Raw genomic sequence first — 56,997 nt, 5'->3', positions numbered from 1 at the left:
GCGCGCTTCGCCACTCCTCATACGGAAAGCGTGTCATTTCCATCGGCTGATTGATAAAGCTGATTTCCGCCCGCACGGCCGGATCCGAAGGGCCACCCGGCAGCACAGACAGCCGTTTGCCCCAGCTCGAAAGCTGCACGGGCGTATCCTTGATTTTCTCCGCTGGAGGAGGGGAATAGCCCGCCTGTGTCACGTAAGTCCCTCTTCCGATCTCGGCATGCACGTAGCCTTCCGCCATCAGCATGTCATAGCTCTGACCCACCGCGCCCCGGGACAAGCCGTACTGCTGCGCCAGATCGCGCGTTGAAGGCAGTCTCGTGCCCCCAGGCAAACGACCGTCCTGAATCGCTTCCCGGAGGGCATGGTACAGAGCCAGATACTTGAAGCGGTGCTTTTCCAGATAAGCCTGCATATGAAGTGTGAGCTCCATGTTTAATCCCCTTCCTCATCCAGCCGGACCCCCGATCCGTATGTATGTTTTTCACCATCCGCATCAAATTGGACTATAAATTTTAATCTAAATTGGATCTTTTTCCTTGTCAATGTCTGCATTATGCTGTCAACAATATCACAAAACATTAATCGGGGGACACGCAGATGAGAAGAAAAGAATTCAGTGTTACGGAAAACCAGGAAATCGAATCATTTTTAGCCGGCATGAGCTTTGGATTTCTGGGTACCGTCGGGGAAGACGGAAGGCCGCGAGTAACGCCCCTTAATTACGTCTACGAGGGCGGTGTATTTTACTTCCATGGCAGCCGGATCGGCGAAAAGATGGAGCATTTGAAATCGAATCCCCATGTCAGCTTCAGCGTGGCCGACGAGTATGCGGTCATTCCTTCCTACTTTAGCGATCCCAGCCTTGCCTGCCCTGCCACGGCTTATTTCAAAAGCGTAACGGCAAGCGGCCGCGCCGAGGTGGTCCAGGATCTGGAGGAGAAAGCTTTGGCATTCTCCCTGCTGATGAAAAAATTGCAGCCGGAAGGCGGGTATGACCCGATCGAGGCGTCGAATCCGGCATACACCTCCCGGCTGCGTAATGTGGCCGTGGTCAAAATCGCCGCCGATCACATCAGCGCCAAATTCAAATTCGGCCAGAACCTGACAGAAGACAAGCGGGAGCAGGTCTTGTGCGGGCTGGAATCGCGGGGCCTCGCGAGAGATCCGGAAACCGCTGAGCTCATCCGAAGCAGCGTGCCGGCGAAACGTGAACGGAAGAAAAATAAAGAAACATCCGCCGCTGAGGAAGAGTACTAAAAAGTGCCATTTTCCGTGACGGTTCCATCCGCAGATGATATAATGTTAGGCAGTAAAAACGGAAAACCTTACATGGGGTTTTGCTCCAAAGGCCTGACCTCACAACCGATCTTGGAAGGATGGAAGAAATGTTAAACTCACTTGCTGAACAATTGAACGAAGGCGTCAAATCCGGCAATCCGCATGTGTACGACATGCTGTCCACGCTGGGCAAAGAGATCTATTTCCCGAAAGAAGGCATTTTGAGCCAATCGGCCGAAGCTTCCGGACATGCCAAAAAGTACAACGCCACGATCGGCATTGCCACCGAAGGCGGTATCCCGATGCATTTGGACGTGATTCAAAGCAAGCTCTCCGCATTCCAGCCGAAGGATCTGTACCCTTATGCCCCGCCGGCAGGCAAACCTGAGCTCCGAACGGCTTGGCTCGCCAAAATGAGAGAAGAGAACCCTTCCCTGCGTGAAAAATCGCTAAGCAGCCCGATCGTCACGAACGCGCTGACGCACGGACTCAGCATCGTTGCCGACTTGTTCGTCAACGAAGGAGACGCCGTCATTTATCCCGACAAAAACTGGGAGAATTACGAGCTGACTTTCGGTATCCGCCGTCATGCCGAGATCGTAAACTATCCGCTTTTCACCGAGGAAATGACGTTCAACAGCCAGGGACTGCGGGAGGCGCTGCTCGCCCAGAAGGACAAAGGCAAAGCAATTGTCATCCTCAACTTCCCGAACAACCCGACGGGCTACACGCCTGGACTGAAGGAAGGCAACGAAATCGTCGCCGCCGTCAAGGAAGCTGCGGAAGCAGGCATTAACGTGGTTGTCGTGACCGACGACGCATATTTCGGGCTGTTCTTCGAAGATTCCTTGAAGGAATCCCTGTTCGGCAAGCTGGCAGATCTCCATCCGCGCGTGCTCGCCGTCAAAGTCGACGGTGCTACCAAAGAGGAATTCGTCTGGGGCTTCCGCGTCGGATTCATTACCTATGCCTCCGACAGCAAGGAAGTGATTCATGCGCTTGAGCAAAAGACGCTTGGCATAATCCGCGCCACCATTTCCAGCGGCGCCCATCCTTCCCAAACCTTCGTGCTCGAGGCACTCAAGTCACCGGAGTTCCATGCTCAGAAGGAAGAGAAATTCCAGATCATGAAGGGCCGCGCCAATAAAGTCAAAACGCTGCTCGACAGCGGCAAATACACGGACGTATGGGAATACTATCCGTTCAACTCGGGATATTTCATGTGCCTGAAGCTGAAGGACGTAAACGCGGAGGAGCTTCGTACGCACATCCTTCACCAATACGGCGTCGGTACGATCGCTCTCGGGGATCATGATCTGCGCGTCGCTTTCTCCTGCATCGAGGAAGAGTACCTGGAAGAGCTTTTTGACCTGGTGTATCAAGGCATTCAGGATCTGAAAAATAAATAAGGCAAAGCGATTCATAAATTGATTTTTTTGCTGAGGAACGGGTGATTGCCCAAGCACAGTCATTCCCCTAGACATAAGATACGGTGTAACTAAAACACTCCATTGCAAAGGGGAATGAACAATGAGCGAAGAAGTAAGAGGCGGATACGGATACGGTTGTGGACCTGGATTATTTGGTAACACGGGAGCAATCCTGGTTCTCTTCATCCTCCTGGTCATCATCACTCGTTCTTTCTGGGTGTAATCCACTACCTTTAAATCCATGCTTCAGCTGAACTAAAAAAAAGCAGAAGGCCGGGAGAAATCCCGATCTTCTGCTTTTTTGTTTGGCATATCTGCAGCTATTCGTCATCGTCATCGGCCGTTTTCTTGCGTCCTGCGAAGAAACGAAAGAGCAGGCTCAGCACGATCCCGCCAGCCAAGGTTATCAAAACGGCCCCTGGCTTTTCGCCGATCGCCCCAAGAAGCGGCAGCCAGATCAGAAACGCAAAGAGCAGCTGGATCTGAAACGCAAGACCGATCGCGTTCGTGCGCCGGCTGCCGGGTGGAATGGGATACACATGCAGCCAGAAGGATTCACTGTGATAACGGAGAAGGGACGACAGCTGCACTCCGGCCAGAAAAACAAAAAACAAATAGATCCCGCTTCCGAGCATGCCGCCGCGGGTCCACCATACGAGCAGCGCTCCGAGAATTCCCGCGCGCAGCACGATCCCCAGAATATCGCTGCGTACGAAGCTCTTCATCAGAAGATAGCGGTAGGCCGCCCCCGGTTTCCAAGGTATGCGATTGCCGGCCCAGGACAGCCATTTTCTGGCGTAAATCCGCTGCTGTCTGCCCGGTACGTTCACGAACCAGCCCAGCATCATCAGAACGCGTCCGCTATGCGTTTTCTCCTGGGCGATCAGTCTTTCCCATGCCACGAGATGCTTGGCAGGAACCCGAAGCGCCACGAAATAGGTGACAGCGATCAGCACGATAAAGATGAGGCTTCGGCCCACCGGCTGCCATAACCATGCCCCAACGGCGAGCGCGATAATAACGTAGCGAAGAATGCGGTAAGACATCGCGGCTCGCCGTGACACCATCCGCAGCTCTTTCCAGCACCCATAGCTGGATACCAGCTTCAAGGCCATCAGTACAACCAGGAACAACCCGCAGCTTTTGGGAGCTTCGTCACTGCGGACGTAAAGAGGCCACGAAATCAAAAATAGCAGGGCGAGTCCGAGCAGCTTATATACGACGCCGCTGATCCAGCTGGCGTTAAAATAATGATTCATTCTCGATTCCTGCGGCAGCAGGAACACGGTATCCGCCGGCTGCAAATACGTTCGAAAGCTGCTGTTTACCGTGAGCGGCACGAGCAGAATCAGCATGATCCAGCGGATTGGAAGTCCTGCGGGGATATGCTGGACCAGGGACGTGTACCATGCCGAAAACGCGATTAGCAGAAACAGCAGCAGCACCGCCACGCCGCTCTGGATGACATAGCCGAGATACGGCAGCACTTCTTTTCCCCAGAAACGGCTGCGGCGTTCGGATCTTAACTGTGCCAAATTCATATCAATCCCTGCCCTGCACTAGGGTATAGAACATCTCTTCCAGTCCCGCCCCGGAAGTTCCTGCCTGCGCGGCGATATCCTGCAGCGTGCCTTGAGCGATCACGCTGCCCTGATGCAGTACGATAAACCGGTCGCAGTAGTTTTCGATCGTCGACAGAATATGCGAGCTGAGCAGAATGGAAGTCCCGCCTTCCTTCAGCTCGACCATAAAATCAAGCAGCGACCGGATGCCAAGCGGATCCAGTCCCAGGAAAGGCTCGTCGATGATGTAAAGCGAAGGGCGTGCGACGAAAGCACACATAATCATCACCTTCTGCCGCATCCCTTTGGACAAATGCGTCGAGAGGCTGTCCATTTTATCCTGCATGCGGAAAATCTGAGCCAGCCTGTTTGCGCGTTCCTCATAATCCGTTCGTGCCACGCCGTAGGCTCTTGCCGTAAATTCCAGATGCTCCCGCACCGTCATTTCCTCGTACAGCAGCGGCGATTCCGGAACGAAGGCGAGCGAGCCGTGATAGGCTTCCGAGTCTTCTTCCCTTTTCTTGCCCTGCACTCTGATTTCGCCTTTTTGGGGATTCATGAGTCCGAGAATATGCTTCATGGTTGTACTTTTCCCCGCACCGTTCAGGCCGATGAGCCCGACCATTTCGCCGGGCTTGACCTGAAAGGAAATATTATGCAGCACAGGCCGATTCAAGCTGTAACCGCCGCTTAACCCCTGTATTTCCAGCACCGTATTGCCGTTCATTGGCTCACCTCCATGAGTTTCCTGCATCCGTACATTAAGGGCGTTTCTTATCCTTCAGCCATTTCGGCGCCCCTTTGTTCTTGCGGTCCTGCTCCCGTTCACTGCGGCTTTGGCGCTCGGTCGGTTTCCCTCCGCGGAACGGCTCGCCTTTGCTTTTGGCCGGACCGGATGCCTTGCGCCCTTCTTCCCTGCTTGAACGGCTCTTCGCCGCGCCTTCTCCGGAGATCGCTGCCTTGGAACCCTTGCTTGCTCCAGCAGGCTTTGGCCGCACGGACTGGGCTTTCATGGTGGATGCCGTTCTCGGCTCGAGCACCTTACCACCGTAGAGCCTGCGCTCCGCCAGCGTGATGCCAAGCTCTTTGGCAAATTTATTCATAATAAAAATCTGCCGGTTCGTGACGAGCGAGACGACAAGCCCGCTGCGTCCCATGCGTCCCGTGCGTCCGGCGCGGTGCACGTAATGCTCGGAATCCGGCGCGGGATCATAATTGATGACCATCTCAAGCCCTTCGATATCCAATCCGCGCGCGGCCACGCCGCTCGCAACGAGCACTTTGAACTTGCCTGCGCGGAAACCGCTCAATACCCGGCTTCTGGCCATCTTATCCGCATCTGCATACAAGGCTTCTGCAGACAAGCCCATGAAGTTGAGCTTGGACTGCAATTCCCCGATGGTCTCGGTCTGATTGACGAAAACCATCACTTTCTTCGGGTTGTAATGGCGGATGACCCGGCGTAGATTTTCCATCTTGTCCCGCTCTTCCCCTGCAAAATAAATATGCTCGAGTCCCTTGGCCGTGGACTGGTCCGGGTCGATGCCGATTTCTACCGGACTTTGCATCTCTCGTTTGACGAGTGCAGCCGTTTCCTCGCTTACGGTCGCCGACAAAAAGACCAGCTGCCGGTCCCGGAGGGCACTGCGGAGAATCCGGTCGACGTCGCCGGCTCCACCGAGCTGAAATACCTGATCCACTTCGTCCACCACAATCGTACCTACGTTATGCATTTTCAGCTTGCGGACCTCGATCAGCTCGCGGACCCTGCCCGGCGTTCCTACCACCAGCTGCGGATGCAGCTTCAGTTTCTCCACCTGGCGTTTGAGGGCTGCGCCTCCAATCAGACCCAGCACCTGAATTCCGAGCAGCTGCCCATACTTTTCGCCTTCTCTGACGATCTGCATGGCGAGCTCCTGGGTTGGCGCAATCACCAGCTTCTGGGGCGATTTCAGCTCCGGATCGATGCTTTGCAAAATGGGCAGCAAATACGCTAACGTCTTGCCAGTTCCCGTCTGTGAACGTGCCAGCACGTCTGCCCCTTTCAATATTGCAGGTACGGCCTCCGCTTGTACCGGAGTCGGCTCTGTAATTCCGTATTCCGACAGGCCATCGATCAAGCGCTGATCGACACCCAACGTTGTAAATAAAGTTAAGCTCATCTATTTCCATCCTTTAAACCTGATTTTTGAACATGCCTTATAGTCATTACTACTTATTATATGATAAAAGAGCGCCACCACCAAAAGTAATTTCCCAGAGCAGACAGAGAGCCACCCTTTTTCACAAGAAAAAACCGGCTCACGATAGAGCCGGCCAGTCATTTCTTATTCATCATCCTGTAAGTCAGCTTGTCCGAAAGCCGCGGAAACAGCTGATACAAGCGCATCGCTGCCGCAGCCTTCAGGGGAAGATTAAGTTCTTCCCTGCCGGTCTTCATCAGCTGAACGATTTTGCTGGCCACATGCTCGGGTTTCATCATCAGCCATTCCACATGGCTCACGTAACCGCCGGATGGATCCGCGATATCAAAAAAAGGCGTATCGATCGGACCCGGATTGACGGTGGAAACCTTAATTCCGCTCTCGCGGAGCTCCTGCCGCAACGCATTGCTAAAACCAAGCACCGCGTGCTTGGTTGCCGTGTAGGCGGTAGACTTCGCCGTGCCGATTTTGCCCGCCATGGAAGCGACATTCACGATATGCCCGCTGCGGCGTTCCAGCATATGGGGAAGAACGGCTTTCGTACAGCGTACCGTCCCCATGTAGTTCACGTCCATCATCCGCTGGAATTCCTCCGGGGGCATATCCACGGCATTTTGAAATTTACCGAACCCCGCATTATTCAGCAAAATATCGATTTTACCGTGAGCCTGAAGGATATCCTGCATCGCCTGCTTCACTTGATCGTCCCGGGTCACGTCCATTTCCTTGATCTCATGCTTCCCGGCAATGCTGCCCGAGGCCTCCTCCAGCTTGTGGCGCGAGCGTGCAACCAGAATCGGGACCGCTCCCTCACTGCTCAGAAGCCGCGCCGTCAACAGGCCGATCCCGCTTGAGGCGCCGGTGATGACGACGATTTTATTCTCCAACATGATTTCATTTCCTCCCAAGGAAGCGCACAGCCAAACGTAACCGTCTGTACGCATGGATACCTCTATTTTATGAAATCATGACCTGAATATCCAGTTCTCCGATACCATCCATTAAGAGAGGGATACTGAGCGCCTTTTGCGGAAGGAACGAAGTAACCTGCTCGCTTTTCACCACTTTGGGTGGCGTAATGTCGACGCTTACTCCCTGATTGGATAAAATCGTACTCGCGTTCCCGCTGATCATGTTGCCAAGCTCGGAAATGGCGCTTTGTCCCATCTCGTCCATCTCGGTAAGCACGTATCCGCCCATCATCACGGAAACCATCCGCAGTGCAACACGCTCATGAATGCCGAACATAATCGTTCCGCTCAGCTGTCCGGTCATTCCGATATGTATCCATATATGGTCCTGAATTAACTCCACGGTCTTGATTCCTAGGCTTCCCGTCGAGGGTGAAACCTGAATAACCTGCTCGATGACAAGCTTCGCGGATTCCAGAAAAGGATTGATAACCTCCGCTTTCATATCTGCTAAAACACCCCTTCCACAATAGAATGCAGGACACGCTCCAAAAGTCCCATTTCTCTTTGAACCAATTATACGGTAAAGCCCTAAATAAATCACCAAAAATTCACACTTGATTTTCTAACCAGGGTATAAATACCCTTATTATCGATTCTTTTTTCCTATTTAGGAAATGAACTTGTGAAAGCCTGATAAATATATCGGTCCTTTAGTTGTAATTTTGAATACCGTGACGAATTTTGTAGATTCTATTTTAAAAATCGCACGGAATCATGCGATATCCCGCGACTCTGGTGCTGATTGGTTTGCGGCGTTTTTCCGAATCCCATATAATGAAAGGATATACATAGGATCGAAAGTCCAGCTTTCAGGGTACAAATAAGGTCTAAGGAGGAACTGCATGAACATCAGTCAACTGGAGACGCTGATTACCATCTCGAAGACGATGAGCTTCCGCAAAGCGGGAGAACTGCTTAATTTGACCCAGCCTGCCGTATCCGCCCAAATCAAGAGCCTGGAGGATGAATTCAAAACCGTTCTGGTCGACCGGAATCAGCCGGTAACGCTGACTGACCGCGGGGAGGTATTCCTTGAGCATGCCGAACGCATTCTCGCCGTCGTGGAGGAGCTGAAGCAGCGGCTGTCCGACCTGGAACACATCCCACAAGGCCATATCGTTCTCGGCACAACGACATCAATCGCGATTCAGATCCTGCCCCGGGTGCTCTCTTATTTTCAAAACCAATTTCCGCTGATCAAAACGTCGATCCAGTCCATGGCCTCTTCGCAGATTTATACGAGCGTCGAAAACGGGCAAATCGATGTCGGCATCGGATACTTGATCGAACGCAATCCCAATCTGATCACATCGGTGCTTTATTACGACACCTTCGAGCTCATCGTCTCGCCCCGCCATCCTCTGGCCCGCAGAACGACGGTTTCCACAGAGGTGCTTCAGGATACGCCGCTCATTCTGCTCTCGCCAGACACGGTCGGCAGGCGCTTTTCCGATGAAATTTTCAAAACGCACGGCATTACGCCGAATATCGTGATGGAGCTGTCGAGCAGCGAGGAAATCAAGCGGATGGTCGAAATCGACCTGGGCGCGGCGATCATGTCCAAGCAATCGGTGGCGAGCGAGCTGCGGCACGGCACGCTTAAAATCATCACGCTGCGCGAGCTTGAGGTCAGCCATCCCGTCGGTTTGATCTATAAATCGGGCAAATATCTCAATTCCGCCATGCAGCAGTTTCTGAGCGACCTGAAGGGCATGCCGGAAACCCAGTTCATCAGCTCCGAATAATGTCCGCCACATTCTCTTTTGGAAGGAGTTTTCTCATATGAAATTCGATCTTCATACCCATCATTTCCGCTGCGGCCACGCGGACGGGAACATCCGCGATTATGTGGAAGCCGGCATCGCCGCAGGCCTCCAGGTAATCGGCATCTCCGATCACACCCCTTATTTCGGTGAAAAAGAGGATCAGGCTTTCCCGCGTATCGCGATGGGCAAATCCGAGCTCGTCCACTACGTCGACGAAGTGCTGCAGCTGAAACAGGAATATGAAGGCAAAATCGACGTGCTGCTCGGCATCGAATCGGATTATTTTCCCGAGCATATGCCGCTGTACCGCAGCATCCTTTCGGAATATCCCTTTGATTACATCATCGGATCGGTTCATAGCGTCCGCGGGGTCAGCATTTTTAACAAAAACCGCTGGAAGGGTCTCAGCGAGAAGGAGCATATCGAGGTTAAGGAGGATTACTACCGGCTCATTCAAGATTCTGCCCGCAGCGGCATGTTTCAAATTCTTGGCCACATTGACGCCATGAAGGGCAATTATCCGCCCTTTTCTGATATTCCGGCCACGGCCGTGCTGGATGAAACGCTGCAAATCATAGCGCAATGCGGCGTCGCGATTGAAATCAACACGTCCGGCAAAACAAAACTAAGCGGCGGCTGGTATCCGTCGGATGCCATTCTCGAACGGGCCTGCCATTTTGGCGTAGACGTGACGTTCGGATCCGATGCGCATAAACCAGCCCGCGTGGCGGATGAGCTTGATACAGTCGCCGCCCGCCTCAAGGACATCGGTTTTACGGAATGGGTCTATTACAAAAATAAACAACGGGTCAGCGTACCGCTTTAACGTTTTTAGGCAAAAAAAATGGACCCGTCACGAGCGGGTCCCAAACATCATTTATATTTTCAAAAAGGGGGTCATGCAATAAGAGTACCCCATCTCTGTTAGAGACGCATAACAGCAATATTTCAATTGTGTTACAAAGCTTACCTCTTTCATTACATGCTTCTGCGAGCCTTCTCTTGAAGCTGTCCTTTCCCTTTAACGCTGCGTCCGGAACGGTTCACGATCACAATTCCGGCAACCACCAGCGCCAGTGACAATCCGATCCAGGCTGAAACCCTCTCACCCAGCAGCACCGACGACAGCAATACGCCGAATACAGGAATCAGGAAAAGGTATAGGGATACCTTGCCGACGGAATTGTACTTCATGACCGTATTCCACAGGGCAAAGCCCGCTGCCGACAGCACCGATAAATACGCGAGAAGCAGCCAGCCCCGCAGATCAAAATGAAACGGCGCAAATCCGCTTCTCACCGCTCCTACCAGCAATAGCCCCAAGCCTCCGGCCAGCATTTGCTTGCCCGTTAGCGCAATGACGGACTCGCCGGCGCTTTCCTTCCGGAAAAGCACGTTGCCGAAGCCGCCGAATGCCGCCGACGCAAGCAATAGCAAAGCGCCGATGCCGAAATGGAACTGGACTCCCTGCTGCCCGAATCCCATGACGAGAATGCCCAGGAAGCCGAGCAGCAGCCCGAACCATTTGGTCAGGCTTAGACCCTCCGACTTGTCCATCAGCCGCGCAGAGAGGATCTGGAACAGCGAGGTGGAACCAACCAGAATGGATCCTTCGATGCCCGAGCTGAAGCTCAGCCCCGCATACAGCACGAGATACTGCATGAAGGTCTGGATGAAGCCCAGACGCACCACGCGGGGTATGGTTAGCGGCTTTCTGCCGCTGCTGCGCGTATGCCCGAGCAGCAGGGCCAACACGATTAGAATGAGTCCTGCCAGCGCAAAACGATACCCTGCGAAAACCCATTCTCCAAACACGTTTGCTGAATCGATATGAAAATGCTCATAGCTGATTTTTATGACCGGCAGTGCGCTCCCCCAGAGCAGCGTTGCCCCCGCGGAGCTGATCAAAATGCCAGCCGGATGCTTAAACCAAGTTTCTGCCTTCACCTTGCTGCACGAATCTCCCTTCAATCCTACCGGTTTGCTTCAGCATCCGCGCGGCGGGACTGATATTGCTGATCCGTAAGACTGTATATTTTCATTTCAAGCGGAGCCGCAAAAAGCAATCGTTTTTGCGACAGAGTGCGTTCAAGCACCATCCCGTTCTTCTCCATCACCCGTACCGAAGCGGTATTCACCGCATGGCATCGGCCCTCCACGCGCAGCAAGTGAAGCTCGCTGAACGCATAGCGCAGCAGAACCCCCAAGCCCTCCGTGGCCAAACCTTGATTCCAGTATCTTCGGTCCAGCATGTAGCCGATCATGGCATCCCGGCGTCCCTGCCGTACATTTTGAAGGGACACGACCCCGGCGGGGCCGTCGGCTCCCGGAAGCCAGATGCCGTAATGCATCGAATCCTCTCTACGCGCATCCAGCAGTTCGGCCGCAACGCGGCGCGATCTGGCAAAACTGAAGAATGAGCCCTGCGTAACGTACTTCATCACAAGAGGGTCGGAAAGAATCGCAAGGAGGCTTGGCGCATCCTTCTTTCCGATTTGCTCAAGCGTGAGACGCTCCCCAGCCAGCACCGGCGAAAATGGAAACTTTTCCGCGAACATCCCATCCCCTCCTTCTCTTCCCTATACCACAGCTGACAACAAAAGGCCCACGAGCCCGGCAATCGGGGGTTAGCCCGACCGCAGCGTCAAAACCGTAAGCTCGGGTTTACACATCAACCGGATGGGCAGATGGGTTTCGCCGATACCTCGATTAACATACAGCGGCATCAAGCGTTCACCGATCTCATAGCTTCCCATAATGTAACGTCTGGAGCCCGGCGGCGTCATCAGTGCTCCCAAAAGCGGCAGCCTGACCTGGCCTCCATGGCTGTGCCCGGAAATCTGAAGATCAAACGGATATAACACCGCCGTGTCCGCATAGTCCGGCTCATGCATCATGAGCAGGGTAAACATATTCTCCGGAACGCCGCTAAGACCCTGCAATGGATCCGGGCTGCCCATCAGCTGATCGTCCAGCCCGACGATGGCGATCCGCTCACCCTCATATTCCACCAGCGCATGCTCATTCCGGAGGACACGGAAGCCTGCCGATTGCAGCAGGCCGGAAACACGGTTCGGATGAATCAGATAATCATGGTTGCCGAGAATTGCAAACTTGCCGTATTCAGCCTGCATGGAAGCAAGCAGTGGGATATAGCCGGGCATGGCATCCACGCCGGCATCCACGGAATCCCCTGTAAAGCAGATCATATCGGGTGATTCCGCCCGCAGCGCCTCCGCCAGATGCTCGATATCGCTGATGTGCGAATGAAATCCCAAGTGGAGATCGCTGAACTGCGCAATCTTCAAACCGTCACAAGCTTTCGGAAGCCTGGGACATTGCAGGGTCAAGCGGACCACCTCAAGCTGACGCGGCTCCCATAGCCAGGCGTATCCACCGGTGAGCATACCGGCACCCAAAATGGCCGCTCCGCTGCGCTTCAAAAACGTCCGCCGCGTCATCATACCGGACTCCGGGTTGTTTTTCATTTCAATGAAACTCCCTGTATAATAAAATAAGAAAATCAAGTCCCGAGAACAGCTTCGTGAGGCCATAAAAGTCTTTTAAATCTTGTTTTCATAGAATGAACGGAAAAGGATGATGCTGTTATGTATAACGATACCATGGCAAACCTTATTCAGAAACAAAAACATTTTTACAGGAGCGGGGCTACCCGGACGTATGAGTACCGGCTCCGCCAGCTGAAGAGGCTGAGAGACGCCCTGGTCGCTCACGAGAAGCAGATCATCGATGCATTAAAAAGGGATTTGAACAAGAGCGAATTCGAAGCCTATTCGACCGAAATCGGCATCGTTTACGAGGAACTCAAATTTACGATCAAGCATCTGAAAAGCTGGATGGTCCCAAAGAAGGCCAAAACCGCGCTGACGCATATCGGCAGCAAGGGCAGACTCATTCCCGAGCCATACGGCACCACACTGATTATAGCCCCGTGGAATTATCCTTTCCAGCTGGCCGTCAGCCCGCTGATCGGAGCACTCGCTGCCGGCAACACCGCTGTCATGAAACCTTCGGAACTGACGCCGGCCATGTCCTCCCTGCTCGCAGATATTCTCGGCAGTGTCTTTGATGAAGAGTATGTTGCGGTCGCTCAAGGCGGCCCTGAGGTGAGCCAGGCGCTGTTATCCCAGCCGGTGGACTACATCTTCTTCACGGGCAGCGTCAACGTCGGCAGAATCGTCATGGAGAGCGCCGCCAAGCAGCTGATTCCCCTGACACTGGAGCTCGGCGGTAAAAGTCCATGCATCGTGCATGCGGATGCTCCGCTCAAGCTCACCGCCCAGCGTATCGTTTTCGGCAAGTTCACAAACGCCGGCCAGACCTGCATCGCACCCGACTATCTGCTCGTGCACCGGAGCGTAAAAGAAGAGCTGATTGCCTGCATCAAGGAGGCCATTCAGGAGTTCTACGGCTCCGACCCCATATCCAATCCGTCTTATGGACATATCGTATCCGATAAGCATTTCAAGCGCCTCGCTTCTTTTCTGGATAACGGCACCGTCGCCTGCGGCGGCCAAACGGCACCGGAGATCCTGGCCATTGAACCGACACTTCTGGATGAGGTAACCTGGGATATGCCTGTCATGCAGGAGGAAATCTTCGGCCCGATTTTGCCGGTCCTGGAATATGACCGCATCCAGGAAGCCGTGGATATGATCAACGACCGTCCGAAGCCGCTGGCCCTGTATTTGTTCACCCGCGAGCCGGAAATCGAGGAGACGGTCGTGGGCAGCGTGTCTTACGGAGGCGGCTGCATCAACGATACCCTGATGCACATCGCGACCCCCTATCTTCCTTTCGGAGGCGTCGGCGAAAGCGGAATGGGAGCGTACCATGGACAGGGCAGCTTTGATACCTTTACGCATTATAAAAGCGTCCTGAAGCAAACCCAGCTATTCGATTTCAAATTCCGTTATCCTTCTTCCAAAAACGGCTTGAAATACTTGCGCAAGCTGATGAAGCCTTAAGAAGTAAACATCCCTACAGCTCCTCCGGCAGCTTGTCATCGGGACCGGGACTAAAAATCCTGCGGAAAACGCTCAGCATCGACAATGCATAAGCCACCGTAATAAAGCTGAAGCAGATTTCCATGATGACCGCCAGCCTGGAGGTGCTGTCTACGGGTGCAATGTCTCCATACCCCACGGTAACAAAGGTCGCCACGCTGAAATATAAGAAGGAGATGAGCTGGCTGAGCAAATCGTTGCCGATGTTCTCTCCGTCAAACGTATGATGCCCGAACAGCTTGTAAATGGACGTATAGATAATGGTGAAGAAACAAACGCAGGTCAGCGCGGCCGTGCTGATCCGTATCAGCAGTGTCTTCATGTACACCTTCTTTTGGTTCAAGACGGATTCAGCGATCCGGCTGAATATGTACAAAACATAAAAAATAACGGAAACCAGGCAGAACAGCAGGATCAGCGCCCTCATCCCCCCGTTTCCCGGGACGACCTTCATCAGGTCGATGACCCCGAACAAATCCTCCAAGGATACCAGCACATAGATCATGATAGGCGCCAGCAGCACCGCTTTGCTCGTCCATTTCTTCTCCAGGCTGTAAAAAATATACATCAGCATCATCAGACCCGCTACATTAAGAATCCACATCCACCATGACATGAAAGAGCACGCTCCCGCATACAGATATCACCGGTCCATGGACCCGTCATCTGCAATTTAGTTAGATCGGTCTGTGAAGGCCTTAATTTTGATTACCCCGGCGCGGCCCTCTAAACACATTCTTCTAAAAATATCATTGAGGCACCCAGCCGAAGGACATCTGGAAACTTTCCCTTTTGACGGATGCCCTGCTTCGTTTTTTTTTCAGATATAAAAAAAGTGCCTCCGGCACGCAGCGATGATGCTGCAGGGCCGGAGGCACTTGGATGAAGCTTGGCGTCTTGATGCTACACGCTAAGCCATTTTTTGAAAAGATGCTTGGTGGTCTGCTTGTTGATTTCCGCGATCGACGTCGTCAGCGGGATACCTTTCGGGCAAGAGCGTACGCAGTTCTGCGAGTTGCCGCAGCCCTCGATGCCGCCGTCATCCATCAAGGCGTCCAGACGCTCGTCGGCGTTCATTTCGCCTGTTGGATGGGCATTGAACAGACGAACCTGGGAAATGGCCGCAGGACCGATAAAGTCGGTTTTGTCGTTCACGTTCGGACAAGCTTCGAGGCAAACGCCGCAAGTCATGCACTTGGACAGCTCGTAAGCCCATTGGCGTTTTTTCTCGGGCATACGAGGCCCGGGACCGAGATCATAGGTGCCGTCGATCGGAATCCACGCCTTAACGCGTTTCAAAGCGTTAAACATGCGGCTGCGGTCGATGATCAGATCACGAACAACCGGGAACGTTCTCATCGGCTGCACGCGGATCGGCTGCTCCAATTTATCGATCAGCGCTGCGCAGGCCTGACGAGGCTTGCCGTTGATCACCATGGAGCAAGCTCCGCAAACCTCCTCGAGACAGTTTGATTCCCAGCATACCGGTGCTACTTTTTCGCCCTTGGCATTCTTCGGATTACGCTGAATTTCCATCAGCGCACTGATTACGTTCATTCCCGGGCGATAAGGAAGCTCGAACTCCTCGACATAAGCTGCAGCGTCCGGGCTGTCCTGACGGGTAATGATAAACTTCACTGTTTTGGTAGAAGCAGTTTGTTCCGCCATGTCAAATCCCCCTTCTTACTTCTCTTTGGAATAGTCGCGGATCCGTGGTGGGATCAACGAAACGTCAACCGGCTCATAAGAAATTTCCGGACCATCCGGCGTCCAAGTCGCTTTGGTGGTTTTCAGGAATTCTTCATCGTTGCGATCCGGGAATTCCGGCTTGTAATGCGCGCCGCGGCTTTCGTTGCGCAGCAATGCTCCGAGCGTCATCGCCTCGGCCAGCTCAAGCATGTTCCACAGCTGGCGCGTGAAGGAAGCCCCCGGGTTGTTCCAGCGCGATTTGTCGTTGATGTTGATGTTCTTGTAGCGCTGCTTCATGTCTTTGATTTTGCCGATCGTTTGCTCAAGCTTGTCGTTATAACGAACCACCGTCATGTTGGCGTTCATCATTTCGCCCAGCTCTTTATGAATGCCGTATGCATTCTCGTTGCCGTCCATTTTAAGAATGCTTTCGTACTTGTCTTCCTGCTGCTTTTTGTATCTGTCAAAGACCGTGGAGGATACGTCCGCCACCGACTTTTTCAAGCCTTTGATGTATTCGACCGCTTTCGGACCGGCTACCATGCCGCCATAGATCGCGGACACGAGCGAGTTTGCGCCAAGGCGGTTTGCACCGTGATACTGATAGTCGCATTCGCCAGCTGCGAACAGTCCCGGAATGTTCGTCATTTGGTTGTAATCCACCCACATACCGCCCATGGAATAATGCACGGCCGGGAAGATCTTCATCGGAATTTTCCGAGGATCATCGCCTACGAATTTTTCATAGATTTCGATGATGCCGCCAAGCTTCACGTCCAGTTCCTTCGGATCCTTATGCGAAAGGTCGAGATAAACCGTGTTCTCGCCGTTAACGCCGAGTCCCTGGTTTACGCACACGTCATGGATTTCGCGTGTTGCGATATCCCGCGGAACGAGGTTGCCGTATGCCGGATATTTCTCTTCAAGGAAATACCAAGGCTTGCCGTCTTTGTACGTCCAGATCCGGCCGCCTTCGCCGCGTGCGGATTCGGACATCAGACGCAGCTTGTCATCCCCTGGAATCGCCGTCGGGTGAATCTGGATGAATTCGCCATTCGCGTAATGAACGCCCTGCTGATAGACAGCGCTTGCTGCCGTACCGGTGTTGATGACCGAGTTGGTCGTTCTGCCGAACACGATGCCGGGACCGCCAGTCGCGAGAATAACGGCATCCGCTGCAAACGTATGGACTTCCATCGTGCGCAGATCCTGCGCACAGATGCCGCGGCATACGCCGTCGTCATCAATGACGGCCGACAGGAATTCCCAATGTTCATGCTTGGTGACCAGGCCTTCGGATTCATGGCGGCGAACCTGCTCATCTAGTGCGTAGAGCAGCTGCTGGCCGGTTGTCGCGCCGGCATACGCCGTGCGGTGATGCTTGGTACCGCCGAAACGGCGGAAGTCCAGCAGGCCTTCCGGCGTGCGGTTGAACATCACGCCCATGCGGTCCATCAAGTGGATAATGCCTGGAGCGGCTTCGCACATCGCTTTGACCGGTGGCTGGTTGGCGAGGAAGTCGCCGCCGTACACGGTATCGTCAAAGTGGATCCACGGGGAATCGCCTTCACCTTTGGTGTTTACGGCTCCGTTGATACCGCCTTGCGCGCAAACGGAGTGCGATCTTTTGACAGGAACCAAAGAAAACAAGTGAACATGGACGCCTGCTTCCGCCGATTTGATGGTAGCCATCAGGCCAGCCAGACCGCCGCCCACGATAATAATATTATTTGTTGCCATTCACGCTCACTCTCCTTAACTAAAAACTGATTTCACAGTGTCAAGCAATACGGTGGCTTCCTGGAACTCCGCTCTGCGGAATGCAACCATGGACAGCACGAACAACAGCGCCACGACGACGAACAGCGTCATGCAGACGTAAGAAGATACGCGCTGCGCACGCGGGCCCACCGTGATGCCCCAGCTTACCAAGAAGGACCAGAGACCATTGGCGAAGTGGAACGATGCGGATACGACGCCGATGAGGTACAGAACGAACAGCCCAGGCTGAGTCATGATGTTGTGCATCACGCCGCCCAGCTCTTCATGGGTTACGTTGCCGAGCATTACCTGTATACGGGTTTCGTATAAGTGCCAAACGATGTACACGAAGGTAATGACGCCTGTAATCCGCTGGAACAAATAGCGCCAGTTGCGGGAATACTGGAAGCGACCGTTATTCGGCTTGGCCTGGTAGGCAATATACAAACCGAAAATGCCGTGGTATAGCAGCGGCAGATAGATCAGCACCCACTCCAGCACGTAAATAAGCGGGAGGTCGTTCAGCAGCTTAACGCCGGCGTTGAACCGCTCGGGACCTCCCTCAAATGCGCCAAAATTCGTCAGCGCATGCTCAATGAAAAACAAGCCGAGCGGAATGACTCCAAGAAGCGAATGCAGCTTTCTGGAAGAATAACCATTCATAGATTGACGTGCCCCTTTCTCACTTTACAACGTTTTCAAATTACATTTTTCGTCATTTCACAGTCATTCTCATCGAATCATAAGTGTGAACAACTTGTGGCATATTTCATGTTACTCTTTTTTTTCTTATAATGGAATTGCAATATAATTATTAATCATTATAATTTAGATGCATATGTAACCAAACTTGATGCTTTCTCGCAATGATTCATTTCATAATAATATAAAGAAGGTGTTGTGAATGTTTGAGGATTTGGACGTTTTCGCAACCATCGTCGAGCAGTCCAGCCTGAATAAAGCTTCCAAGCTGCTAAATCTGTCACAGCCTGCGCTGTCCCGCAAAATCAGCAAGCTGGAGGACGAGCTGGGCGTCAGTCTCTTCAACCGGCGCGGCAAGAGGCTCGAGCTCACTGCCTTCGGGCAGACCGCTTACAACTTTGCCTTGGAGCAGCGGCAGCAGAAGAGCAAATTCATGCAGATGATCGCGAAGTATAAGGGCGACGAACAAATCTCCGTCACGCTTGGCGCCAGCCTGACGACGCTGCAGACGACCCTTCCGCCTCTAGTAACCGCTTTTATGGAAAAGCATCCGACAGCCGAACTGAAGCTCATCACGGGCAAAACGCATGAAATCGTCTCCGCCGTACGCGATAAAAAGCTGGATGCCGGCATCGTCGCCTCCTCCATCGAAGAGCCGGGCCTGCGCTGCACCGCGCTGTTCGACGATCATCTGGAGCTCGTTCTCCCCAAAAACCACCCGCTCATCGAGCAGGCCGAAGTGGAAATGGGAATGCTTCACGGACTTCCCATGATTATATTCTCTACGGGAACCTGGTATCGTAAACTTACCGATGAACTTTTTCACCGCGCCGGCGTCGTGCCGGACATCCGTATGGAGATGGACTCGTTCGAGGCGATCGTACGTCTGCTTCCGGCCTGCAAGGCGGCTGCCTTGCTCCCTAAGTCGTACCTGCGCAGGCAGCTGCTCGACGACAATGATTTGATCAGTATTCATATCCCTGCGCTCAAAGAAACCCGCCGTACGACCTCGCTGATCTACACGGAAAACGGAGGATTAAGCGCCGGTGCCAAACGCTGGATTGAGGAAACCCAGTCTATTTTCGGTCAATACGTTCATTCCCAGCAATCCTAGTCCAATAAAAAACAAGCTGCCCTTTCCCGCAAATCCTTTGCAGTAAAGAGCAGCTTTTTTGGGCTTATCGGGTTGAAGGCTGCGCCCTCTAGGGTCGTGTGTCCGGTTTAATCTCGAGTCCCAGCTTGCGAGCAGCAAGTCCCGTGGTACTGGCCTGCAGCAGGATCGTCAGCATGATCGCCATAAAGGTGACCGCCGATATCGCTCCTGCATGCGCCACGCCCATTCCGGCAATCATGCCGGAAAGCGCGGCGGGAATAACGCCTGTTTCGCGTACCCACATCATAAATAGCAGCTCCCGCCAGGACCATTTCACCTTCCTGTCGGGCAGCGCGCACAGCAGGATCGTCAGCGGGCGGGCCACAAACATGAGTACGAGCACCGCGGCCAGGCTCGGCCAGAAATAGTCGCCAAGGACACGGAAGTCAACCTGGCTGCCGAGCAGGATAAAAATCAGCATTCGCATCATGACGCTGGTATTATCCGCAAAGCTTCCCGTTTCCTCGAGCTTGTCATTCATGGACAGCCCCATCGTATCCGCGTTACCCCAGATGAGCCCCGCCACGAAGGTCGCCATAAATCCGCTCACATGAAGCATATCTCCTATTAAATAGGAAGAAAGTGCAACGACAACCATGGCGATTGTCGTGTAATCCTTTAGTACGCCCAGCCTGAAATGCGCCACTAAATAAGTCAGGAGGATCGAAACGATAGCTCCGACCACGATTCCGCCAACGGCCGTTTTAACGAAATCCCATGCCATATTTCCGAGATGCAGCGATTGGCCGCTGGTTACAGCCGCCAGGAGTGCAAAGGTCAGGATGGAGCCCGTAGCGTCGTTAAATGCGGACTCGCTCTCCACCGTCTCTCTCACCCGCTCCTTAATCTTTACCTGCTTAAAGACGGGAATGATCGAAGCCGGGTCCGTCGATGCGATAACAGCCGCTGCCAAAAAGGAAAAGATCCAGTCCAGCCCAAAACAGAAATGCACCGCGATTCCCACAACGCCTGTCGTCACAATGACGCCGGGAACGCTGAGCAGCGATAATGTGATCCACACTTTTTTCAGTCCGCTAAGCCTTAGATTGCGGCCGCCGTCGAATAGAATCAGCGCCGAGCCAACCGTCAGAATCAGCTGATTGATCAGCGAGCTGCTGGTGGCATTGATCAGGTGGAGTCCTCTTCCGAGCACCATGCCGGCGATGATGAACATAGCCACATCAGGTAAACGAAGCCAGGATGCCAGCTTTCCGGCCAGCATCCCGACGGTAATGACGAATAGCAGTAAAATTAATATGTGATGGATAATTTCAGTCGTCGAGGATTCCATGGTTGGTCACTTCCCGCACTAATTTACATTCACGGCTTCGCTCTCGAAGCGGTCGATATTCGAATTGGATCCAATAATAACCATAATATCCCCGGCATGAAGCTGATCCATCGCAGTCGGCGCAACGATGACCTTTCCTTCGCGGTGCAAAGCCACGATGCTGCACCCGAATTTCGCGCGGGTATTGACCTCGCTCAAGGTTTTGCCGTCTAACGTTTGCGGTACCGTCATCTCGACGATGCTGTACTCTTTGGACAGCTCGATATAGTCCAGCAGGTTCGGCGTGACAAGCTGATGGGCTACGCGGATGCCCATGTCCCGTTCAGGGAAAATCACCCGGTCCACGCCAAGCTTGCCCAGCGCGCGCCCGTGCAGGATCGAGATCGCCTTGGCGACAACGGTACGAACGCCCAGGTCCTTGAGCAAAATGGCGGCCAAAATACTCATCTGAATATCATCCCCGATGGCTACAATGCCGCAGTCGAAGTTCCGGATGCCCAGTGACTTCAAAACGTCCTCGTCCGTGGCATCCGCAACGACCGCATGTGTCAGATATTCGCTCATGTTGCTGACGACCTCTTCATTTTTATCAATGCCTAGCACCTCATACCCGAGATCGATCAGCTCCAGCGCAAGACTCGAGCCGAACCGTCCCAGACCAATCACCACAAACTGCTGTGTTTTCATTTCTCTCCCGATACTCCTTATATAATCAAATTTCTGTGCTCTCTATACATTACCCGATAATAATTTTTCCTTCGGGATGGCGGTACAGCTCTTTTCCTTTCTTCGGACCAAGTGCATACGCCAATGTAAGCGGACCTAATCGTCCGGCAAACATCGTTAAGCTCAGCAGGATTTTGCCGACCATAGACAAATGCGGGGTCAATCCGAGCGAAAGTCCGACCGTTCCGAAGGCTGAAGTCGTTTCGTACAGGATCGTCAAGAAGTTGCTGTCCTCCGTCGTCGATAGCACCATGGACACGCCGACCACCAGAAACAAAGCCAGGAAGGTAATCGTTAACGCTTTGAAAATGCGCTCCTGCGCCAGACGGTAACGGAAGATGACGATGTCGTCACGGCCGCGGATCATAGCAAACACCGCACCGACCATGATCGTAAAGGTTGTCGTTTTAATACCGCCGCCGGTCGATCCCGGCGAAGCGCCAATGAACATCAATATCACCATAAAGAATTGGGATGCCTGCCTCATGCTTGCCAAATCCAGCGTATTCGCGCCCGCCGTTCGCGGCGTCACCGACTGAAAGAAGGATGCGAGGATTTTGCCGCCCCAGTTCAACGATCCAAGCGTTTTGGAATTTGAAAATTCGAAAATGAAAATGACCACCGCCCCGACCAGAATCAAAGATCCCGTCATCGACAGCACGACCTTGGAGTGCAGCGACAGTTTCCGGTTTTTCTTGTAATCCACCAAATCGGACATCACGATAAAACCGATACCGCCGGAAACGATCAGAAACATGACGACGATATTCACGAGCGGATCATACACATAGCCCGTCAGGCTGTTAAAATGCCCGAACAGATCAAAGCCCGCGTTGTTGAACATCGAGACACCATGGAAAATCCCGAAGTAAATCGCCTTGCCGACCGGCATGTCGAAGGACCAGCGGATAGCAAATAAAACGGCCCCGCAGCCTTCAATGATAAGCGAAAACAAAAGCACCTTGCGGATCAGACGGACGATGCCCTCCATCGTATTCTGGTTCATCGCCTCCTGCAGAATCAGGCGGTCACGCAGCGAAATTTTTCGTTTCAGCGCAAGGGAAAACAACGTTGCCATCGTCATGAAACCTAGGCCGCCCACCTGGATCAGCAGCATAATGACGACTTGTCCAAAGGTACTGAAAAATAATCCCGTGTCTTTGACAACCAAACCCGTAACGCAAGTTGCCGATGTCGCGGTGAACAATGCATCGATAAACCGAAGCGGCTTGCCTGTCGTGTTGGATATCGGCAAGGTGAGAAGGATGGCCCCGATCAGGATAATAGCGGCGAACCCCAAAACCAGAATTTGCGGGGGAGCCAATCGAAACCATTTAAATTTAGCTGTCAACATATCCACCTCTTACGAAAAAAGTCAAAAAGAAAAAAGCATCGGAAATCCAATGCCTTTCGGTTTGGGCTCCTGCTGCATAACGCCTACGAGGTTAGCTGACGGATTCGGGCATGCACAGGTTGCCCTATTCGCTGCAATGAGCGAAATTCACCCCAAAATAATGGTTCCCCCGTTTTCATAAGGAAATTCGGCGTAAGATTATTCATTTGCAATTGCATCAAAATTATAATCCTTATTGTTTTACATCACAAAGCCATTATTTGAATGAAAACGTGGGAATACAGCCTGATTACATCGCTATTCTTATAAAAGTCTGCCATTCTCTTGCGTTTACAACTCATTTTCTTCATTTTCATCTTATTTTCATGACCCAGGCAGCGAAAACTGGCAAAAAGGGAACATCGTATGCTATGTTTACGTTTATACTATGTATATAACAACCATAATCGAATCCAAATAAAGGGGGCATTACATGAATCCCGTCGGACAACCACTCCAGCTCAGGACGAATTACAAACGGCTGGGCGTGTTCGCGGTCATCGGTCTTGTTCTATTTGTCCTGTTCCAGATCCTGCCTTCCACCGCCTCGGATACGCTTGAGCAGCAAGACACGAAGGTCATCAGCAAGGAGCAGGCGGAGCAGGCAGCCGTGACATACGCGCAAAATATGCTTCACCTCCAGATCGACAAGGGTAAGGAAGCGCTTGTGACGTACCAGTCCAGCTCCGATTTTTTCGGGTATCTCTCCAGAGAAAAGCTGCTGGATCAATACAATAAGACCTACGAAAGCGATTATCCATACGACGTCTTCCGCGTTCGGTTGACCGAGCAGGGGGATAAAGGCACCGCCAGCATTGACGTACATATGAAATCAGGCAAAGCCATTGCTTTTTCCGTTACGCCTCCTTATTCCGAGTATTCGGCTGCCATGACCGAGCCGAACAAGGAAAAGCGCGGCAACATGCTGCGTGTCGTTGAAGGCGATATGACCCTGCAGGATAAAAAACAGCTTGCTGAGCCATGGATAAAGCAGCTCGGCTTGAATTCCGATCAACTGGAGGTTTCCGCCGGCGATAACGGTGCGGGGCTTATCTATACGGATCCAAGCAAATCCATTGGCAGCTCGAACCTCCAGGTGAAATTTGCGTTCGAGGACAATGCGATCCACTCCATCCAGCCGGCCTTCTCGATTCCGGCAGCCCATACGGCTTACGTGGATCAAGAAACGTCCAAGGCCAAATGGCTGACCATCCTGGGCTATGGACTTCTCACCTTTGTGCTCGGCGTGCTTGCCATCGTCTACAGCGCTTTGTCGAGACATCATACGTCCTATAAAAGAGGCATCTTTTTAAGCATCTTTTACTTTGCCGTAGCCACGTTCAGCAGCTATAACCTGCTGCCCGTGTTCGAGGCGCAGGGTCTTACCGGATTCGGCCTCACGATCGGCATGATCGTGCAGACCTTCTTCAACCTTGTCATGTCTGCACTTCTCTACTTCTCTCTTGTCGGCGGAGACGGGCTCTGGCGCAAGGCCGGACTGAATGCCTGGGCCAGGGCCAAAGAGCCCGGATACGGCTCTTACGTGCTCCACAGCATGTTTACCGGCTATTTGTGGGCCTTCATCCTGATGGGCGTGCAATCCGTCATTTACATCGCGCTGGACAAAACCATCCATAGCTGGTCCACGACCGACGCCACGCAGTCGCCTTATAACATGCTGTATCCTTGGCTGCTGCCGATCATGGCCTGGATGGCGGGAATTTCCGAGGAAGCCGTATACCGTCTGTTCGGCATCCCTATGATGAAAAAGCTCGTACGCAATACATTTGTCGCCTGCCTGATCCCTACCCTGATTTGGGCGCTTGGACATACGCTGTATCCGATCTATCCGGTCATCACGCGGCCGATTGAGCTGACCATCATCGGTCTCCTGTTCAGCTTCATTTTCCTGAAGCACGGCTATATTGCCGTCATGTTCAGCCATGTCGTATTCGACAGCGTGCTGATGAGCTTCAGTCTGTTCGCCCTTGGCGACGTTCCGGATATTCTGGCGGGAATCATCACGATCATCATGCCGGCTGTGGTCGCTTATATCGTGTATGTGTTTAATCGCAAAAAGAAAAAGGAGTCATATCCTATGACTCCTCATCCTGAAGGGCTGCAATAATCTGCTTCGCCAGCTTATCTCCTATAGAAAGAGGCCGGAAATCATCGATGCTGGCCTCTTTTATTTTTTTCAGCGATCCAAAATGCTTCAGCAGCAGCTTGCGCCGTTTCTCGCCAATGCCCGGAATGGAATCCAGCTTCGATGTTACCATCGATTTACCTCGCTGCTCACGGTGAAAGGTGATGGCAAAGCGGTGCACCTCATCTTGAATCCGCTGCAGCAGGTAGAATTCCTGGCTGTCGCGCGGAAGGTCGACCGGTTCGGCCGGATCTCCCACCATCAATTGCGCGGTTCTGTGCTTCACGTCCTTGACCAGGCCGCAGACCGGGATAAACAGCCCCAGTTCATTCTCCAGCACATCGACCGCGGCGGATATTTGCCCTTTGCCCCCGTCCACGACGATCAAATCCGGCATTTCCAGGTTTTCCTTGAGGACCCGTTCATAGCGGCGACGAATTACCTCGCGCATCGTTTCGTAATCATCCGGTCCCTGCACGGAACGGACTTTATATTTACGGTACTCTTTCTTATCCGGCTTCCCGTCAATAAAGACCACCATGGCGGAAACCGGATTGGTGCCCTGGATGTTAGAGTTATCGAACGCTTCGATCCGGTGCAGATGGTCAATGCCGATCGACTGGCCCAGATTGGCTGCCGCTTTAAGGGTTCTTTCCTCGTCCCGTTCAATCAGCCTGAACTTCTCGTCCAGTGATACCTTCGCATTCTCAATGGCCATGCCGACCATCTGCCGTTTCATGCCGCGCTGCGGTACCAGCACTTTGATGCCGAGCCATTCCTGAAGGGAAGCGGCGGCGCTGGCTGCATCCAGCAGATCCGCTCCTTCCGCTCCGCCCTGTTCCGGATTCTGGCTGTCCTTCGGCGTTTCCGGCAGCAGAATCTCCTGCGGCAGCGCCGGATTATCGCTGTAATACTGCGTCACGAACGTCATGAAGTCGTTGTAGGCCTCGCCGTAGAACGGAAAAGCCGAAGCGTGGCGCTGCACCATTTTCCCCTGGCGCATGTACAGAATCTGCACGCACATCCAGCCTTTGTCCACCGAAAATCCGAGCACATCCCGGTCTCTGGCATCCGCGGTCGTGATTTTCTGCTTCTCCATAATTGCATCGATGTTCAGGATCTGGTCGCGGAGCTCTTTGGCACGTTCAAAATAAAGCTCCTCGGCCGCCTCCTGCATCTTGCGCTGAAGCTCCTTCTTGATTTCCTCATGGCCGCCGCTCAGAAATGACGTAATTTCCTGGGTAATCCGGTCATATTCCGCCTGCTCCACGTCCTTCTCGCAGGGAGCGAGACACTGGCCCATGTGGTAATACAGGCATACCTCCTTCGGCATGACGCCGCATTTGCGGAGCGGATACATCCGGTCGAGCAGTTTTTTCGTCTGCTGCGCGGCATACGCGTTCGGATACGGACCGAAATATTTGGCTTTGTCCTTCAGGACCTTTCTCGTCACCTCGAGCCGCGGATGCGGTTCATTGGTGATTTTTATATATGGAAACGTTTTGTCGTCTTTAAGCAGCACGTTATATCTCGGCTGATGCGTTTTGATCAGATTGCACTCGAGAATCAGCGCTTCAATGTTGCTGCCCGTGACGATATATTCGAAATCGCGGATATCAGCGACGAGCCGCTGCGTTTTACCGTCATGACTGCCTGTGAAGTAGGAACGGACACGGTTTTTCAGCACCTTGGCCTTGCCGACGTAGATGATTTTGCGCTCCGAGTTCTTCATCAAATAACAGCCGGGCAAATCCGGGAGCAATGCAAGCTTGTTGCGTATGTTTTCCATCGCTTTTTCATACTCTTGCTGCGTTTCTCGATTTTCGTCCATCATTCTCCCCTCCCGGTTTATAACATATCAGAAAAGATGCCCCTCCGTAAATCGCTTCCTTGTGAACAGCAAACAAAGCGCCCCCGGAAATCCGGAGGCGCATGATATGGTCGATCGTGAAATATGCTAAAATTATTGATGCTTCGAGATGATGTTCTTCAGGTTTTCCTTGGAATTCAGGCCTACCACTTTATCGACCGGTTGGCCGTCTTTGAAGAAGATCAGAGTCGGAATGCTCATTACGCCAAAACGGGAAGCCGTTTCCGGATTTTCATCCACGTTCAATTTGGCGATTTTAACGGAGTCGCCCATTTCGCTCGCCAGATCGTCAAGGATCGGAGCAATCATTTTGCAAGGACCGCACCAAGGCGCCCAGAAGTCAACCAATACTGTACCTTGGCCTTCAATTTCAGCATTAAAGGATTGGTCAGTTACATTCACAATAGCCATTATATTTTTCCTCCTTATAAAAAAGCTGAATTCATCAAACTGATATGTCTTTGCGGACAGTTTAAGTATAACACACTTTTTTTGAAAATGTAAAATCCTTAATTACAGATTTGATGCCCGAATTCGTGCTACAATGGAAAGAAGACTATTTTTTGGGATTAACGCAGTCCATTCCATATGAGTAACATTAACCCGAAATGACGATGCTTAAACGCATGGCGGACCTTCATTCTTTTGCGGATTTTTCAAGCCGGCAACGCAGCCCCGCTCCTATTAGTATTCACCATATATTCTTTACAAATTCTTTGGAAATTGGGTATACTAATGTTAACTCGGGTTTCTCTGTCAATGACAACGTTCATTTACATAAAGTGAAACCATCCTGAGGGAGGCATTGTGATTATGGATGCAAACGTGCACGCAAACGATCCACGGAAACACGTGAACGAAGAGCCGCGCAATGACTTGATGGATCTGATGAATGGCTTCGGGGGCATGGCTTTGCTTATGACTCTTATTTTCGCTGTCATGGTCATCATCAAGTTTGTTATCTCCGGCTAACAGAAACTTGCGGGTGAGCTCAAACCCAAAAAGCCTGACCTTACCGCCGATTCGGCTGTAGGTCAGGCTTTTTTCAATGCCTTACGGGAGCTATAGCTTCTACTAAGTCCGGCTTCGCCGCTGGTTCTCCCCGTGCAGATGCACGATATCCACAAACGGAGATATCCGGTCCATCAGACGCTGTCCCTTGTGCATCTCCTCGCCGTCCTTGCTGGTGAAGCTCAGATGCTTCTCCAGACTCGCAAGATCATAATTGGAGGTGTAAAAGGTCGGCTTCCGGTTCATTCTGAAATTGAGAATGGCTCCAAGCACGTGATCCCGTACCCAAGGGCTCAAATTCTCCGCCCCGATGTCGTCGAAAATAAGCAGGTCGCAATTTTTCATGACATCGACCGTTTCCTTCAGCTTATCGCTGTCCTGAATCATCGATTTCAAATCCTCGACGAAATCCGGCATGTAGACGATCACGCCCGTGTATCCGCCGATCGCAAGCTCATGCAGCAGATAGCTCATCAGGAACGTCTTGCCCGTACCGAACGAGCCGTACAAGTACAGCCCTTGAGGCGTGAGCCCGTTCTCCTTGACCTCGCGGATGTAACGGAACACCTGGTTTACCGCGGGAGCGCGCAGACGGTCTTTACCCATGATTTCGACTTCGTTGTATCCTTCCTCCAGCGCGCGTTCATCCACGTAAAAGCTGCGGATGCGCTTTTTGATGCTGTCTTCGTTCTGACGCGCCATCTGGAGGGAGCATGCCGCTTTCCGTTCCACCAGCTCCATCTGTCCGTTCGCTTCCCTGGCCTCCAGCTTGCTGAAATGACCTTGAAAATCATTCGGACAACGGTCCAGGCCCGGGCAATTCCCGCAATGCCTGCGATCGTTCACATATTGGTAGAGACGGGGCAGGTTGGCGCGAAGCAAGGCGTCGTCGATCTCCGGATGCTCCGCCTGGAGCTCCTTCACGATCGGATCGTTCATCAGGTCCTTCAAGATCGCCTGCGATCTTTGTATAAAGGACGGCCCCTTCATCTGCTTTAATACCTGGCCGAGTGATTCCATGCTTCATTCCCCTCCTTTCAGACCACCCGCGCAGCGTGTTGCGCGTGCGTTAAACTCCCTTTTTCTTGCTCGCCTGCATTTCGGCCGCCATGCGCAGCATAGCTTCAAACTCTTCCTCGCTGACCGCGTCCATCGCATGGCTTTCCTGGGCGATCGGGATTTCCGGCTTCATTCGTACCGACTTGCTGCCGTATGTACGGGTTCTTGCGTTCCCTGAGGCGGCTGCCTGCTTCCCTTTTACCTTGGACTGATCCCGAATATATTGAACGGCTTTTTCGTACGAATTGACCTGCTTCAACAGCATGTTCGATGCGATCGCTTCGACAAAATTACGGTTAATCCGCTGCTCATTGCCGCCTGACGTCAGTAGAGACATTAAATAATGGATGAGTACGTTGATGACTTCTCCCGGCAGCTTGTAGCTGTGGTCGATTTTATCGAAAATATCCAGAAAGTTATCCGGAATCGATCCGGGAAAAAAGGTCTTCAGCAGCTTCGTATACGGCTCATTGCGGAGCATCATATTATATTGGTGGATATCGCATTTCGATTGAAACTGGACAGGCACATCCACGTAATATTCCATTTCGACGGCATGCTCCAGCGGTGCCGGGTCCTGGGTTTCCTCGCTCTGGCGGATCGATACCACCTTGGCGGCATAGACCTCGCGCTGCTCCTGGCGGCGCTTGCCCTGCCGGAAATGGAGATTGGCGTTCCGCTGAAGCTCGTCGAGCGCAATGCTGCTATCGGCGGCGAACACGCCGTCCTCATCCAGCAGCCGGCACAGATCCTGCACGGAGAGCTCATACTTATTCACCACGTAATTGATGATCCCCATCTGCTCATGATTAAACCGGAGCTTCTCGACATGCTCACGGTTGACCGAGTCCTTCGGAAAACGGAGAATAATGTCGGCATAATTCAGCGTTTCCTCTTGATCGGGCAGCCTTACCCCAGGCTGCCTTGCCGTGGATACTTCGGAGAGGGCCTGCTCCAGCTCGTAATCGATGACATGCGTATTGAGTTCAAAAATGTCGTAAAAGGCCCGTGAGATATTCTCCTTATGGCCGGCGGCCGCTTCGGCAAATTCCTCGGGCTCCCTCGACCACAGCTCCTCGCGGAGCGACAGGACGGCGAACTTACCTATTTTATCGCGCAGCAGCAGCGTCAAGTGCTGAGTATTGAAAAACTCGGCAGGCGAAAGCGGCTGCTGAAGCTCATATTCATAAATGTAATCTTCATGCTCCGGCATGTACATCCGGCAGGTTTGCAAAAGTCCGACCGCCTCCAGCAGCGAGGCCTGCTCAATCAGAAACTTGCGGCCCTTTTCGCTCGGCTCCAGCCCCAAGGTCAAAAACAGGCGGCGCTGCTGCTCAAGCGGCGAATATCCCAACTTTTCTATAGGAATCTGCTGGAACAGCAGATGATATAAACTGATAGCGAAGGCTCCGACCATGGGCTGATAGACTGAGCTGAGCATTCTGCCGTCCAGGCTGCTTAAGCAAAAATCGCGGTAAACGCAGTACCTGTGATTCTCCGTAAAATGCAGCAGGCTCTTCATATGCATATTGTGGCTCCTCCCATCGTAACGTAGACTTCCTCTATTCTATCATAAAAGGAATCCCGGCTCCGATAAATTTCGACGATTATTTTGCCGCCAAATGAATCCAGTCCGCGATATCCTGTATGACTTCCCAGGGCATATTGGATGGAAAACGGTATTCCTCGCCGGTCGAAGGCCGATCATACAAGGCATACATATGATTCAGTCCGGGATAAGATTTATACTGAACATCCGTCCTCGAGTCAAGCGCCTGCTTCCATACCTTCAAGCTCGAAGGAGGCACCTGCACATCGTTCTCCCCCTGAAGAATAAGCAGCGGAACATGCTGGCTTCGCGCGATAAGCGGACCGCTGTATCGCCGGATATCATACCACCAGTACGCACTGGGCAGCGGAAACTGTGCCGGCAGGTTATCCTTCGAATATTCGTCGTCATGAAGCAGATCCACCGCCGTCTGCCATGTATCGACCTTGGCCTTTTTCCGCTCCAGCTCCGCTGCGGCCTCATGATTGTCGACGGCGCGCTTCATAATGCCCTGATACTGCTGCAGCATCAGATCTTCAAGCGAGCCCGACGGAGCCGACAGGAGCATCGCACCGGCAATGGAGCCGTCCAGGTCCTCCTGGATGATTGTCGGCACCAGCATGCCCCCTTGACTGTGGCCCAGCACGTAAATCCTGCCCGGATCAATCCGTTCGTCCTGCCGCAGCCGCTTGACCGCGGACAGCGCATCCTCGATCGTCTCCTCCTGCACCGTAAACTCGGGGAAGAGCGAGCGGTTGGGATATTCATATGTCCGCTTGGAGTAACGCAGAACGGCAACGCCTTCTTGGGCAAGACCCACCGCGATATCCCGAAACATTTTGCCGCCACCGGATGATTCATCCTGATCGTTCGGCCCCGAACCGTGGACCAGAACAACCGCCGGCAGTTTTCCACCGGATCCGGCAGGTAAAGTCAATATGCCGGGTAAGGGCAGGCTCTTCGAGCCGACCGTCATCTTTTGCTCCGTATATCGCCCGGGGTCGCCGTATGCCGGAGGAAGATACACATCGGGTGTGCTATGCAGCACGGCAAGATCATCCAGCTTGCCCTCCGGATCAAAACGAAGCTCCATCCGGAAGCTTTTCCCGCGCGGGGTCTGATAATCCAGGACGGCGTTCCTATGTACATCATTCGCCTCGGACCTGGACGTCAGCATCGTCCACGAACCATAGGCATCTTCAAGGTTATGCCGGTATTGCTCCAGCGCATCTGCCGGAAAAAGCGCAGCCAACGCATCGTTCATCAGACCCCGGGCCTGATCGTAATCGCCCCGCTGCAGCAGTCTCATCCAATACATGCCGAGGCCGCTTGTATCCTCCGCATCCGGCTTCCACTGTCCGTCATCCTGCTTCATACGGATTTTCAGGGCTTGACGGAACGATTCGACCGGTACCCGAACCTTATGATCCATGCTCATGACCGCAGGCTGACCCAGCTCAAAGTCCGTTCCGTTTAATACCGACAGCCCGCTGCCAACCGCCATATTCCATTTCAGCCGGCCAAGCGTTACGATCAGCGCTTTATCCTCCTTGCTCCAGATGACGCTCCCGCCCAGCGCCTCAACGGCTTCCCGAACCGGAATCAGCCCGGTGTCCGCATAGATCCGTTGTGGCGAAATAAAGCTGCACGCCAGCAGCATGACCGCCAAAAGAGAAAAGCTCAAGCCTTTTTTCAATCGTTCTCCCCCCTTCGACATCGAGCCTATTCCTACAATACCGCCAGTATATGAAGCAAAACAGCCCTCCTTCCGGAGAGCTGTCCAAAGTTGTTCTTTTAAAACATTTTAAATCCGCTTTTACGCAGCGATTGAATGGATAGCCCGCTGATGACCGCTCCGGCGAGACCCGCAACCCCCGTCAAATAATCTACGACACGGAAGGACGCCAAATGGTCAAGGAACGATACTTCACCACGATCCCAAAGGGAATACACCACAAGGGGCAAAATAACGACGATGAATAAATAAGAAGGAAACCATGTCGTCTTCATGAGCATATTTAAGATGAAGCCGATCCCGAACATCATCACGAAAAATAGAACCATCAGCACTAACACAGGAATAAACTGCATCTAACCTGCCCACCTCTTCTTCTCTCTGGCCCGCCATTCATCCTGTGCACCGGTAACCGCTCACATGCTCGAAATGCAGGCCAATATACCACTTTGTTCAGTTTACTAGAAAATTTGTCACGAAGCAACGAACAATAATTGAATAGATTGTGACTTTGTTTGCTCTTTCAACCGGGGTTGGATACAATATATAGAAGATGTTTGACGAAAGAAATGCAACTAAACTTGGGAGTGATCGATAAATGAACGAAGCAGCATCTACTTTAGAAGGCTGGTACGCTCTTCATGATTTTCGTTCCATCAACTGGACAGCCTGGAAATCTGCAGACGACGAAGAACGCGCGATGGCGCTCGATGAACTGCAGGAATTTATGAAAGAATGGTCGGAAGTCGAATCGGCCAACCAAGGCAGCACCGCCGTGTACACGATTGTGGGTCAAAAAGCGGATTTCATCATCATGCATCTGCGTGAGACGCTGGAAGAACTTAACGCGGTGGAAACCGCATTCAATAAAACCCTGTTCGCTCGCTTCACTACCAAATCTTATTCCTATGTAAGCGTCGTGGAGCTGAGCAATTATCTCGCAGGCTCGGGCGACGGCGATCCGATGGAGAATCCGCATGTCATTGCGCGCCTCAAGCCGATCCTGCCTAAAACACAGTATATCTGCTTCTATCCGATGAACAAAAAGCGCGACCAAAACGATAACTGGTACATGCTCGATATGGATGAGCGCCGCAATATGATGCGCAGCCACGGGCTGATCGGCCGTTCGTACGCCGGCAAGGTGAAGCAGATCATTACCGGCTCCGTCGGCTTCGACGACTGGGAATGGGGAGTAACGCTGTTCGCAGACGATGCCCTTCAATTCAAGAAGCTTGTATATGAAATGCGATTTGACGAAGTCAGCGCACGTTTTGCCGAATTCGGCAGCTTCTTCGTCGGAACGCTGCTCACCGCGGAATCCTTTGAAGAAATGCTCAAAGTATAGGTCCAATGAATTAAAAGAGCTGTCCCCCGACCGGGGGACAGCTCTTTTTCATGGAATGGAATCGAATCAGGCAACCCCTTAAGGCTATTGCCTATTCTTCTTCCTGCTCCAGCCGCTTCAAGGATTCCAGAAACTCCGCCGTCTCCCGGTCGCGGTCACGGCTCTTCTCCTTCAATCTCTCAATGGCCGGCAATATCAGAATATCGATTTCCTTCTGCACCGGATATACCAGATCATAGCGGTTCTGATCCTCCAGGTAGCCCCCGACTTCCATCAAAGCATTGTAGCGGTCGAGCTCATCCCTCGTCAAAAGTGAGCGCACCTGAACGCTGCAGTGACGCATGCTACAGGAACTTCCCTTTTTTCAGCACCAACGGAATGCCGCCGATAATGAATAAGTAGCGCATGTCGACGAGTTTTTTCAGCTGCGCTGCCTTCCAGCCCTTCATCAGCTTGTCGCCGACGGCGGCAATGCCTTCGCCTTTGCCCAGGGAAGCAACGGTGCCCTTATTGTTATACACGAATTTGCGGGGCTGCTGGTTTCGAATGGCAGCCACAATGTTATGCGCACAGCACACGCCCTGCTGCATCGCGATTTGAGCGGTCGGCGGGTATGGGCGGCCTTCCGGATTAAAGACGAGGGCGTTGTCGCCAATGATATAAATATGATCATGGCCTGGCGCATGCAGGTACTCATCGACTTTCACGCGTCCGCGCGCCGTCTCAAAGCCGGCGGCTTCGATCATGCGATTGCCGCGGATGCCCCCGGTCCATACGACCGTAGCCGCTTTGATCTCTTCGCCCGTAGCGAGCATAACGCCATCCGGCGTACATTCCTGAATCGCGACGCCGATTTTGAAGGTTACGCCTTTTTTCTTCAGGACGTCCATCGCATATTCCACGAGTTCAGGCGCAAATCCCGGCAGCGCAGTCGGCGCGGCCTCCACATTGTAAATGTTGACGAGGCTCGGATCCACGTCGTACTCTTTGCACAGCTCCGGCATCCGATCCGCGAGCTCTGCCACGAACTCGATTCCGCTGAAGCCCGCCCCGCCTACGACGAAGTTGAGACGTTCCTGCGGATGTCTTTCATTTTTATACAGGGCAAACTGGTATTCGATATGCTTGCGGATCAGACGGACCGAGTTGATGCTGCGGATCGTCATCGCATAGTCCGCCAGTCCCGGAATGCCAAAGGTTTCGGATTCGCCGCCCAGGGAAATGACAAGGTAATCGTAAGAAAGGGTGCCGTCCTCAAGGATCACCTTTTTCTCATGGGGCCGGATTTCCTGAACGGATGATTTAACCAGATCGATCTTGAATTCATCGATCAGCTTCGAAATCGGAACGCGTGTATTTTCAACGCTGTCCGTCCCTGCCGCCGGCATATGCAAATGGGTCGTAATGTAATGGTAGTCATGCCGATTAACAAGGGTAACGTCAGCTTCATTATAATTTAATTCCTTTTGAAGTCGCTGTGCTGTCAGAATACCTGCGTATCCCGCGCCAAGGATTACGATCTTGGGAATGTTGCTCATCATCTTGCTCCTTCCAAATCCTTCGTTTATATATTTATATATTTTGTGATACATTACAAAACTTATTGTGAAAATTTACACTTTACTTATCAGGCTGGTGCGGAGATTTCCGTAGCTTGCAGACCGGGAATCGCATCTATTCTGACAACTGTGGAAACTTTTATCAGTGGTCAATTATAAATATTCAAAATATAGGCTTAAAATGTCTGAAATTCGACAAAAAGATGGTAATGCACAATTGAAATGATAGCTACTTTCCGGCAAAAGATCAAGTCTTATTTGGGCCGGTTTTCCGCCTCAAAAGCCGGATTATACGGGCATATTTCAAGGGCGGCATCCGTTTTTCCCACCTGCCGTTTTCGAGGATTCGCCACGGGGAAGCTTCCTGTCCGCTTTCCAGCCCGATACGGGTATATTATAATGAAATGAGTTATTGATCTTGATTATCAAGCTGGAGGTGTGTATACACAATGACATCACATATAGAAAGTGTTGAAATATCCGACCTGCTCATTATTGGGGGAGGTCCAACCGGCATGTTTGCATCCTTTTACTGCGGCATGCGCCAGGCATCCGTTACACTGATCGAAAGCATGCCTCAGCTGGGCGGCCAGCTTACCGCCTTGTATCCCGAGAAATACATCTACGATGTTGCCGGATTCCCGAAAGTGACGGCCCAGGAGCTCGTGGACAACCTGTCCAAGCAAATGGAGCTGTTCCAGGCGAACGTCCGTCTGGAGGAGAAGGTCACCTCTCTCACAAAAAAGGATGAACGTCATTTCGTCATCACCACAGACAAGGACGAATACCATGCCAAAGCCGTCATCATTACGGCCGGAGTCGGTGCATTTCAGCCCCGGCGCCTCGAGGTGGAAGGCGCAGAACGATTCGAGAAATCGAATCTGCATTATTTCGTCAATGATTTAAACCGGTTCCGGGGCAGAAAAGTCCTTATTACAGGCGGAGGCGACTCGGCGGTAGATTGGGCGCTGATGCTGGAGCCGATTGCCGAGCAGGTCACCTTGGTCCATCGGCGGGACAAGTTCCGCGCGCATGAGCACAGCGTCGAGAATCTGATGAATTCGAAGGTTAACGTGGTGACCCCTACGGAAATTACCGGTCTGCACGGGGATGACAAGATCAGCAAAGTCACTCTGACCCATGTTAAGACCAAAGAAACGCAGGACATTGAAGTGGATGATGTGATCGTCAATTTCGGCTTTGTGTCGTCGCTGGGACCGATCGCCGATTGGGGCATTGAGATCGAATCCAACTCCATCATCGTAGATTCGAGAATGGAGACCAATATTCCGGGTATTTTTGCCGCCGGCGATATCACCACTTATCCAGGCAAGCTGAAGCTGATTGCTGTCGGATTTGGCGAAGCGCCGACCGCCGTGAATAATGCCAAGGTCTATATTGACCCGGATGCGAAGCTGTCTCCAGGTCACAGCAGCAACATGAAGCTGTAATTCCATCCCGAATCCGAACACAAAAAAGGGTATCCTTGTCCAGGCTGCTTCATCATGGCAGTCATCAAGGGTACCCTCATTTTATATAATCCGGTTTTATGTATCTAATGATGGAATCTACACCTCCAAACGCCGTAAGATGGAAATTGTTTCGCAACCTTCATAAGGAAATAATGAACGATGGATGTGTAGCGAGTTATTTTAGTGAACGACGCTCGGCGAGACAGCCTCTAGATTCCGTTTGTGAATTTCTGCAAGAAGCAAGGTTATGAAATCCCGATCCAGCATCAATTCTACAGCCGCATGGTAAGAATCCAAGAGCATTTCATCCGTCAAGATAGCCATTCCTTTCACATCCCTTCCTATTTTTTCCTCGAAACTATCATATCAAACATCAAGAAGCGGAACAAGCGCTCGCAATATCCACAGGCTGTTGTGGAAATCCTGTGTATAATTTGTTAACAAGTGTCGTAATATCAATGAAAATGCAGTGGATTTTGGGGATAACAGTTATACACAGGAACATTTGGCCTCGGGATAAACCAAAAATTTTTTTTATATCTTTAGAAATATACTAGAATCTACCAATTATTACCCCCATTACGGTTAACTAAACAACGTGAAGCCATTTTTCATTGAGGTCTTGTATTTACTTCAAAGATCCATATTTTCCCGCTTCCATCCAGCCCGTAATCAAAGCCGAGCTCTCCGATGCCGGGAAAGTGCTGCTCAAGGATCGCCGTGCATTTGCGCGTGAGGCTGCGCATTTCATTCCGCTTGGCAGCCGATCTGATACGCGGCAGCGAACGACGTAATCCCTCTCTGCAGCTGAGGAGGTTTCCCCCTTTGCACAGATTGGTCACGAACAATCCTTGCTTCGCCAGCCTGCCCACCATTGCCCGGAATTCCCATACGTCTCCGTTCTTGACGTATTTTACGCGGTAATCGATGGGTCTGCCATGGATTGTAGCCAAATGAATCCCCTGCTGAATTAAATATTTGCGTTTTACCTTCACCCGCAGAAGCGCGTTATACATATCATGAAAAGTTCCGTAACGACTTGATTTAAATGAATGGGTAATGCTATATCCCGCACCAGATCGGGCTACCTTGATGACGCCGTATCCGCCGCCACCAACGATTGGTTTGACGACAACGAATCCATATACTCCAAGCATCTGCTGCATATTCGCTCTATTTAGTGCTCTCGTTTCCGGTATATAAGGGGCCACTTCGGGATCTGTCAGCAGCGCTTCCGTTTTCAGCCACTTACTCGCCAGCTGTCTTCCACCCACGGTGTAACGCCTCCTTTCCTCGCTCGTATCTTGTAGCATACTCGCAAGGCGCAGTTCTCTCTTGGATGTTTGTACATAAATCGAGAAACTATCTGAAAAAACGGGGGGATGCGGAGTAAAACCTTCGGAATGTTGCCATAATAGCTCTATTGGCGTTCATCATTTTATGGGCTATAATGGGATTTGAATGTGACAAAGGGAGGAAACTTGGCCGTGGCTGAATTTTTTAGAATATTGTACTGGATCGCGATCGTCGGCATGTCGATCTCGCTTGCAGCCGTCACCGTTGCAATTTTCGCTATCGGATTTAAATTCATTAAAGATAAACGCAAGGGACTGGGTACCGGCTGCATCGTGTTTTCCCTGCTTGCAGCGGCAATGATCGTCTTCATGGTGAACCACACCTTCGTTGTTCCCGCGTCCTAGTAGCTCGAAACATAGACAAATCACGAAAAAAAGGCTCGCACCGCTTCAAATATCGAAGCTTGGTGTGGGCCTTTTGAGTTGTCCCTGGCTTCAGCAATCAGCACTCTTCAGGTGCAGGTTTGCCGGCCTGGGTTGCCGTACGGAAGGAAGCTCCGCAGCCGCAGGTTGCCGTGGCGTTCGGATTACTCATCGTAAAGCCGCCGCTCATGCCGGCGTCCTCATAATCGATTTCCAATCCATTAATCAGCGGCAGGCTCTCCTTATCGACAACGACCTTCATGTCGTTCACGTTCATATATACGTCGTTTTCCGTTTCTTCATCGTCAAATCCCATTGCGTAGGAAAAGCCGCTGCAGCCGCCTTCCTGGACGCCCAAACGAAGAAACATATTCGGAATTTCCTGCTCGGCGAGCATTTCTTTAAGCTTATCGGAAGCGGAATCGCTGATATTAATCATAGGTTACCCTCCTTCGTGTTACTTAAGCTCAGTATACTCCACAATTCTCTTCCGCTCAAGTAACGCCAGCCCCGCGTTTGAACAGCCTCCCACCTTTTTTTTCCTTTATAGCGTATTGCGGAGCCTGTATGTGCGGTTTATAATAGGGTGGGTGATGAGGGAAAGGCATTTGTCGGAATTTTGTCACCCGCATGTCAATGGTCTGCCATAAATTTTTGTAATTTTTTTCACAAAATCATTGTGGATTGATTCAAGCATCTGGCAAGCAGGCCTGCCAATAATATTATACCGGCCTTGGCTCTACGGAGCGCATTAGCAAGCCGTTACTTGAAGACTTGATTGAATGAAGCCGGACACCTTCCGACGAGCGGATTTTTTGTGTTTTTTCACCTTAAACCGCACCCATCAAATTGAACAGGAGGAATGGATATGTCCATGATCGTAACACCAAACACCAATAGCAAAATGGCTGAAATTGCAGAAAAAGTACGCAACGGGGAGCGTCTAAGCCTCGAAGATGGTGTATTTCTTTATGAGACGGATGATTTATTGACTTTGGGGCAGCTGGCCAACGAAGCTAATTTGCGCAAGAACGGCAAGAAGGTTTATTTTATAGAAAATATGAGCCTGTATTTCACCAATGTGTGCGAAGCCAGATGCGCGTTCTGTAATTTCAGAAAGGATCTTGGCGATGAAGGATCCTACACGTTGAGCGGCCAGGAAATGATTGAATATGTAGAACAGCATATCCACCCGGGCGTACGTGAATTTCACATCGTCGGCGGGCATAATAATCACATGCCTTTCCAATATTATGTAGATTCGCTTCAAGCGCTGACGGACCGCTTTCCGGATGTTACACTGAAGGCATATACGGCTGCTGAAATTGAATTTTTCACCCGGATCAGCGGGCTGAGCACCGAGGACGTTCTGAAAGAGCTGCAAAAAGCGGGATTGAAGTCGCTCACCGGCGGCGGAGCAGAAATTCTGTCCGACCAGTACCGCAAAAAGATGAAGGTTGAGAAAGCGAATGTCGAGCAGTACCTCGACGTTCACCGTACCGCGCATAAGCTTGGGATGAAGACGCATACGACGATGCTGTACGGATCCATTGAATCCCATGAGGACCGCATCCGTCATATGATGCAGATCCGTGAGCTGCAGGATGAAACAGGCGGCTTCCTGGTATTCATTCCGCTGTCCATGCAGCCAAGAAACAAAAATGCGGGCATCATGCGCCGCAACTCTGCTTACGAGGATTTGAAAACCATTGCCATCAGCCGTCTGATGCTGGATAATATCAACCACATCAAAGCATACTTTATCAACATTGGTCCTCAGCTGACCCAGGTATCCCTCTCCTTTGGCGCTTCCGATGTTCATGGAACGATTATCAAAGAACGCATCAGCCATGCCGCAGGAGCCCTTACGCCTGAAGGCCTGACGCGTGACGAGCTGGTCTGGCTGGTCAAAGGCGCAGGACGCATTCCGGTTGAACGGGATACGTTCTACAACGAAATCAAAGTATATGAGTAGGAAAGGATAGACGGACCCAATGAGAAAATTTGTCATTCTAGGTGGAGGCTATGGCGGTCTTGCCATGATTCAGGGCTTGATCAGCAGCCACCTGCCGCCTGATATTGAGCTTGTGCTTGTCGACCGGATGCCCTTCCAGGGCATCAAAACGGAATACTATGCGCTAGCGGCGGGAACGGCTTCGGATTTTGATCTGCGGATCCAGTTTCCAAACCATCACCAGTTGACCAAACGTTATGGCGATGTCACCTCGATCGACCTGGAGAACAAGCTTGTTCATATGGATCAGGACGAACCGATCGCGTATGATTATCTCGTCATCGCCCTCGGCTGTACGGACCGTTACCATGGCATTCCGGGCGCAGAGCAGTTTACGAACAGCATTCAAACCTTTTCAAGCACACGCAAGACGTACCAGCGCTTGAACGATATTAAGCCTTACGGACAGGTTTATATTACAGGCGGAGGCCTCAGCGGCGTTGAAACGGCGGCCGAGCTCCGCGAAAGCCGTCCGGACCTGAACATTACGATCCTTGACCGGGGCGCACGCGTCCTCTCCGCCTTCCCTTCCACGGTTTCCGCTTATGTGGAGCAGTGGTTCCGGGATCATGACGTGAATACCCGGTCGCATATCTCGGTTTCGCGGGTGGAAGATGGCGTGATCTACAACGGGGATGAAGCGATTTATACGGATGCAACCATTTGGACGGCCGGCATTCAGCCGGTGAAGGTCGTACAGGACCTGAACGTTCCGAAGGATCCGGGAGGCCGGGTCGTGGTGAATTCGTATTCGCAAATTCCGGACTTTCCAGAGGTGTACGTCGTCGGTGACTGTGCGAGCATTCCGTTTGCTCCGAGCGCACAGGCGGCAGGCGCGCAAGCCGAGCAGGTGGCAGAAATTCTGCATGCCCTCTGGCGCGGGGATACTCCAAAGCTTCATAAAATCCGCCTGAAGGGCACGCTGGGCTCTCTCGGCAGTAAAGCCGGCTTCGGTTTGATGGGCAAAACCTCCGTAAAAGGAAGAGTACCCCGTCTCTTGAAGAGCGGGGTACTCTGGTTGTCCAGACGCCATTTCGGCTAATCCAGCTCGAGGCTGTCCCAGGCCTCGAGTTCTTTTATTTTCGCCATGATGGCTTCATACAGCTCGTCAGCGCTGTCGGCATCGATGATCTCACCATTGACCATCGCAAAGGGCATCATCGCGCATTGCCCGCAGTTGCTGAGACAGCCGTATTCTATAACATCATAATCCGGATTTCCCTCCAGATTGTCCATGACTTCATCTGTTCCGAAATGCATGTTGTTCGTGCAAAATTCGATGATGGGTCTCACTTGTAATCACCTGCTTCACATGAATTCATTATTATGAAGGACACCTTTATAGTTTAGCGGTGGTTGTGTATAATATCAATGCCTGCGGCTTTTCTGTACAAATTCAGCGCAAAAATAACCTGAGCAGATATAGCCATTTTATTTTATCTCCGTTTGTAATATAATAATCATTATAGGAAAGGAGTTGAAACTAATGAGCGAAAACGCACAAAGCACCATGTATGATGAGGTAGCAGACGTGCTGGATAAGCTTCGTCCGTTCCTTCAGCGCGATGGCGGTGACGTGGAACTGGTTGATGTGGAAGACGGCATCGTGAAATTGAAATTGATGGGTGCCTGCGGCAGTTGCCCAAGCTCCACTATTACACTCAAAGCCGGGATTGAACGCGCCCTCGTTGAGGAAGTTGAAGGCATCAACGACGTTATCCAAGTATTCTAATCCCATTCCATACGTACACAAGAGTCCTGCCCTTCGGTATGAAGGCAGGACTCTTTTTTGTGCTGCTATGATGGATTGGGCTTGGCCGGTTCAATCCAGGGACGAATCGGATCCAGGCCGCCGGATATATCCATGATGTTGCCCGTGATAAAATCCGATTCATGATGGCACAGATAGCGGATCACCCGTGCAATGTCTTCCCCGCTGCCGGGTCTGCCCCGCGGCGTTTCGCCATCCTTCAGGCCGGATACCTCGGCAATCGATTTCTCCTTGTTATCCCCGCGGATATCGCCCGGGCAGACCATATTCACCGTGATGCCAAAAGGAGCTTCTTCCACCGCCAACGTTTTCGTAAAGGAAACAAGCCCCGTCTTGGCGGCAGCATATACGGCACGATGCGGCCACGCTCTGGCCTCGGCTGCATGGCCGTATCCGAAATGGATGATCCGCCCCCACTTCTTATGGCGCATGGCAGGCAGCACCAGATGGTCCAGCAGCATGGTGCCTACCAGGTTTCCTTGAATGAGCGACAATATTTCTTCTTTCGTATATTCGGCAAACAGCCTCCGTTCACGGATAAACGGGCCGGCATTATTGACGACGATGTCGGCGCTTCCAAGCCGCGACTCGACCTGGCGGACCAGTTCCTCGATCTGGGCTGCATCCGAAATATCGGCCTGAACGGCGATGCAGCGGACGCCAAGCTCTTCAATGCGCTGCTTCAGCTCTTCCGCTTCCGTCCGGCTGTGCACGTAATTCAGCGCGATGTCGCACCCCTGCTCGGCCAGCGTCAGTGCCGTCATTTTACCCAGCCCCTTGGCGCTCCCCGTAATGAGGGCGATTTTGTCCTTCAACGATATTCCTCCTCACCATAACGATTAATCTTCAAACGAGGATGCTCATACTTATATTCAAACTCTTGTATATACCGCATGAATTCATATTTATGCTAATCCCATTTTATCTAGTATAAAAGATTTGCCTGCCCCCCACAACTTGGCAGCTCGAGGGTTTCGGGCAAATACACCAAAAAATCCGCCGGGAGATCCCGGCGGATTTGGATTCTTGCTATGCATGCAGGCAGCTGCTTAGAAAGCAGGGATGACAGCACCTTTGTATTTGTCCTCGATGAATTTCTTGACGTCGTCGGAGGTCAGGGCAGCGGCCAGCTTTTTGATGGCGTCGGAGTCTTTGTTGTCCGGACGGGCTACCAGGATGTTGGCATACGGGTTATCCTTGTCTTCCATGAACAGCGCGTCCTTCAAAGGATCGATGCCGGCATCAAGCGCGTAGTTCGTATTGATGACCGCCAGATCGAATTCGGACAATTGGCGCGGCAGCATGGCAGCGTCGGATTCCTTGAACTTGATGTTTTTCGGATTCTCAACAATGTCTTTCACCGTAGCCTTGATCATGTTATCTTCCTTCAATTTGATCAAACCGTTTTTCGCCAGCAGGCTCAGCGCGCGTCCGCCGTTCGTTTTATCGTTCGGAATGCCGACTACAGCGCCGTCTGGAAGCTCGTCAACAGATTTATGCTTTTTGGAATAGGCGCCAAGCGGCTCCACATGTACGGCAACGACCGGTACCAGATCCATGTTGCGCGTGCTGTTTTCATCGTCAAGGTATGGCTGATGCTGGAAGAAGTTTGCATCAAGCTGCTTTTGGAACGTTTGTACGTTCGGCTGAACATAATCGGAGAATTCCTTGATTTCCAGTTTCACGCCTTCTTTTTCAAGGGCAGGCTGGATATGCTTCAAAATTTCTGCATGCGGTACGGCAGTTGCTCCGACGGTAATGGTTACAGGTTTGGTATCCGTACCTTTGTCATCGCTGCTCGCAGCCGAGTTGTCCCCCGTGTTTTTGTTGCCGCAAGCGGCGAGTGCCACCACCAGAACCAGGCTGAGCAAAGCGAACAATCCTTTTTTCATTGTAAATCCCCCTTAATCTTATGATTTTAATATGATTTATACATAGAAAACTTCGCGCATGCGGTGAACAGCCCCGCATGACAGAAAAGTTTTCCACATCAACATCCGGATATCGGATGACGTTACCGCGGTAATGAATGCTATTTGCGCGTAAAATGCCGGACTAGCCGGTCTCCCGCCATCTGCAGCAGCTGAACCAAAACGATCATGGCCAGCACGGAGATGATCATGACTTCCTTCTGGTAACGGTAGTACCCGTAACGGATGGCCAAGTCGCCAAGGCCGCCTCCGCCCACCATGCCGGACATCGCCGTATAGGACACCAAAGTGACTACGGTAATCGTCAGGCCCGCGAGCAGGCCCGGTCTTGCTTCAGGCAGCAGCACCTTCAGAATGATCTGCCAGGTCGAAGCTCCCATCGACTGTGCCGCTTCCAGCACGCCCCGGTCCACCTCGCGCAGCGAGGTTTCCACCAGCCTTGCAAAGAATGGAGCGGCTCCAATGACAAGCGGCGGAATCGTTCCGAGTACCCCGTAGGATACGCCTACGATGGATACCGTGAATGGGATGAGTGCCACGATCAGAATGATGAACGGCACCGACCGCAAAATATTGACGATGACCGACAGAATGTTGTACACCGCCCGAACCCAACCACTGCTGGAGCGGGAGCATTGGTACAGCAGCACGCCCAGCGGCAGCCCCAGGATAAAAGTAAAGACGGCCGAGGCAACGAGCATTTTGAGGGTATCCAGGCTGGCAACGCCAATCTCATTCCAGTCCAGAACCGAAAAATCCAGTCCCCACATCAGTTCATCACCTCCACATCCAAGCCTTCAGCCGTTACCCTCTGGATCGTCTTCTCGATCGTCTCCGCATCCCCTTCCAGACGGACAATAAGCTGACCGTAAGGAATGTCTTTGATTTTCGAGATGGTTCCCTGCAGGATCGCGAAGTCCACGCCGGTTTCCCTGGCCGTTCTGGACAGAATCGAATCATACGTCTTTTCGCCCAGGAAGGTCAGCTTGCAAATGCGGGATGAACCGTCATGAGGCGCCTGCAGCGCAAGCTGCGCGGATTCGCCGGCCTGGCCCTGAATAAACTCGCGCGTGACCGGATGCTTCGGCTTCAAAAACACATCCGTGACGGTGCCTTCTTCCACGATGCCGCCCTGATGAATGACAGCCACCCGGTCGCAAATGCTCTGGATGACATGCATTTCATGCGTAATCAGGACGATCGTCAAATGGAGCTTCCGGTTAATGTCGAGCAGCAGTTTCAGGATCGAATCCGTCGTCTGCGGGTCCAGCGCCGAAGTGGCTTCGTCGCAGAGAAGCACCTGCGGGTCGCTCGCCAGCGCGCGGGCGATGCCGACTCTCTGCTTCTGCCCTCCGGACAGCTGCGCCGGATATTTGTCGCGATGAGCTTCCAGACCGACCAGCTGCAGCAGCTCGTCGACCTTAGCGGCAACCGCTGTCTTATCCACATGAGCCAACCGCAGCGGAAATGCGATATTATCGTAAACCGTCGCCGAGCTCAGCAGATTAAAGTGCTGAAATATCATCCCGATCTTCCTGCGCTGAGTCTGCAGCTGCTGCTTGCCGAGCTTCGTCAAATCCACTCCGTCCACCCATACCTCGCCCGAGGTCGGCCGTTCAAGCAAATTCATGCAGCGGATCAGCGTGCTTTTGCCGGCTCCGGAATGTCCGATGACGCCGAAAATTTCTCCTTTGTGAACGGTCAGATCAAGTCCGGACAAGGCCTCGGTCGTTTTGGCGCCCTTGCCGTACTTTTTGGTTACCTGCTTTAATTCTATCAATCCAAAGCTCTCCTTCCCTGAAACGTTAACAAAAGGCCTTATGCCATCTATGAAGATAAACTGTCCCACAGACAAAATCAGACAAAATAAAAAGCCCTTTTGACGGAATCAAAAAGGGCTCTTCGTATGCGAAGTCGCTACCTTTCTCATCTGCCAATCCGCAGGCATCACCTGCAGTTGTAGGAATTAGCACCATGTCATTTCAGAATGGGTGTTACGCCGCATTCTCAAATCGGTTGCCGGGCTTCATCGGGCCTGTCCCTCCGCCTCTCTCGATAAGAAAAAAAGTATGAAATTATTCGTTACGTTTTCATGTTTTTCAGTATAATAACTTTTTCTTTCTTTGTCAAAAGGAAATTTGTTGAATCGAAGCTACACCTTCATCCCTTTTTTTGCCCAGAGCTCATTGGCGTACCGGTAAGAAGCGATGAGCGATTTGCAGACCATGTCCAGGCCCTGTTTCAGATCCTCCAGGTGCTTGTCCAGGTCCTCCAGCTCGACCTTGTCATGCAAGCCCTGATGGCGCTGCCACAAATCGTCCTGCATCTCCGAATTCATGTAATGGATCTCGGCGTTCCGCCGTTTGCGCAGAGCATTCAGCGCGCTTCTGTATTCGTTTTTAATATTTGTCAGCTCGTCCGCAAGGCTCTGGTGGTTTTTAAGGTAATGGAACTGCCTCAGCACGGTAAAATAAGAATAATGGGCTTTGAGTTTCGAGGTATTCAGATCAAACAGATCATTAAGGACGGTGCCGAGCTTGTCGAGAATCGAAAAGACGCGGATAAAGCCGTTTTTATAAAAATAAACATACCGCGCGTATTCGCTTTGTTCCTGGATATTCATGTCATCCACGTACCCGGCCTTCACCGACTTACGGAAAAAGCAGGCGGCATACCAGCTCTGCTCCAGCTCATCGATCGATGAGACCAGGCCCCGCGTCCAAATCTCCAGCTTGCGGAAATCGTGGCTCGGATCCTCGTTCCTTTCAATTTCCTTTTGGAGAAGCTGAATGGTTTGAAACATCTTTTCGATCGCTTCTTCAAGCAGCCCGTTGTTTTGGCGAGGCATTTCTCCCAGCAGTGTTCGCAGCATTGTCCTTCTCTCCCTGCATTGTATTTGCATAAAAATAACTCTTCAGGCTGCTTCCTTCCATTTCCCGTCAGACCTTCAGCGTTATAGCTAAGAAAAACGTCAATCGACGCACTTTCAAAGAAGCCAGAGCCCTGAGATGTTGTTTCCCTGCGACATCAGGCCTTGCTTCACATTTTATGCTTGCTGATATATTAAACACGCCGGCTTCCGGATTAAACTTTCGCGGTATCTTTTTCATCCGCATCACGTTCTTACCGCTTCTTCTCCGCCTGCCAGCTCTATAAATGGGATGCCCGCTCCATTGCTTCCGGCCAGTCTTAGCATGTCCCTAAGTAAACTCCGTTCATTCGGGACAACCATTCCGGAAAGCGAAAATGTCTGTTTACAAACAAAGCCCCCGAAATGGATTCGCGGACTTTGTCTATGGTCATCATGCTATGCGATGTTTACACATTCGAGGCGGTTCTTAACTGCCGTTCAGGCTCTCTCCCGAGCTGCCATACCCTGACGCTCAAGTAGCACAGTACGCCAAACAGGGAGGAGATCAGCAGGTTATGCAGCAAAGCGGCGAAAATATAAACCTCCGGCTTGCTCAGCGTGTAAACGATGCCAGCGCCACTGAATACCTGCATCAGACACAGTACCGCCGCCGAAATCCCGAGTCCGGCCAGCTCGCGGTTGCCTTGATGAAGCTTGTACGCAAAGTAGGCCATGACCACAACGGCAATAAACAGCAGCAATGCGGCCAGACGGTGGAAGAAGGCGATCGCAACGCTGCCCGTCAGGTCCGGGATCAGCTGACCGTTGCAGAGCGGCCAGCCGGAGCAGCCTCCGGCGGAGCTCGTGTGGCTTACATAGGCCCCGACGTACACGACAATGTACGAATAAATCGTAACCATCCATACGAAATTCCGAAAAGCCAGACTGACTGGAGGCGTCTCCTCCCTCGTCATCGAGCCCTGGTTCTTGTCCATTCTCCGGGCTCCGAGCGCCAGCATCAGGGAGCTGGCAAAGGCAATCAATGAAAATCCGAAATGAAGCGCAAGAACCGCAGAGGATTGGTCGTACACGACCGCAAGTGCCCCCATGAGGGCTTGTACAATGACAAAAATCAGCGTCAGCCATGAATAGATGCGCAAATCCTTGCGGTTTTTGGCAAACAGCCAAAAACAGACGACAACCGCCACCGCGGTTAATCCCGCCATGCCGCTAACCAAGCGGTGTGAATATTCGATTAACGAAGCAATGGTATGTGCGGGCACGAATTGCCCGCGGCACAATGGCCACTCATGGCCGCAGCCCAGACCCGAATCGGTCTTGGTGACGACCGTTCCGCCGAATGTCGCGAAAAACATGACGAAAAAGGTCAAGTAACTGAGCCATTTCAATTGTTTGGTATTCAAAATTCTCTCACCTGCAGCTCAAATTAAAAACGCTCCAACCGATCTGAGCGCTCCGTATATTTACCAATCTCATCTATTATACCTGATAATGCATGATGGAATATACCCACTTTGTGACAAAATCTAAGAAAACGCATTCTTTTTGCTGAAAAACAGAAGGACACCGCCCTTGTCCAGCAAGAGCGGTGCATCCCTTTTAATTATATTTGTGAATCGTCCGGTACACGTCCAGCGCCTGCTGCAGGAAGCCTTCGATCTCCTCCCGCGATTTGCGCAGCTTGTTCACGTAACGCACCAGCTCACGTCCGTCGGAAAAAGCCACGAAGCTGGGAATGCCCAAAATGTTCAGTTCCTGGCTGACGTCCCCGACCTGGTCGACGTCCACTTCCACCAGCGTCATGTCATTGGCAAACTTCGCCTCGACATCCGGCATGAACGGGTCCATAAATTTGCAGTCTCCGCACCAATCGGCCTTGAACACCGCAACGGTCAGTCTCGGTGATTGGATAGCAACCTGAAATTCGGCTTTTGAAGTGATTTTCTGCATCTATAATCAGTCCTTTCTGAACATTTCTTGTCCAATTCTTCCTTTAGTGAATCAGAATATAGAGTGGAAGTCAAATTTTTGAGCCATACTGAGAACAGGGATATTTTCAGAAGAAAGGAGAGTTCATTCATGGAGCCAAAGACGGGAGAAAGCTCCGCTTTTCTAGGGTTTATCCGGCTGGCCATGACGCTGCCGCAGACGACCGCAGAGGCCGTGAAGGGCAAATATGCCTGCTGGAAAGCTTCGCAGCTCCTGATCAAGGACCGCAGGCCGCTGGGCTGGAGGGAGTCGTCCGCGCACAGCATCCGCGATCAGCTTGAACGTCTGCTAAGCGACCGCAGCCGAGTTGGGGACGGAATGTTCGGCAAGGATGAGCGAACGCCGCTGCTGCCGGAGGACCGCCACATCGTGAAGCAAATCCGGGAGTCGGTGCTCGAAGCCAACCGCAGCAATATTACCCGCACGAAGGCGTATTATGACTGTTACCGGGAGTATCCCGAACTGCACTGGTCTTTTCTCGCCCATATGGTTTCGCGCAATGCGGGCTGGAACATGACGGATCTTAAAGGCGGTCTTCTGTCGGATGTCGTGACGGACCCGCTGCGTGAGGACATGTATCAAATGCTGGAACGCAGCAACGCTTTGATTTTTCTGGATGCTTACCCCCAGCTGCTCCTTTACATCCACAGCAGGAAGCTGGGAAGAAGCCTGTTCCATCTGCTTCCGGAATTCCGGGTCTCCGCCTTTATGCGCCCCTTCTGGGAGCGGTTCTGGATCGAGCGCGACAGCGCGCTCCTTGCGGTCGGTCTGATCATCAATGAACAGAATTACATCGAAGGCCGGGTCATCCGTAACAGCTACTTTCAGAAAAATATTTTAGACAGCCCTGTCTTTGCCCTGCATGGCCGTTTTCAAATGAACCAGGTGATTTTTCCGATGCTCGTGGAGCCGCAAGCGACGGTTCAGAATTCAGCAGCACATCAGCAGGAGCCATCCTCCTTGGCAGATGAACCTGCAGCCGAAATGGATGGATCCGACGAAGCATGCAGTTCAGGCTGCCGCGGTATGGTCGGCCTGATCTTGGAGCATTTCTCGAATCTCGAGGAACGCATCGGTTTCGGAAAAGCTTTGTATGCGATCCTGTTCGGCTACAAGGATGTCCTGGCCGGCGTTCAGTCCTTTGCGGCGGAAACCGTGCATCGGGGCTCCCGGCAGGAATATTGGCCCAAGCTGTTTACCAGCAGCAAAAAAGCAGCTCTGAACTCTGCGCAGGAGAGCCAGGAGCTGCTGAAATCGGAATGGCTGCCGCAGGACAAACGCTTGTACAGCCCCACGTTAAACGAGGTATGGCAGGATATGCCTTACGAGCCTGTGACGCGCTATGACTGGTTCAAGAGCAAGAAGGCCATTGATCAGGTGGCTCGCCCGAAAAGGCCGATTTTGATCGAAATGACGCATGCCCACCGCTACGCGATACAAAAAACCGCTCTGACCCATGATGCGGAAAGAGCGGTGACGAAGACTGCGGAAAAAGCCCATTGAAGGCTTGAAAAGGTACTAATGGCCTTGAGAATTTCCTGCCTTGAAGCGTGCCGGCTGCAGACGCATTAACGGACGCAGCAGCTTCTGCAATTTGCGCGGATAATTCGCAAGCTCATGCTGTCGCAGAACGCCCAGCAGAATCATCAGCATGAGATAGAGGACGACGACGGCTCCGCCGACAATGATACAGGTAATCAAAAAGGCAAGACGGTCAGGCATGATGCGTGTCAGCTGAATGCCGGCTTCATTGAGCCCGTATCCTACCGCGGAAGTCAGAATCACCGTCAACAAGAAGCTTGTCCAGCGGTTGCCGAGAATCGAGAACGAAACAATTCTTTTCAGCGACCGGAGATTCAGCAGCGTGATGACAAGGAAACAAAGCCCGGTCGCCGCGATAATGCCGTAAATGCCAAGCCAGGCAGCAAGCAGGTAACTCCCCGCCAGCTTGACCAGTATGCCGACCATCACGTTCACCATCGACACTTTTGCCTTGTTGACGCCGAGCAGAATGGAGTTCGTGGTCATCATCGTGATTTGGAAAATTGTGCCGAACGTGAGCAGCATGATGAGCCAGCTACCGTCCAGACTGCTGAACAGCAGACCGTTGATGGAATAAGCTGCCGTGCAGAGTGCGATGACGATCGGCATGCCCGTAAGCACCGAAATGCGGAGAGCCAGCGTCATTTGCTGCTGCAAATGCTCCTCATCCTTGCGGGCGAACGCTGCCGAAATGACCGGGATCAGCGAGGTGCTGAGCGCAATAGCCAGAATCGGCGGTATGCCGGCGATGCTTTGGGCGCGCTGGCCAAGTATGCCGAGCAGCTCCGTGGCCTTGGCCTCCCCGATCTGACCGATCAGAAGCGGATTGACGATCGAAGAGTCGATGAAGTTAACCGCCGGAACGGTCAGCGACGACAATACGATCGGAATGGACAATGTAAAGATATCCTTGTATATCCTCATCAGAGGAAGCTGCGTGCCTGCTCCCTCTTGAAGCATTTCCGCCTTATCTTGTTTCCGGATTTTCACCGTATAATAGAGCATGATCGCAAAGGCGCCGATGCTTCCGAGCACGCCGCCGAACGAAGCGCCGGCCGCAACCCAGCTTCCGCTATAACCGGATTTCAGCAGAACGTATGCCAGAATAATGGCTGTGCCGACGCGAGCAAATTGCTCGACGATTTGCGAGATGCCGCCAGCCGTCATATTGTGTCTTCCCTGAAAATATCCGCGCATCATCGCGATGGCCGGAAACAGCAGCAGCGCCGGCGCCAAAGCACGGATGGATAATGCGGCTTCCGGAACTTTGGACACGTATGTTGCATAATACGGCGCCAAAATATACAGCAGTACGGTAATGATGACACCCGCAAATACGGCGAACAGCAGCGCGGCGCGGTAAACCTGCCTAGCCTCGCCAGGCCGCTTTAATGCATAGCGCTCCGACACCATTTTGCTGAGCGTGCTCGGTATGCCGGCCGTGGCAACCGTGAGCAGCATGAGATACACATTGTTGGCAATGGAAAACGAAGCCTTGCCGACGTTATCGAACAAATGATCCAGGGGTACCCTTTGCATCAGCCCCAATACCCGGGCCACCAGAGCCGCAGCGGCCAGGATCAGCGTACCTTTAATAAACGATTCCTTTTTAGCCAAACCCTATTCCCTTCTTTCCCCCACCGAGCACATCCCATGGAGCATATGACTTTAAATAAGTAATTTGCGTGCCAATGGACCGCGTCCACACAGCCCGCTTTAAAAAAAAGCAATCCAGATAAAGAACACGATAATCATCACGATCTGCAAAATGATTTTCATGACCATGCTGCTGAATAGCCCTACCAGCGTCCCATAACCGACCTTCGCGGCTTTGGATACCGACGAGCCCACCAGCAGTTCCCCGACAAACGCTCCTAAAAAAGGACCGATGACAAGCCCGAATGCCGGAATGACGAACGGTCCGATAATAACGCCGATCGTACTCAAAATAACGGACAGCCTCGAGCCGCCATACTTCTTCGTTCCCCAGGCGCCCACGGCATAATCCGCCACGAACAGCACGATGATGATCAAAGCCTGAATGATCCAGAACCATGCATTGAAATGTCCGAACGTAAAAAACCACCCATAGACGAAAAAGGCAACGAAAATCGCCACCGCTCCCGGCAGCACGGGAACTACCGCCCCGGCCAAGCCTACCGCGAACAGGGCTATGATCAAAATCCAACCGAGTATAGCCATAGCTTCGATCCTTTCCTAGAATACAGATTGAACCGGAATCAATGGATTCCTCTGTCCGCTCTATACGCAAATAAATTTCTCAATGACCTTCGCAATACCGTCTTCATCATTGCTCGCGGTCACGAAATCCGCGGCTTCCCTGACAACCTGCTGCGCGTTCCCCATGGCAACGCCCAATCCTGCCGCCTGAATCGCAGCAAGATCGTTCATGCTGTCACCGACCGCGATCACCTCGCTCATGTCCAGGCCCAGCAAATCGCAAACTTTTCGGATTCCGGCAGCCTTATTAATGCCCTGCGGGTTCACTTCGAGATTATGAGGCGAGGAGTTCGTGATTTCAAGTCCGCCCATATCCTGCAGCTGCATCAAAATCCGGTGGCGGGCTTCATCGTCTTCCGTATGAAAGCCAAACTTGAGCCATTCCTTTCCCTCTAGCGCCTCGACCCAATGATCTTTGTTATATACACGCTCGGTGGAATACGCCCAGAACCAGCAATCTTCCTTGAGCGCGATGGCATGCATGTCTGAAATCAGCTTCGGTTCCATCAAAGAGCGTTCCAGCAGGTCATGCGGAGCACGCCATACTTCACTGCCGTTCACCGTAATCATCGGCGTCAGCAATCCAAGCTCCTCTCCGTATGGCAGCGCGCTTTCAAAGCTTCTTCCCGTGGAGAGACATACATGGACGCCCCTTTCCTTGGCTTTCTGAATCCATGTGGAAGTCACTGGCGAAATGATATGATCACTTGTCAACAAGGTACCGTCCATGTCGAGCGCCAGCAGTTTATATTCCTTCTTCATGCTGCTTCCCCCCATATGTTCTGTTTTTCACGTTTCATGCACACATACGGACATTTTACCATAAAGGCGGGGACAGCCACAAAAGGGTTTTTCAGGCGGGAGTCCGCCTCTGCAAATTAAAAAGGACCAGGGGGCATGTGCTCGCGTATTTCGAAGCCTGCCCCTGGTCCCTTGGATTCGTTAATTATGCTTCCATTCGATTAATGATTGCTGTTTGCCTGATCGTTCGTACCGGTTCCGTTCGCATCATTCGTGCCAGTTCCTTTCGGAACGCCATCCAATCCGTAAACCTTATCATACGCGTCAAACATCTTCCGGGCAATCGGCGCCGCACTTTGCGATCCGAAGCCGCCTTCCGGAATCATGACCGCTACGGCCAGCACCGGATTATCGCGTGGCGCATAAGCGATGAACACGCCGTTATCGACCAGCTGACGACCGACCTGCTGCGTTGATGTACCCGTTTTCCGGGCAAAAGCGTAAGGGAAATCGCCGAAGGCCGACACGTCACTCTTCATGCCGCGTCTGATTTCATTCCAGTATGCTTTCGGAAAATCCACCGTGTTCAGCACTTCAGGCTTGAAGGTTTTTACGATATTGCCCTTTTCGTCGGTGATCTTGCTGACCAGCTGCGGCTTCATCCGCTTACCCTCGTTCGCCAGCATCGCGGTGTATTGGGCCAGCTGTAGCGTCGTATATTTCCCCTGCTGTCCAAAGGATGCGTATGCCATTGAAGCCTGCGCACTCTGGTTATCGTTAATATACTCCTTGCGTCCCTTCCACTCCCCCGGAAGGCCGCTGCCTGTCAGGACGCCAAGGCCAAACTTGGTCATGTACTCATCCCAGACGCCGATACTCTTGTCTTTATATTTGTCGTACAATCTCGATCCGATCTTATCGACCATGAAGGCATTGGATGACTTTTCGATGGCCCTCGCCGGATCCATCCCGCCGTACACATGGCCCTGGGAGTTCTGAACGCGGGTCTGATGACCTTCCTTACCGAAATAAGCGGCACCTTTATCTTGATAATAGGTATTGGTTGTAATCAGGCCCTCATTCAGCCCAAGCAAAACGCTGAGCGGTTTTTGCGTCGATCCGAGCAACACGACGGACTCCGGGTGATCGCCTTTTTTGCCGGGACCAAACGAACGGATCGTGCCGTTCATGTAAATGTTCTGAATTTTCTTCCAATTCTCAGGCGTTACACTGCCGCTCTGCCATACATTCGTGTCATAATCCGGCATGCTCGCCATCGCCACGATGTTGCCTGTCTTAACCTCCATGGCCACCGCAAACCCGGTCGTCGCATTCGGATGCGTTTTGCCGGATACAGGATGCGTATGGAGCCAGCTCAGCTGATCCGTGATCGCCTGCTCAGTGGCGACCTGAACATCCTTATTGATCGTCGAATAAATATTGTCGCCTTTCACCGGCGGCACGATCTCGTCAACGCCTTCCGGCATGTTGCGCGGGTTGATCGGAACCTTTTTATACCCGTTCTTGCCGCGCAGCTCGTCCTGATACATCAGCTCCAGCCCGTCAAAGCCGACGAATTCTGGTTCGGTATATAGCTCGCCCGGATCGCTGATCACATCGCCATTGCGCTGCTTCTTATCGATCTCCTCATACTTGCTCAAGCTCTTCGAGCCTTTGAATGTGCGGATATAGCCTATCGTTTGAACCGCGACGGTGTCCGGATCATAATGGCGGACGCTCTCTTCTTCGATAGAGATTCCCGGAAAATCGGACTTATGCTCACTGAAATAAGCGATCTCCTTGTCCGAAAGATCCATTTTGATGCGGCGCGGCGAGTAGCCTTCATACTGCTTGTAGTCCAAATCCATCGCATCGATAATATCCTGCTTCGTCATTTTGGGAGCATCTTGTTTTCCGTATTTATCGAAAACCTCCAGAAGCCGCGCTGCAATTTCCTCTGCCTCGGGACGGTTTTTGCTTCCATGCAGCTTGCTGTAATCCTTCATTAACGTAATATAAAGCGATTGGGTCGGGGTCGAATACGCCAGCTTGACGCCCGATGCATCAAAAATCGTTCCGCGAATCGGAGGAAGCGGCACATCCTTTACGATGTTGCTGGATTCTTTTTCGGTTAGCGTCGGTCCCTCAACGAACTGAAGGATGGCAAGTCTGATAATAATGACACAGAATATCATAAACGTGCTGAAAAAGAACAGGTTGATCCTCAAATTCAGGTTTCCCTTCTTTTTCGTCTCTTCCTGCTCTGAATGGTCCGGTGTATAGTCGCTCACCGGCTCCCCCCCTCTCTTCTAAAATAACATTGACTATTTTAGCATAGATGAGGGGTGCTCGGCATCTTTCGATAAGCTTCGACGAACGGCCTTACGACAAAACAGCGGCAGACCAGGTTTCGGAGCCTGATTTGCCGCTGTTCTCTAGTCTATCTATTGTGCTTTATTGGAAGATTCCTTCCTCTTATCATCCGCTGAAGCCGGCGGCACGGCCTGCTTTTTCGGAACGCCGTCCAAACCATATACCTGATCGTAGGCATCGAATATTTTGCGGGCAACGGGAGCGGCGCTGTAGGAGCCGAACCCGCCCTCCGGAATAACGACGGCGACGGCCAGCTTCGGATTGTTCCGCGGCGCATAGGCGATAAACACGCCGTTATCCCGGTTCACGCCATTGACCTCCTGCTGCGACGTCCCCGTTTTCCGGGCGAAATCATACGGGAACCCGGCAAAGGCATCATTGACGCTCGTGTTCATGCCTTTTCGAATCAGCTTCCAATACGACTTATCAAATTTGACCGTATTGAGCACCTCGCGCTTGCTCTTCATGACGGTTTTTCCACTCGCATCGGTAATTTTGGCGACGATTTGCGGCTTGATCCGCTCCCCCTCATTGGCCAGCGTAGCCGTATATTGCGCCAGCTGCAGCGGCGTGTATTTGCCCATCTGGCCAAAGGAGGCATAGACAAGCGCGGCCTGGGGGCTGCCTACGGAAGCAGGCACTTCGTCTACTGTTCCGGGCTTTTTGTATTCCTTTTTGCCCAAATATTCGTTGGGGAGGTCAACGCCGGTGGAGACGCCAAGCCCGAACTCCTCCATATATTCATCCCATTTTGGGATGCCTTTTTTGCCATATTTGTTATACAAGGCGTTGCCGACCATATCCACCATGAACACGTTCGAGGAATGCTCAATGGCATCCGCCGGCGTCCGGAAATAACCGTAAGCATGGTTTTGGGAGTTATGCACAGCCTTCTGCTCTTTGCCGAAGTATGTGACGCCTTTATCGGAGTATGGGGTGTTTACGCTAAACAGCTTTTCGTTCAGCCCGATCAATACGCTCAGAGGTTTGATCGTCGAACCAAGCAGTACGGCCGATTCCAGATTATGCTTGGATTTGCCTGAACTGATGGGGGTGATCGCTCCATTCTGGTAATTCCCCTGCAGCTTATCAAAATCAGC

Annotated in this window: 55 protein-coding genes and 2 riboswitches (2 of these 57 running past the window's edge); of the genes, 15 read left to right on the top strand and 40 right to left on the bottom strand. The window is 52.1% G+C overall.

Annotated elements, in window-relative coordinates:
- Window positions 1-430: the 5' portion of a MocR-like pyridoxine biosynthesis transcription factor PdxR gene (pdxR, locus tag PCH05_RS20470; protein ID WP_127605323.1), read on the bottom strand. The gene continues 1,022 nt to the left of window position 1, outside the view; the window shows 430 of its 1,452 coding nt (coding positions 1-430); the start codon lies at window positions 428-430; its stop codon lies off the left edge, out of view.
- A 167-nt stretch (window positions 431-597) separates the two neighbouring features.
- Here pdxR and PCH05_RS20465 point away from each other — a divergent pair, with 167 nt between their 5' ends.
- Together PCH05_RS20465 and PCH05_RS20460 are read left to right on the top strand one after the other, a co-directional pair.
- The gene (locus PCH05_RS20465) at window positions 598-1,257 is read left to right on the top strand and encodes a pyridoxamine 5'-phosphate oxidase family protein (protein ID WP_127605321.1); all 660 of its coding nucleotides are present in this window, start codon (window positions 598-600) and stop codon (window positions 1,255-1,257) included.
- A 128-nt stretch (window positions 1,258-1,385) separates the two neighbouring features.
- Entirely contained in the window at window positions 1,386-2,687 is a 1,302-nt protein-coding gene (locus tag PCH05_RS20460) for an aminotransferase class I/II-fold pyridoxal phosphate-dependent enzyme (protein WP_127605319.1), read from the top strand.
- 341 nt (window positions 2,688-3,028) lie between these two features.
- Here PCH05_RS20460 and PCH05_RS20455 read toward each other — a convergent pair whose 3' ends face one another.
- The 5 genes from PCH05_RS20455 to PCH05_RS20435 all read right to left on the bottom strand — a co-directional run bounded on the left by PCH05_RS20455 (window position 3,029) and on the right by PCH05_RS20435 (window position 7,890).
- Window positions 3,029-4,249: an ABC transporter permease gene (locus tag PCH05_RS20455; protein ID WP_127605317.1), complete on the bottom strand. Its 1,221-nt coding sequence runs from the start codon at window positions 4,247-4,249 to the stop codon at window positions 3,029-3,031.
- 1 nt (window position 4,250) lies between these two features.
- The gene (locus PCH05_RS20450) at window positions 4,251-4,997 is read right to left on the bottom strand and encodes an ABC transporter ATP-binding protein (RefSeq protein ID WP_127605315.1); all 747 of its coding nucleotides are present in this window, start codon (window positions 4,995-4,997) and stop codon (window positions 4,251-4,253) included.
- Between the two features lie 34 nt (window positions 4,998-5,031).
- Window positions 5,032-6,432, bottom strand: coding sequence for a DEAD/DEAH box helicase (locus PCH05_RS20445; protein WP_127605313.1), 1,401 nt, complete (start codon window positions 6,430-6,432; stop codon window positions 5,032-5,034).
- A 158-nt stretch (window positions 6,433-6,590) separates the two neighbouring features.
- On the bottom strand, window positions 6,591-7,364 hold the full coding sequence (locus tag PCH05_RS20440; protein ID WP_174806285.1) for an SDR family NAD(P)-dependent oxidoreductase: 774 nt from the start codon (window positions 7,362-7,364) through the stop codon (window positions 6,591-6,593).
- Window positions 7,365-7,431: 67 nt separating this feature from the next.
- Window positions 7,432-7,890 (bottom strand): chemotaxis protein CheX, encoded by a 459-nt coding sequence (locus tag PCH05_RS20435; protein WP_127605311.1) that lies wholly within the window; start codon window positions 7,888-7,890, stop codon window positions 7,432-7,434.
- Window positions 7,891-8,290: 400 nt separating this feature from the next.
- Between PCH05_RS20435 and PCH05_RS20430 the strand changes: the two genes are divergently transcribed.
- Both PCH05_RS20430 and PCH05_RS20425 read left to right on the top strand, forming a co-directional pair.
- Window positions 8,291-9,193, top strand: coding sequence for a LysR family transcriptional regulator (locus PCH05_RS20430; RefSeq protein ID WP_127605309.1), 903 nt, complete (start codon window positions 8,291-8,293; stop codon window positions 9,191-9,193).
- A gap of 37 nt (window positions 9,194-9,230) precedes the next feature.
- A complete protein-coding gene (locus PCH05_RS20425) occupies window positions 9,231-10,040 on the top strand; it encodes a histidinol-phosphatase (protein WP_127605307.1) in 810 nt (269 codons plus the stop codon).
- Window positions 10,041-10,192: 152 nt separating this feature from the next.
- Here the strand turns inward: PCH05_RS20425 and PCH05_RS20420 are convergent, their stop codons facing one another.
- The 3 genes from PCH05_RS20420 to PCH05_RS20410 all read right to left on the bottom strand — a co-directional run bounded on the left by PCH05_RS20420 (window position 10,193) and on the right by PCH05_RS20410 (window position 12,702).
- Window positions 10,193-11,161 carry a DMT family transporter gene (locus PCH05_RS20420; RefSeq protein ID WP_127605305.1) on the bottom strand — a complete coding sequence of 323 codons (969 nt, stop codon included), beginning with the start codon at window positions 11,159-11,161 and terminating at the stop codon, window positions 10,193-10,195.
- A 26-nt stretch (window positions 11,162-11,187) separates the two neighbouring features.
- On the bottom strand, window positions 11,188-11,772 hold the full coding sequence (locus PCH05_RS20415; RefSeq protein WP_127605303.1) for a GNAT family N-acetyltransferase: 585 nt from the start codon (window positions 11,770-11,772) through the stop codon (window positions 11,188-11,190).
- A gap of 69 nt (window positions 11,773-11,841) precedes the next feature.
- Window positions 11,842-12,702 carry a metallophosphoesterase gene (locus PCH05_RS20410; RefSeq protein WP_127605301.1) on the bottom strand — a complete coding sequence of 287 codons (861 nt, stop codon included), beginning with the start codon at window positions 12,700-12,702 and terminating at the stop codon, window positions 11,842-11,844.
- A gap of 120 nt (window positions 12,703-12,822) precedes the next feature.
- On the opposite strand from PCH05_RS20410, the gene PCH05_RS20405 reads away from it, so the two are divergent.
- A complete protein-coding gene (locus PCH05_RS20405; RefSeq protein ID WP_127605299.1) occupies window positions 12,823-14,202 on the top strand; it encodes an aldehyde dehydrogenase in 1,380 nt (459 codons plus the stop codon).
- A 13-nt stretch (window positions 14,203-14,215) separates the two neighbouring features.
- Here the strand turns inward: PCH05_RS20405 and PCH05_RS20400 are convergent, their stop codons facing one another.
- The 4 genes from PCH05_RS20400 to PCH05_RS20385 form a co-directional block, all read right to left on the bottom strand.
- A complete protein-coding gene (locus tag PCH05_RS20400; protein WP_127605297.1) occupies window positions 14,216-14,857 on the bottom strand; it encodes an ion channel in 642 nt (213 codons plus the stop codon).
- 287 nt (window positions 14,858-15,144) lie between these two features.
- On the bottom strand, window positions 15,145-15,909 hold the full coding sequence (sdhB, locus tag PCH05_RS20395; RefSeq protein ID WP_127605295.1) for a succinate dehydrogenase iron-sulfur subunit: 765 nt from the start codon (window positions 15,907-15,909) through the stop codon (window positions 15,145-15,147).
- A 15-nt stretch (window positions 15,910-15,924) separates the two neighbouring features.
- Entirely contained in the window at window positions 15,925-17,670 is a 1,746-nt protein-coding gene (sdhA, locus tag PCH05_RS20390; RefSeq protein WP_127605293.1) for a succinate dehydrogenase flavoprotein subunit, read from the bottom strand.
- Between the two features lie 15 nt (window positions 17,671-17,685).
- Entirely contained in the window at window positions 17,686-18,354 is a 669-nt protein-coding gene (locus tag PCH05_RS20385) for a succinate dehydrogenase cytochrome b558 subunit (RefSeq protein WP_127605292.1), read from the bottom strand.
- 241 nt (window positions 18,355-18,595) lie between these two features.
- Here PCH05_RS20385 and PCH05_RS20380 point away from each other — a divergent pair, with 241 nt between their 5' ends.
- Window positions 18,596-19,507, top strand: a complete 912-nt coding sequence (locus PCH05_RS20380) for a LysR family transcriptional regulator (protein WP_127605290.1) — start codon at window positions 18,596-18,598, stop codon at window positions 19,505-19,507.
- An 88-nt stretch (window positions 19,508-19,595) separates the two neighbouring features.
- Here the strand turns inward: PCH05_RS20380 and PCH05_RS20375 are convergent, their stop codons facing one another.
- Genes PCH05_RS20375 through PCH05_RS20365 form a run of 3 tightly spaced genes read right to left on the bottom strand, consistent with a single transcriptional unit; the run spans window position 19,596 to window position 22,917 of the window.
- Window positions 19,596-20,837 (bottom strand): cation:proton antiporter, encoded by a 1,242-nt coding sequence (locus PCH05_RS20375; protein ID WP_127605288.1) that lies wholly within the window; start codon window positions 20,835-20,837, stop codon window positions 19,596-19,598.
- 18 nt (window positions 20,838-20,855) lie between these two features.
- Window positions 20,856-21,524 carry a potassium channel family protein gene (locus tag PCH05_RS20370; RefSeq protein WP_127605286.1) on the bottom strand — a complete coding sequence of 223 codons (669 nt, stop codon included), beginning with the start codon at window positions 21,522-21,524 and terminating at the stop codon, window positions 20,856-20,858.
- Between the two features lie 49 nt (window positions 21,525-21,573).
- On the bottom strand, window positions 21,574-22,917 hold the full coding sequence (locus tag PCH05_RS20365) for a TrkH family potassium uptake protein (protein WP_127605284.1): 1,344 nt from the start codon (window positions 22,915-22,917) through the stop codon (window positions 21,574-21,576).
- A gap of 65 nt (window positions 22,918-22,982) precedes the next feature.
- Window positions 22,983-23,120, bottom strand: a riboswitch (cyclic di-AMP (ydaO/yuaA leader).
- 269 nt (window positions 23,121-23,389) lie between these two features.
- Here PCH05_RS20365 and PCH05_RS20360 point away from each other — a divergent pair.
- Window positions 23,390-25,084, top strand: coding sequence for a CPBP family intramembrane glutamic endopeptidase (locus PCH05_RS20360; protein WP_127605282.1), 1,695 nt, complete (start codon window positions 23,390-23,392; stop codon window positions 25,082-25,084).
- Here the strand turns inward: PCH05_RS20360 and uvrC are convergent.
- Window positions 25,053-26,933 carry an excinuclease ABC subunit UvrC gene (uvrC, locus tag PCH05_RS20355; protein ID WP_127605280.1) on the bottom strand — a complete coding sequence of 627 codons (1,881 nt, stop codon included), beginning with the start codon at window positions 26,931-26,933 and terminating at the stop codon, window positions 25,053-25,055. The genes PCH05_RS20360 and uvrC overlap by 32 nt on opposite strands.
- A 132-nt stretch (window positions 26,934-27,065) precedes the next feature.
- Entirely contained in the window at window positions 27,066-27,383 is a 318-nt protein-coding gene (gene trxA, locus PCH05_RS20350; protein WP_127605278.1) for a thioredoxin, read from the bottom strand.
- A 402-nt stretch (window positions 27,384-27,785) separates the two neighbouring features.
- Here trxA and PCH05_RS20345 point away from each other — a divergent pair, with 402 nt between their 5' ends.
- Window positions 27,786-27,944, top strand: coding sequence for a YqzM family protein (locus PCH05_RS20345; RefSeq protein ID WP_127605276.1), 159 nt, complete (start codon window positions 27,786-27,788; stop codon window positions 27,942-27,944).
- Window positions 27,945-28,046: 102 nt separating this feature from the next.
- Here the strand turns inward: PCH05_RS20345 and dnaI are convergent, their stop codons facing one another.
- The 4 genes from dnaI to PCH05_RS20325 form a co-directional block, all read right to left on the bottom strand.
- A complete protein-coding gene (dnaI, locus tag PCH05_RS20340; RefSeq protein ID WP_127605274.1) occupies window positions 28,047-29,003 on the bottom strand; it encodes a primosomal protein DnaI in 957 nt (318 codons plus the stop codon).
- 49 nt (window positions 29,004-29,052) lie between these two features.
- Window positions 29,053-30,570, bottom strand: a complete 1,518-nt coding sequence (locus PCH05_RS20335) for a replication initiation and membrane attachment family protein (RefSeq protein ID WP_127605272.1) — start codon at window positions 30,568-30,570, stop codon at window positions 29,053-29,055.
- Window positions 30,571-30,649: 79 nt separating this feature from the next.
- Window positions 30,650-32,287, bottom strand: a complete 1,638-nt coding sequence (locus PCH05_RS20330) for an alpha/beta hydrolase family protein (RefSeq protein ID WP_164766732.1) — start codon at window positions 32,285-32,287, stop codon at window positions 30,650-30,652.
- A 98-nt stretch (window positions 32,288-32,385) separates the two neighbouring features.
- Window positions 32,386-32,682, bottom strand: a complete 297-nt coding sequence (locus tag PCH05_RS20325; protein ID WP_127605268.1) for a YuiB family protein — start codon at window positions 32,680-32,682, stop codon at window positions 32,386-32,388.
- A gap of 242 nt (window positions 32,683-32,924) precedes the next feature.
- Between PCH05_RS20325 and hemQ the strand changes: the two genes are divergently transcribed.
- Complete coding sequence (gene hemQ / locus PCH05_RS20320) at window positions 32,925-33,674, top strand: hydrogen peroxide-dependent heme synthase (RefSeq protein ID WP_127605266.1); 750 nt, start codon at window positions 32,925-32,927, stop codon at window positions 33,672-33,674.
- Between the two features lie 91 nt (window positions 33,675-33,765).
- Here hemQ and PCH05_RS20315 read toward each other — a convergent pair whose 3' ends face one another.
- The gene (locus PCH05_RS20315; RefSeq protein WP_127605264.1) at window positions 33,766-34,017 is read right to left on the bottom strand and encodes a hypothetical protein; all 252 of its coding nucleotides are present in this window, start codon (window positions 34,015-34,017) and stop codon (window positions 33,766-33,768) included.
- Between the two features lies 1 nt (window position 34,018).
- Window positions 34,019-35,212 (bottom strand): NAD(P)/FAD-dependent oxidoreductase, encoded by a 1,194-nt coding sequence (locus PCH05_RS20310; RefSeq protein WP_127605262.1) that lies wholly within the window; start codon window positions 35,210-35,212, stop codon window positions 34,019-34,021.
- A gap of 470 nt (window positions 35,213-35,682) precedes the next feature.
- On the opposite strand from PCH05_RS20310, the gene PCH05_RS20305 reads away from it, so the two are divergent.
- Window positions 35,683-36,684, top strand: a complete 1,002-nt coding sequence (locus tag PCH05_RS20305; RefSeq protein WP_127605260.1) for an NAD(P)/FAD-dependent oxidoreductase — start codon at window positions 35,683-35,685, stop codon at window positions 36,682-36,684.
- Window positions 36,685-36,885: 201 nt separating this feature from the next.
- Here PCH05_RS20305 and PCH05_RS20300 read toward each other — a convergent pair whose 3' ends face one another.
- Together PCH05_RS20300 and PCH05_RS20295 are read right to left on the bottom strand one after the other, a co-directional pair.
- Entirely contained in the window at window positions 36,886-37,029 is a 144-nt protein-coding gene (locus PCH05_RS20300) for a sporulation histidine kinase inhibitor Sda (RefSeq protein ID WP_127605258.1), read from the bottom strand.
- Between the two features lie 287 nt (window positions 37,030-37,316).
- Entirely contained in the window at window positions 37,317-37,979 is a 663-nt protein-coding gene (locus PCH05_RS20295) for a YheC/YheD family protein (protein WP_127605257.1), read from the bottom strand.
- A 213-nt stretch (window positions 37,980-38,192) separates the two neighbouring features.
- On the opposite strand from PCH05_RS20295, the gene PCH05_RS20290 reads away from it, so the two are divergent.
- Window positions 38,193-38,405 carry a hypothetical protein gene (locus PCH05_RS20290; RefSeq protein ID WP_127605255.1) on the top strand — a complete coding sequence of 71 codons (213 nt, stop codon included), beginning with the start codon at window positions 38,193-38,195 and terminating at the stop codon, window positions 38,403-38,405.
- A 97-nt stretch (window positions 38,406-38,502) separates the two neighbouring features.
- Here PCH05_RS20290 and PCH05_RS20285 read toward each other — a convergent pair whose 3' ends face one another.
- On the bottom strand, window positions 38,503-38,862 hold the full coding sequence (locus PCH05_RS20285) for a HesB/IscA family protein (RefSeq protein WP_127605253.1): 360 nt from the start codon (window positions 38,860-38,862) through the stop codon (window positions 38,503-38,505).
- Between the two features lie 429 nt (window positions 38,863-39,291).
- On the opposite strand from PCH05_RS20285, the gene mqnE reads away from it, so the two are divergent.
- Together mqnE and PCH05_RS20275 are read left to right on the top strand one after the other, a co-directional pair.
- Window positions 39,292-40,398 (top strand): aminofutalosine synthase MqnE, encoded by a 1,107-nt coding sequence (gene mqnE / locus PCH05_RS20280; RefSeq protein ID WP_127605251.1) that lies wholly within the window; start codon window positions 39,292-39,294, stop codon window positions 40,396-40,398.
- Between the two features lie 19 nt (window positions 40,399-40,417).
- Window positions 40,418-41,479, top strand: coding sequence for an NAD(P)/FAD-dependent oxidoreductase (locus tag PCH05_RS20275; protein WP_127605249.1), 1,062 nt, complete (start codon window positions 40,418-40,420; stop codon window positions 41,477-41,479).
- Here the strand turns inward: PCH05_RS20275 and PCH05_RS20270 are convergent.
- The gene (locus PCH05_RS20270; protein WP_127605247.1) at window positions 41,476-41,730 is read right to left on the bottom strand and encodes a YuzB family protein; all 255 of its coding nucleotides are present in this window, start codon (window positions 41,728-41,730) and stop codon (window positions 41,476-41,478) included. The two genes, PCH05_RS20275 and PCH05_RS20270, sit on opposite strands and share 4 nt — an antisense overlap.
- Before the next feature lie 193 nt (window positions 41,731-41,923).
- Between PCH05_RS20270 and PCH05_RS20265 the strand changes: the two genes are divergently transcribed.
- Complete coding sequence (locus PCH05_RS20265; protein ID WP_127605245.1) at window positions 41,924-42,169, top strand: NifU family protein; 246 nt, start codon at window positions 41,924-41,926, stop codon at window positions 42,167-42,169.
- A gap of 65 nt (window positions 42,170-42,234) precedes the next feature.
- On the opposite strand, the gene PCH05_RS20260 is transcribed toward PCH05_RS20265, so the two are convergent.
- The 7 genes from PCH05_RS20260 to PCH05_RS20230 form a co-directional block, all read right to left on the bottom strand.
- Window positions 42,235-43,023, bottom strand: a complete 789-nt coding sequence (locus PCH05_RS20260; protein WP_127605243.1) for an SDR family oxidoreductase — start codon at window positions 43,021-43,023, stop codon at window positions 42,235-42,237.
- Between the two features lie 234 nt (window positions 43,024-43,257).
- The gene (locus PCH05_RS20255; protein ID WP_127605241.1) at window positions 43,258-44,100 is read right to left on the bottom strand and encodes a MetQ/NlpA family ABC transporter substrate-binding protein; all 843 of its coding nucleotides are present in this window, start codon (window positions 44,098-44,100) and stop codon (window positions 43,258-43,260) included.
- A gap of 140 nt (window positions 44,101-44,240) precedes the next feature.
- Window positions 44,241-44,909: a methionine ABC transporter permease gene (locus PCH05_RS20250; protein ID WP_127605239.1), complete on the bottom strand. Its 669-nt coding sequence runs from the start codon at window positions 44,907-44,909 to the stop codon at window positions 44,241-44,243.
- The gene (locus tag PCH05_RS20245) at window positions 44,909-45,919 is read right to left on the bottom strand and encodes a methionine ABC transporter ATP-binding protein (protein WP_127605237.1); all 1,011 of its coding nucleotides are present in this window, start codon (window positions 45,917-45,919) and stop codon (window positions 44,909-44,911) included. Before PCH05_RS20245 ends, PCH05_RS20250 begins: the two co-directional genes overlap by 1 nt.
- Before the next feature lie 143 nt (window positions 45,920-46,062).
- A riboswitch (SAM riboswitch) is annotated at window positions 46,063-46,201 on the bottom strand.
- A 90-nt stretch (window positions 46,202-46,291) separates the two neighbouring features.
- Complete coding sequence (locus tag PCH05_RS20240) at window positions 46,292-47,011, bottom strand: Cthe_2314 family HEPN domain-containing protein (RefSeq protein ID WP_127605235.1); 720 nt, start codon at window positions 47,009-47,011, stop codon at window positions 46,292-46,294.
- 446 nt (window positions 47,012-47,457) lie between these two features.
- Complete coding sequence (locus PCH05_RS20235) at window positions 47,458-48,414, bottom strand: COX15/CtaA family protein (RefSeq protein WP_127605233.1); 957 nt, start codon at window positions 48,412-48,414, stop codon at window positions 47,458-47,460.
- A gap of 196 nt (window positions 48,415-48,610) precedes the next feature.
- A complete protein-coding gene (locus PCH05_RS20230; protein ID WP_127605231.1) occupies window positions 48,611-48,961 on the bottom strand; it encodes a thioredoxin family protein in 351 nt (116 codons plus the stop codon).
- A 129-nt stretch (window positions 48,962-49,090) separates the two neighbouring features.
- Between PCH05_RS20230 and PCH05_RS20225 the strand changes: the two genes are divergently transcribed.
- Window positions 49,091-50,503, top strand: a complete 1,413-nt coding sequence (locus PCH05_RS20225) for a DUF2515 family protein (RefSeq protein WP_127605229.1) — start codon at window positions 49,091-49,093, stop codon at window positions 50,501-50,503.
- A gap of 15 nt (window positions 50,504-50,518) precedes the next feature.
- Here the strand turns inward: PCH05_RS20225 and PCH05_RS20220 are convergent, their stop codons facing one another.
- The 5 genes from PCH05_RS20220 to PCH05_RS20200 form a co-directional block, all read right to left on the bottom strand.
- Window positions 50,519-52,159: a putative polysaccharide biosynthesis protein gene (locus tag PCH05_RS20220; protein WP_127605227.1), complete on the bottom strand. Its 1,641-nt coding sequence runs from the start codon at window positions 52,157-52,159 to the stop codon at window positions 50,519-50,521.
- A gap of 99 nt (window positions 52,160-52,258) precedes the next feature.
- Entirely contained in the window at window positions 52,259-52,744 is a 486-nt protein-coding gene (locus PCH05_RS20215) for a DUF456 domain-containing protein (protein WP_127605225.1), read from the bottom strand.
- Window positions 52,745-52,804: 60 nt separating this feature from the next.
- Window positions 52,805-53,560, bottom strand: a complete 756-nt coding sequence (locus PCH05_RS20210) for a Cof-type HAD-IIB family hydrolase (RefSeq protein WP_127605223.1) — start codon at window positions 53,558-53,560, stop codon at window positions 52,805-52,807.
- Window positions 53,561-53,745: 185 nt separating this feature from the next.
- Complete coding sequence (locus PCH05_RS20205; protein WP_371860566.1) at window positions 53,746-55,815, bottom strand: peptidoglycan D,D-transpeptidase FtsI family protein; 2,070 nt, start codon at window positions 55,813-55,815, stop codon at window positions 53,746-53,748.
- Between the two features lie 153 nt (window positions 55,816-55,968).
- A protein-coding gene (locus PCH05_RS20200) for a peptidoglycan D,D-transpeptidase FtsI family protein (RefSeq protein WP_127605221.1) crosses the window boundary here: on the bottom strand, window positions 55,969-56,997 show its 3' end. Its footprint extends 1,098 nt past the window's final position; 1,029 of the gene's 2,127 nt are visible here — the last part of the coding sequence; the start codon falls outside the window, past its right edge — the gene reads right to left on this strand; its stop codon occupies window positions 55,969-55,971.

Source organism: Paenibacillus chibensis (genome assembly GCF_004001045.1).
GTDB lineage: Bacteria > Bacillota > Bacilli > Paenibacillales > Paenibacillaceae > Paenibacillus_AQ > Paenibacillus_AQ chibensis.
The sequence above is the reverse complement of the archived record's forward strand: the minus strand, read 5'-3'. Positions and strand labels throughout refer to the sequence as shown.

What these genes read in the sequence shown, in the direction of transcription:
- PCH05_RS20465 (WP_127605321.1), top strand. Translation starts at nt 598, where the DNA reads ATGAGAAGAAAAGAATTCAGTGTTACGGAAAACCAGGAAATCGAATCA.
- PCH05_RS20460 (WP_127605319.1), top strand. Translation starts at nt 1,386, where the DNA reads ATGTTAAACTCACTTGCTGAACAATTGAACGAAGGCGTCAAATCCGGC.
- PCH05_RS20455 (WP_127605317.1), bottom strand. Translation starts at nt 4,249, where the DNA reads ATGAATTTGGCACAGTTAAGATCCGAACGCCGCAGCCGTTTCTGGGGA.
- PCH05_RS20450 (WP_127605315.1), bottom strand. Translation starts at nt 4,997, where the DNA reads ATGAACGGCAATACGGTGCTGGAAATACAGGGGTTAAGCGGCGGTTAC.
- PCH05_RS20445 (WP_127605313.1), bottom strand. Translation starts at nt 6,432, where the DNA reads ATGAGCTTAACTTTATTTACAACGTTGGGTGTCGATCAGCGCTTGATC.
- PCH05_RS20440 (WP_174806285.1), bottom strand. Translation starts at nt 7,364, where the DNA reads ATGTTGGAGAATAAAATCGTCGTCATCACCGGCGCCTCAAGCGGGATC.
- PCH05_RS20435 (WP_127605311.1), bottom strand. Translation starts at nt 7,890, where the DNA reads ATGAAAGCGGAGGTTATCAATCCTTTTCTGGAATCCGCGAAGCTTGTC.
- PCH05_RS20430 (WP_127605309.1), top strand. Translation starts at nt 8,291, where the DNA reads ATGAACATCAGTCAACTGGAGACGCTGATTACCATCTCGAAGACGATG.
- PCH05_RS20425 (WP_127605307.1), top strand. Translation starts at nt 9,231, where the DNA reads ATGAAATTCGATCTTCATACCCATCATTTCCGCTGCGGCCACGCGGAC.
- PCH05_RS20415 (WP_127605303.1), bottom strand. Translation starts at nt 11,772, where the DNA reads ATGTTCGCGGAAAAGTTTCCATTTTCGCCGGTGCTGGCTGGGGAGCGT.
- PCH05_RS20410 (WP_127605301.1), bottom strand. Translation starts at nt 12,702, where the DNA reads ATGAAAAACAACCCGGAGTCCGGTATGATGACGCGGCGGACGTTTTTG.
- PCH05_RS20405 (WP_127605299.1), top strand. Translation starts at nt 12,823, where the DNA reads ATGTATAACGATACCATGGCAAACCTTATTCAGAAACAAAAACATTTT.
- PCH05_RS20400 (WP_127605297.1), bottom strand. Translation starts at nt 14,857, where the DNA reads ATGTCATGGTGGATGTGGATTCTTAATGTAGCGGGTCTGATGATGCTG.
- sdhB (WP_127605295.1), bottom strand. Translation starts at nt 15,909, where the DNA reads ATGGCGGAACAAACTGCTTCTACCAAAACAGTGAAGTTTATCATTACC.
- sdhA (WP_127605293.1), bottom strand. Translation starts at nt 17,670, where the DNA reads ATGGCAACAAATAATATTATTATCGTGGGCGGCGGTCTGGCTGGCCTG.
- PCH05_RS20385 (WP_127605292.1), bottom strand. Translation starts at nt 18,354, where the DNA reads ATGAATGGTTATTCTTCCAGAAAGCTGCATTCGCTTCTTGGAGTCATT.
- PCH05_RS20380 (WP_127605290.1), top strand. Translation starts at nt 18,596, where the DNA reads ATGTTTGAGGATTTGGACGTTTTCGCAACCATCGTCGAGCAGTCCAGC.
- PCH05_RS20375 (WP_127605288.1), bottom strand. Translation starts at nt 20,837, where the DNA reads ATGGAATCCTCGACGACTGAAATTATCCATCACATATTAATTTTACTG.
- PCH05_RS20370 (WP_127605286.1), bottom strand. Translation starts at nt 21,524, where the DNA reads ATGAAAACACAGCAGTTTGTGGTGATTGGTCTGGGACGGTTCGGCTCG.
- PCH05_RS20365 (WP_127605284.1), bottom strand. Translation starts at nt 22,917, where the DNA reads ATGTTGACAGCTAAATTTAAATGGTTTCGATTGGCTCCCCCGCAAATT.
- PCH05_RS20360 (WP_127605282.1), top strand. Translation starts at nt 23,390, where the DNA reads ATGAATCCCGTCGGACAACCACTCCAGCTCAGGACGAATTACAAACGG.
- uvrC (WP_127605280.1), bottom strand. Translation starts at nt 26,933, where the DNA reads ATGGACGAAAATCGAGAAACGCAGCAAGAGTATGAAAAAGCGATGGAA.
- trxA (WP_127605278.1), bottom strand. Translation starts at nt 27,383, where the DNA reads ATGGCTATTGTGAATGTAACTGACCAATCCTTTAATGCTGAAATTGAA.
- PCH05_RS20345 (WP_127605276.1), top strand. Translation starts at nt 27,786, where the DNA reads ATGGATGCAAACGTGCACGCAAACGATCCACGGAAACACGTGAACGAA.
- dnaI (WP_127605274.1), bottom strand. Translation starts at nt 29,003, where the DNA reads ATGGAATCACTCGGCCAGGTATTAAAGCAGATGAAGGGGCCGTCCTTT.
- PCH05_RS20335 (WP_127605272.1), bottom strand. Translation starts at nt 30,570, where the DNA reads ATGCATATGAAGAGCCTGCTGCATTTTACGGAGAATCACAGGTACTGC.
- PCH05_RS20325 (WP_127605268.1), bottom strand. Translation starts at nt 32,682, where the DNA reads ATGCAGTTTATTCCTGTGTTAGTGCTGATGGTTCTATTTTTCGTGATG.
- hemQ (WP_127605266.1), top strand. Translation starts at nt 32,925, where the DNA reads ATGAACGAAGCAGCATCTACTTTAGAAGGCTGGTACGCTCTTCATGAT.
- PCH05_RS20315 (WP_127605264.1), bottom strand. Translation starts at nt 34,017, where the DNA reads ATGCGTCACTGCAGCGTTCAGGTGCGCTCACTTTTGACGAGGGATGAG.
- PCH05_RS20310 (WP_127605262.1), bottom strand. Translation starts at nt 35,212, where the DNA reads ATGAGCAACATTCCCAAGATCGTAATCCTTGGCGCGGGATACGCAGGT.
- PCH05_RS20305 (WP_127605260.1), top strand. Translation starts at nt 35,683, where the DNA reads ATGACATCACATATAGAAAGTGTTGAAATATCCGACCTGCTCATTATT.
- PCH05_RS20300 (WP_127605258.1), bottom strand. Translation starts at nt 37,029, where the DNA reads ATGGCTATCTTGACGGATGAAATGCTCTTGGATTCTTACCATGCGGCT.
- PCH05_RS20285 (WP_127605253.1), bottom strand. Translation starts at nt 38,862, where the DNA reads ATGATTAATATCAGCGATTCCGCTTCCGATAAGCTTAAAGAAATGCTC.
- mqnE (WP_127605251.1), top strand. Translation starts at nt 39,292, where the DNA reads ATGTCCATGATCGTAACACCAAACACCAATAGCAAAATGGCTGAAATT.
- PCH05_RS20275 (WP_127605249.1), top strand. Translation starts at nt 40,418, where the DNA reads ATGAGAAAATTTGTCATTCTAGGTGGAGGCTATGGCGGTCTTGCCATG.
- PCH05_RS20265 (WP_127605245.1), top strand. Translation starts at nt 41,924, where the DNA reads ATGAGCGAAAACGCACAAAGCACCATGTATGATGAGGTAGCAGACGTG.
- PCH05_RS20255 (WP_127605241.1), bottom strand. Translation starts at nt 44,100, where the DNA reads ATGAAAAAAGGATTGTTCGCTTTGCTCAGCCTGGTTCTGGTGGTGGCA.
- PCH05_RS20250 (WP_127605239.1), bottom strand. Translation starts at nt 44,909, where the DNA reads ATGTGGGGACTGGATTTTTCGGTTCTGGACTGGAATGAGATTGGCGTT.
- PCH05_RS20240 (WP_127605235.1), bottom strand. Translation starts at nt 47,011, where the DNA reads ATGCTGCGAACACTGCTGGGAGAAATGCCTCGCCAAAACAACGGGCTG.
- PCH05_RS20230 (WP_127605231.1), bottom strand. Translation starts at nt 48,961, where the DNA reads ATGCAGAAAATCACTTCAAAAGCCGAATTTCAGGTTGCTATCCAATCA.
- PCH05_RS20225 (WP_127605229.1), top strand. Translation starts at nt 49,091, where the DNA reads ATGGAGCCAAAGACGGGAGAAAGCTCCGCTTTTCTAGGGTTTATCCGG.
- PCH05_RS20215 (WP_127605225.1), bottom strand. Translation starts at nt 52,744, where the DNA reads ATGGCTATACTCGGTTGGATTTTGATCATAGCCCTGTTCGCGGTAGGC.
- PCH05_RS20210 (WP_127605223.1), bottom strand. Translation starts at nt 53,560, where the DNA reads ATGGGGGGAAGCAGCATGAAGAAGGAATATAAACTGCTGGCGCTCGAC.